The sequence below is a fragment of the Clostridioides sp. ZZV15-6388 genome (assembly GCF_020657755.1).
Lineage (GTDB): Bacteria > Bacillota > Clostridia > Peptostreptococcales > Peptostreptococcaceae > Clostridioides.
This window is the reverse complement of the sequence record NZ_JAGWCU010000025.1, coordinates 1-55,729: the sequence shown is the minus strand read 5'-3', so window position 1 is coordinate 55,729 and position 55,729 is coordinate 1. Positions and strand designations below refer to the sequence as shown.

Annotated in this window: 49 protein-coding genes and 1 other annotated feature; of the genes, 15 read left to right on the top strand and 34 right to left on the bottom strand. The window is 27.2% G+C overall.

Translation table 11 applies throughout. The features are described 5' to 3' along the window. Positions 1-251: 251 nt before the first annotated feature. Positions 252-481 (top strand) — a binding site (T-box leader). A gap of 106 nt (positions 482-587) precedes the next feature. The 3 genes from thrC (at position 588) to KGF48_RS14320 (ending at position 4,157) form a co-directional block, all read left to right on the top strand. Beyond that, the gene (thrC, locus tag KGF48_RS14330; protein WP_227840080.1) at positions 588-2,069 is read left to right on the top strand and encodes a threonine synthase; all 1,482 of its coding nucleotides are present in this window, start codon (positions 588-590) and stop codon (positions 2,067-2,069) included. 9 nt (positions 2,070-2,078) lie between these two features. Further along, positions 2,079-2,972: a homoserine kinase gene (gene thrB / locus KGF48_RS14325; RefSeq protein ID WP_227840081.1), complete on the top strand. Its 894-nt coding sequence runs from the start codon at positions 2,079-2,081 to the stop codon at positions 2,970-2,972. A gap of 126 nt (positions 2,973-3,098) precedes the next feature. Then, the gene (locus KGF48_RS14320) at positions 3,099-4,157 is read left to right on the top strand and encodes a nitronate monooxygenase family protein (RefSeq protein ID WP_304521583.1); all 1,059 of its coding nucleotides are present in this window, start codon (positions 3,099-3,101) and stop codon (positions 4,155-4,157) included. Between the two features lie 306 nt (positions 4,158-4,463). Here the strand turns inward: KGF48_RS14320 and KGF48_RS14315 are convergent, their stop codons facing one another. Next, on the bottom strand, positions 4,464-4,976 hold the full coding sequence (locus KGF48_RS14315) for a flavin reductase family protein (protein ID WP_227829428.1): 513 nt from the start codon (positions 4,974-4,976) through the stop codon (positions 4,464-4,466). A gap of 518 nt (positions 4,977-5,494) precedes the next feature. Here KGF48_RS14315 and KGF48_RS14310 point away from each other — a divergent pair. Further along, positions 5,495-6,430 (top strand): magnesium transporter CorA family protein, encoded by a 936-nt coding sequence (locus KGF48_RS14310; RefSeq protein WP_227434774.1) that lies wholly within the window; start codon positions 5,495-5,497, stop codon positions 6,428-6,430. Between the two features lie 92 nt (positions 6,431-6,522). Here the strand turns inward: KGF48_RS14310 and KGF48_RS14305 are convergent, their stop codons facing one another. Next, positions 6,523-8,394, bottom strand: a complete 1,872-nt coding sequence (locus KGF48_RS14305; protein ID WP_227829429.1) for a tetratricopeptide repeat protein — start codon at positions 8,392-8,394, stop codon at positions 6,523-6,525. A gap of 190 nt (positions 8,395-8,584) precedes the next feature. On the opposite strand from KGF48_RS14305, the gene KGF48_RS14300 reads away from it, so the two are divergent. Beyond that, complete coding sequence (locus KGF48_RS14300; protein ID WP_227840082.1) at positions 8,585-9,511, top strand: AEC family transporter; 927 nt, start codon at positions 8,585-8,587, stop codon at positions 9,509-9,511. A 138-nt stretch (positions 9,512-9,649) separates the two neighbouring features. After that, positions 9,650-9,796 carry a hypothetical protein gene (locus KGF48_RS14295; protein ID WP_227829431.1) on the top strand — a complete coding sequence of 49 codons (147 nt, stop codon included), beginning with the start codon at positions 9,650-9,652 and terminating at the stop codon, positions 9,794-9,796. 115 nt (positions 9,797-9,911) lie between these two features. On the opposite strand, the gene KGF48_RS14290 is transcribed toward KGF48_RS14295, so the two are convergent. Further along, positions 9,912-10,436 (bottom strand): GNAT family N-acetyltransferase, encoded by a 525-nt coding sequence (locus KGF48_RS14290; protein WP_227868172.1) that lies wholly within the window; start codon positions 10,434-10,436, stop codon positions 9,912-9,914. Between the two features lie 49 nt (positions 10,437-10,485). After that, entirely contained in the window at positions 10,486-10,710 is a 225-nt protein-coding gene (locus KGF48_RS14285; RefSeq protein WP_227829433.1) for a hypothetical protein, read from the bottom strand. A gap of 197 nt (positions 10,711-10,907) precedes the next feature. Here KGF48_RS14285 and KGF48_RS14280 point away from each other — a divergent pair, with 197 nt between their 5' ends. Beyond that, positions 10,908-12,032 carry a DUF3810 domain-containing protein gene (locus KGF48_RS14280; protein ID WP_227841324.1) on the top strand — a complete coding sequence of 375 codons (1,125 nt, stop codon included), beginning with the start codon at positions 10,908-10,910 and terminating at the stop codon, positions 12,030-12,032. 394 nt (positions 12,033-12,426) lie between these two features. Here KGF48_RS14280 and KGF48_RS14275 read toward each other — a convergent pair whose 3' ends face one another. From KGF48_RS14275 to KGF48_RS14245, 7 genes are all read right to left on the bottom strand, one after another. Continuing rightward, complete coding sequence (locus tag KGF48_RS14275; protein WP_227841323.1) at positions 12,427-13,251, bottom strand: DUF5780 domain-containing protein; 825 nt, start codon at positions 13,249-13,251, stop codon at positions 12,427-12,429. 345 nt (positions 13,252-13,596) lie between these two features. Beyond that, on the bottom strand, positions 13,597-14,652 hold the full coding sequence (gene ispG / locus KGF48_RS14270) for a flavodoxin-dependent (E)-4-hydroxy-3-methylbut-2-enyl-diphosphate synthase (protein ID WP_227841322.1): 1,056 nt from the start codon (positions 14,650-14,652) through the stop codon (positions 13,597-13,599). Between the two features lie 177 nt (positions 14,653-14,829). Further along, on the bottom strand, positions 14,830-15,834 hold the full coding sequence (rseP, locus tag KGF48_RS14265; RefSeq protein ID WP_227830417.1) for an RIP metalloprotease RseP: 1,005 nt from the start codon (positions 15,832-15,834) through the stop codon (positions 14,830-14,832). A 12-nt stretch (positions 15,835-15,846) separates the two neighbouring features. Then, positions 15,847-17,001, bottom strand: coding sequence for a 1-deoxy-D-xylulose-5-phosphate reductoisomerase (locus KGF48_RS14260; RefSeq protein WP_227841582.1), 1,155 nt, complete (start codon positions 16,999-17,001; stop codon positions 15,847-15,849). Positions 17,002-17,253: 252 nt separating this feature from the next. Beyond that, positions 17,254-17,457: a helix-turn-helix domain-containing protein gene (locus KGF48_RS14255; protein ID WP_227830419.1), complete on the bottom strand. Its 204-nt coding sequence runs from the start codon at positions 17,455-17,457 to the stop codon at positions 17,254-17,256. A 192-nt stretch (positions 17,458-17,649) separates the two neighbouring features. After that, positions 17,650-18,753: a 4Fe-4S dicluster domain-containing protein gene (locus KGF48_RS14250; protein WP_227841581.1), complete on the bottom strand. Its 1,104-nt coding sequence runs from the start codon at positions 18,751-18,753 to the stop codon at positions 17,650-17,652. Between the two features lies 1 nt (position 18,754). Beyond that, on the bottom strand, positions 18,755-19,330 hold the full coding sequence (locus KGF48_RS14245; protein WP_227841580.1) for a TetR/AcrR family transcriptional regulator: 576 nt from the start codon (positions 19,328-19,330) through the stop codon (positions 18,755-18,757). A gap of 354 nt (positions 19,331-19,684) precedes the next feature. Between KGF48_RS14245 and KGF48_RS14240 the strand changes: the two genes are divergently transcribed. Beyond that, positions 19,685-20,074, top strand: a complete 390-nt coding sequence (locus KGF48_RS14240; RefSeq protein WP_227830422.1) for a hypothetical protein — start codon at positions 19,685-19,687, stop codon at positions 20,072-20,074. 710 nt (positions 20,075-20,784) lie between these two features. Here KGF48_RS14240 and KGF48_RS14235 read toward each other — a convergent pair. The 11 genes from KGF48_RS14235 to KGF48_RS14185 form a co-directional block, all read right to left on the bottom strand. Beyond that, positions 20,785-23,820 carry a diguanylate cyclase domain-containing protein gene (locus KGF48_RS14235; RefSeq protein ID WP_227868171.1) on the bottom strand — a complete coding sequence of 1,012 codons (3,036 nt, stop codon included), beginning with the start codon at positions 23,818-23,820 and terminating at the stop codon, positions 20,785-20,787. A 618-nt stretch (positions 23,821-24,438) separates the two neighbouring features. Beyond that, entirely contained in the window at positions 24,439-25,218 is a 780-nt protein-coding gene (locus tag KGF48_RS14230; protein ID WP_227434788.1) for a phosphatidate cytidylyltransferase, read from the bottom strand. A 12-nt stretch (positions 25,219-25,230) separates the two neighbouring features. Further along, positions 25,231-25,965, bottom strand: a complete 735-nt coding sequence (locus KGF48_RS14225) for an isoprenyl transferase (RefSeq protein WP_227434789.1) — start codon at positions 25,963-25,965, stop codon at positions 25,231-25,233. 28 nt (positions 25,966-25,993) lie between these two features. Beyond that, positions 25,994-26,197: a hypothetical protein gene (locus tag KGF48_RS14220; protein ID WP_227829504.1), complete on the bottom strand. Its 204-nt coding sequence runs from the start codon at positions 26,195-26,197 to the stop codon at positions 25,994-25,996. Positions 26,198-26,199: 2 nt separating this feature from the next. Beyond that, on the bottom strand, positions 26,200-26,757 hold the full coding sequence (gene frr, locus KGF48_RS14215; protein ID WP_227829505.1) for a ribosome recycling factor: 558 nt from the start codon (positions 26,755-26,757) through the stop codon (positions 26,200-26,202). 25 nt (positions 26,758-26,782) lie between these two features. Next, positions 26,783-27,487, bottom strand: a complete 705-nt coding sequence (pyrH, locus tag KGF48_RS14210) for a UMP kinase (protein ID WP_227829506.1) — start codon at positions 27,485-27,487, stop codon at positions 26,783-26,785. Between the two features lie 83 nt (positions 27,488-27,570). Continuing rightward, positions 27,571-28,482 (bottom strand): translation elongation factor Ts, encoded by a 912-nt coding sequence (tsf, locus tag KGF48_RS14205; protein ID WP_021384993.1) that lies wholly within the window; start codon positions 28,480-28,482, stop codon positions 27,571-27,573. A gap of 78 nt (positions 28,483-28,560) precedes the next feature. Further along, positions 28,561-29,274, bottom strand: a complete 714-nt coding sequence (gene rpsB / locus KGF48_RS14200; protein WP_003424537.1) for a 30S ribosomal protein S2 — start codon at positions 29,272-29,274, stop codon at positions 28,561-28,563. 206 nt (positions 29,275-29,480) lie between these two features. After that, positions 29,481-30,665, bottom strand: a complete 1,185-nt coding sequence (locus KGF48_RS14195) for a D-alanyl-D-alanine carboxypeptidase family protein (RefSeq protein WP_227868170.1) — start codon at positions 30,663-30,665, stop codon at positions 29,481-29,483. A gap of 103 nt (positions 30,666-30,768) precedes the next feature. After that, positions 30,769-31,827 carry a potassium channel family protein gene (locus KGF48_RS14190; protein ID WP_227840976.1) on the bottom strand — a complete coding sequence of 353 codons (1,059 nt, stop codon included), beginning with the start codon at positions 31,825-31,827 and terminating at the stop codon, positions 30,769-30,771. Between the two features lie 204 nt (positions 31,828-32,031). Further along, positions 32,032-32,679, bottom strand: a complete 648-nt coding sequence (locus KGF48_RS14185; RefSeq protein ID WP_227829508.1) for a helix-turn-helix domain-containing protein — start codon at positions 32,677-32,679, stop codon at positions 32,032-32,034. 183 nt (positions 32,680-32,862) lie between these two features. Here KGF48_RS14185 and ytaF point away from each other — a divergent pair, with 183 nt between their 5' ends. Then, entirely contained in the window at positions 32,863-33,486 is a 624-nt protein-coding gene (ytaF, locus tag KGF48_RS14180) for a sporulation membrane protein YtaF (RefSeq protein ID WP_227840975.1), read from the top strand. Between the two features lie 138 nt (positions 33,487-33,624). On the opposite strand, the gene KGF48_RS14175 is transcribed toward ytaF, so the two are convergent. The 11 genes from KGF48_RS14175 to KGF48_RS14125 form a co-directional block, all read right to left on the bottom strand. After that, positions 33,625-34,203 (bottom strand): response regulator transcription factor, encoded by a 579-nt coding sequence (locus KGF48_RS14175; RefSeq protein WP_304521140.1) that lies wholly within the window; start codon positions 34,201-34,203, stop codon positions 33,625-33,627. Between the two features lie 4 nt (positions 34,204-34,207). Then, complete coding sequence (locus tag KGF48_RS14170) at positions 34,208-35,794, bottom strand: ATP-binding protein (RefSeq protein WP_227868169.1); 1,587 nt, start codon at positions 35,792-35,794, stop codon at positions 34,208-34,210. Positions 35,795-35,906: 112 nt separating this feature from the next. Then, positions 35,907-37,886, bottom strand: coding sequence for an FtsX-like permease family protein (locus KGF48_RS14165; protein ID WP_227868168.1), 1,980 nt, complete (start codon positions 37,884-37,886; stop codon positions 35,907-35,909). Between the two features lie 25 nt (positions 37,887-37,911). Next, positions 37,912-38,661 carry an ABC transporter ATP-binding protein gene (locus KGF48_RS14160; RefSeq protein ID WP_227868167.1) on the bottom strand — a complete coding sequence of 250 codons (750 nt, stop codon included), beginning with the start codon at positions 38,659-38,661 and terminating at the stop codon, positions 37,912-37,914. Between the two features lie 150 nt (positions 38,662-38,811). Next, positions 38,812-40,728, bottom strand: a complete 1,917-nt coding sequence (locus KGF48_RS14155) for an endonuclease MutS2 (RefSeq protein WP_227868166.1) — start codon at positions 40,726-40,728, stop codon at positions 38,812-38,814. A 497-nt stretch (positions 40,729-41,225) separates the two neighbouring features. Continuing rightward, positions 41,226-42,293: an RNA ligase RtcB family protein gene (locus tag KGF48_RS14150; RefSeq protein ID WP_227841209.1), complete on the bottom strand. Its 1,068-nt coding sequence runs from the start codon at positions 42,291-42,293 to the stop codon at positions 41,226-41,228. A 251-nt stretch (positions 42,294-42,544) separates the two neighbouring features. After that, complete coding sequence (locus KGF48_RS14145) at positions 42,545-43,522, bottom strand: protein kinase domain-containing protein (RefSeq protein WP_227868165.1); 978 nt, start codon at positions 43,520-43,522, stop codon at positions 42,545-42,547. Between the two features lie 183 nt (positions 43,523-43,705). Then, complete coding sequence (locus KGF48_RS14140) at positions 43,706-44,965, bottom strand: VanW family protein (protein WP_227841211.1); 1,260 nt, start codon at positions 44,963-44,965, stop codon at positions 43,706-43,708. Positions 44,966-45,216: 251 nt separating this feature from the next. Further along, positions 45,217-45,846: an endonuclease/exonuclease/phosphatase family protein gene (locus KGF48_RS14135; RefSeq protein WP_227868164.1), complete on the bottom strand. Its 630-nt coding sequence runs from the start codon at positions 45,844-45,846 to the stop codon at positions 45,217-45,219. Positions 45,847-46,038: 192 nt separating this feature from the next. Beyond that, entirely contained in the window at positions 46,039-46,200 is a 162-nt protein-coding gene (locus tag KGF48_RS14130) for a hypothetical protein (RefSeq protein WP_227434804.1), read from the bottom strand. A 342-nt stretch (positions 46,201-46,542) separates the two neighbouring features. Then, a complete protein-coding gene (locus tag KGF48_RS14125) occupies positions 46,543-47,703 on the bottom strand; it encodes a DUF819 family protein (RefSeq protein WP_227868163.1) in 1,161 nt (386 codons plus the stop codon). 485 nt (positions 47,704-48,188) lie between these two features. On the opposite strand from KGF48_RS14125, the gene KGF48_RS14120 reads away from it, so the two are divergent. From KGF48_RS14120 to KGF48_RS14095, 6 genes are all read left to right on the top strand, one after another. Then, on the top strand, positions 48,189-49,229 hold the full coding sequence (locus tag KGF48_RS14120) for a M42 family metallopeptidase (RefSeq protein ID WP_227868162.1): 1,041 nt from the start codon (positions 48,189-48,191) through the stop codon (positions 49,227-49,229). 379 nt (positions 49,230-49,608) lie between these two features. Then, on the top strand, positions 49,609-49,860 hold the full coding sequence (locus KGF48_RS14115; protein WP_227434807.1) for a TM1266 family iron-only hydrogenase system putative regulator: 252 nt from the start codon (positions 49,609-49,611) through the stop codon (positions 49,858-49,860). A gap of 14 nt (positions 49,861-49,874) precedes the next feature. Further along, a complete protein-coding gene (hydF, locus tag KGF48_RS14110) occupies positions 49,875-51,083 on the top strand; it encodes a [FeFe] hydrogenase H-cluster maturation GTPase HydF (protein ID WP_227829519.1) in 1,209 nt (402 codons plus the stop codon). Between the two features lie 35 nt (positions 51,084-51,118). Then, entirely contained in the window at positions 51,119-52,204 is a 1,086-nt protein-coding gene (gene hydE, locus KGF48_RS14105) for a [FeFe] hydrogenase H-cluster radical SAM maturase HydE (RefSeq protein WP_227829520.1), read from the top strand. Further along, positions 52,205-53,581, top strand: coding sequence for a [FeFe] hydrogenase H-cluster radical SAM maturase HydG (gene hydG, locus KGF48_RS14100; RefSeq protein ID WP_227840641.1), 1,377 nt, complete (start codon positions 52,205-52,207; stop codon positions 53,579-53,581). It begins immediately after the preceding gene. An 89-nt stretch (positions 53,582-53,670) separates the two neighbouring features. Continuing rightward, a complete protein-coding gene (locus KGF48_RS14095; RefSeq protein ID WP_227840642.1) occupies positions 53,671-54,105 on the top strand; it encodes a hypothetical protein in 435 nt (144 codons plus the stop codon). A gap of 72 nt (positions 54,106-54,177) precedes the next feature. Here the strand turns inward: KGF48_RS14095 and KGF48_RS14090 are convergent, their stop codons facing one another. Continuing rightward, entirely contained in the window at positions 54,178-55,497 is a 1,320-nt protein-coding gene (locus tag KGF48_RS14090; RefSeq protein ID WP_227840643.1) for an aminotransferase class III-fold pyridoxal phosphate-dependent enzyme, read from the bottom strand. Positions 55,498-55,729: the final 232 nt, after the last annotated feature.

The window sequence follows — 55,729 nt, the reverse complement described above, 5'->3', positions numbered from 1 at the left end:
ATAGTGTAGTATGAAATTGTAATATTACAGATATGTAACTCTTATCTTCTAATTAGTTTTTATTAAAATCCCCTTCATTTCTATGAAAATCCAAGTTTTTATAGATTTAAAAAGGTTAAAAAAATATCCCATTAAAAGTCAATTTGATTACAATTTTTTTACATTTTAAAAAATAATTTTTCCAAATTTTTATATTAATACTTGACTTTGTCTGTTTTATATTCTAGAATAATTAATAATATTAAGAATATTGAAAGGCTTTGATTAGGAAGAGTAAATCTGAATCGGTTACCAGAGAAGGAAACTATTAGCTGAAAAGTTTCTTTAACTAGAAAGATTGAAAACTACCTAGGAGCTTCTATCTGAAGTTATCTTATGATTTTAGTAAGAATAGACGTTTTACTACTTACGTTAAAGTATCAAGTGGATTTTTTAAAATCAATTTGGGTGGAACCGCGGGAAACAGATTCTCGTCCCTTTTTTAGGGATGAGGGTCTTTTTTTATTACCTAAATTCAGTTTTTAAAATATTCTGTATCTAGTTTAATTAGCTAATTAAAAATTTAAAATATATGGAGGATTATAGAAATGTATTATTCAAGTACAAGAGGCACCAAAGAAAAAGTAACTGCATCACAAGCAATAATAAAAGGAATTTCAAACGATGGTGGTCTTTATATTCCAAGTGAATTTCCAAATGTAAAAAATGAACTTATAGATTTAGTAAATTTAACTTATTCCCAAATAGCATTTTTTGTACTTAGCAAATTTTTATGCGATTTTACTGAATCTGAGATTAAGGATTGTATAACAAATGCATATGACGAAAAATTTGATTGTACTAGTATAGCTCCATTAAATAAAGTAAATGATGCTTATTTCTTGGAATTATATCATGGTCCAACTTTAGCATTTAAGGATATGGCACTTACTATAATGCCTCATCTTCTTAAAACATCTATTAAAAAAGATAATTTAGAAAAAGATGTTGTAATTCTTACTGCTACATCTGGAGATACAGGAAAAGCAGCACTTGAAGGTTTTAAAGACATAGACAAGATAAAAATAATTGTATTCTTTCCAGAAGATGGTGTAAGTGCAGTGCAAAAACTTCAGATGAAGACTCAAACTGGAAAAAATACATATGTAGTTGGCATAAAAGGAAATTTTGACGATGCACAATCTGGTGTAAAGAGAATTTTCTCTGATAAGGAATTTAATGAAAAACTATTAGATAGTAATTATATCTTATCTTCTGCTAATTCAATTAACATAGGAAGACTTCTTCCTCAAGTTGCATACTATTTTTATTCATATATGAAATTGGTAGATAGTGATGAAATAAAGTTAAATGACAAAATAAATTTTGTAGTCCCAACTGGTAACTTTGGTAATATTTTAGCTGGATATTATGCTAAACAAATGGGGCTTCCAATAAATAAATTGATATGTGCATCAAATGACAACAATGTGCTTTATGATTTCTTTAAAACTGGTATATATGATAAGAATAGAGCATTGAAATTGACTTCTTCACCTTCTATGGATATATTAATTTCAAGTAATTTAGAAAGATTATTATTTGAAATATCAAATAGAAATACTGAAACTGTAAGCAGACTTCTATCTGACCTTAATGACGATGGAGTTTATAAAATAAATGAAGATATGAAAAAGAATCTGACTTCATTCTATGGTGAATATTCTAATGAGGAAGAAGTTAAAAACACGATAAATAATGTCTTTAAGAATTACAATTATTTAATCGATACTCATACTGCTGTTGCATATAATTGTTATGAAAAATACAAAAAAGAAACTTCTGATGACACAAAAACTGTTGTTGTAAGTACTGCAAGCCCATTTAAGTTTTCTGAAGATGTTTTAAAATCTATAGACTCCAATTTTGGAAATCTTGATGATTTCGCCATAATAGATAGATTATCAAGTATTGCTAAGGTAGATATACCAAAACCTATTAGAAATCTTCAAAATGCAGAAATACTACATAAAGATATTTATGAAAAGGATGAATTAAAAATAGCTATAGCAAAATTCTTAAAGGTATAGGTGATTATTATGTTAGAAATTATAGTTCCTGCAACAAGTGCAAATATAGGTCCAGGATTTGATTGTCTTGGAATTGCTTTAAATATATATAATAAATTTTATGTTGAAGAAATTGAAAGCGGTCTTGAAATAGAAGGTTGCGAAGATGCCTACAAAAATGAAAATAATTTGGTTTATACATCTATGAAATACTTCTTTGATAGACTTAAGCCAGCTAAAATACCTGCTGGTATCAAAATAAAAATCCAAAGTGATGTCCCTATATGTAGAGGTCTTGGTAGTAGTGCCTCTTGTATAGTTGCTGGCGTTATAGCTGCAAATGCTCTATCAAATGCTAATTTAGATAAATGCCAGTTGTTAAATATAGCTTCAGAAATAGAGGGACATCCAGATAATGTTGCTCCTGCTATTTTAGGTAATATGGTTGTTTCTGTTACTGATAATGACAATATACACTACGATATTATAGAAATCCCTAATGAACTCAAATTTTGTGCAATGATACCTAATTTCAAACTGTCAACTGAAAAAGCTAGAGGTGTTTTACCAAAAGAAATACCATATTCTGATGGAGTGTTTAATGTTAGTAGAGTCGCTTTACTCGTGTCTGCACTGTTAAACAAAAACTTTGACCTTCTTAAAGTAGCTTGTCAAGATAAATTGCATCAAGATTATAGGGGTACTTTAATTGAAAACTACAGTGATATTGTTAAAAAATCTGAACAATTAAATAGTATTGGCGTATTCTTAAGTGGAGCTGGACCTACTATAATGGCTTTAATAAAAGAAAATGATGATAATTTCGTGCATAATATGAGAGATTATCTATCAAACTTAAACTCTAATTGGGAAATAAAAGAGTTGTGTTGTGATTCTAAAGGAGCAGTTTTAAATATTCTATAATTATTGTCTCACATATAAAATATAACTACTCTTTTATTATAATTTGTAGTATAATAATTAGGACTAGGTAATAATATTAAGTATTATAATCTAGTTCTTTAAACATGTTTACATTGAGGAGGGATTATCATAAAAGAGTTAATAATTGGAGATTTAGTTGCAAAAGTTCCTATAATTCAAGGTGGAATGGGCGTTGGTATATCTAGATCATCACTTGCTGGTGCTGTTGCTAAGCTTGGTGGTGTTGGTGTAGTTTCTGGAGTTCAAATTGGTTATGATGAGGAAGATTTTGAGACTAACACTATAAATGCAAATTTAAGAGCTATAAAAAAACATATTTCCAGAGCAAAAGAAATTTCAAATGGTGGCATTATTGGCATTAATTTCATGGTGGCTATGAAAGAATATGAAACATATGTAAAAGAAGCTGTTAAAGCTGGTGTAGACCTTATAATATCTGGGGCTGGACTTCCTAATAAACTACCATCTTTAGTAAAAGGAAGTAATGTAAAAATAGCACCTATAGTTTCTACTGCAAAAGCTGCTAGTGTAATCTTAAAAATGTGGGATAGAAAAGAGAAAACTACTGCTGACTTAATAGTTGTTGAAGGTCCAAAAGCTGGTGGTCATCTTGGATACTCTAATGAGGAGCTTGATAACATAGATTCTATAGACTATGATAAGGAATTTGTTGAGATATTAAAAGTTGCAAATAATTATGGAGAAAAATTTGGTAAGAACATTCCAGTTGTTGCTGCTGGTGGTATAACTTCTAGTAGTGATGTAAAAAAATATATCGATATGGGAGCAAGTGGTGTACAAGTTGGTACAAGATTTGTTGCTACTTATGAATGTGATGCACATGAAAACTTTAAAATGGCATATATAAATGCTACAGAAGAAGATGTACACATAGTTAAAAGCCCTGTAGGTCTTCCTGGACGTGCTATAAGAAATAAATTTATAGAAGAAGTTAAAACAAATCGTCCAGAGATAAAAAAATGTTACAACTGTTTGATTCCTTGCAATCCAAAAGAAACACCATACTGTATTTCTCAAGCATTAATTAATGCTGTTAAAGGAGATGTGGAAAATTCACTTTTATTCTGTGGAAATAATGCGTATAAAATTGATAAGTTAAGCTCTGTTGAAGATGTTATCAATGAATTAATTTCTGAATTATAATTTGAAAACTTACAAATTAAAATTTTATCAAGCTAAGGATTTTTAAATATGTTACTAATCAATCTATATTAACATATTTATATCCTTAGCTTCTTTATATTCTCATCTTTATTAGATGCTATATAAATATAATTTACACCATTATTAATATTGTATTTAAAAATTTCACTTGCTCTTACTCAATTTATTTTCCATCAACTGTAGAAAATCTCATCTATAAAAACTCAATCACTTACATATCATAATTAAATTTTCTTTGCTTTCTATAATACTAATTACTGATATAATCCTATCATTACATATTATTTAATCTTCTTTTACAAGTACATTTGTTATTTCAGCTACATATAGAGTATGATAATCTTTTTTTGGATACCATCTTCCATCTATCTCTTCATCAATAAAACATTGTGGGTCAATTTTTTGGCAGTGCATTTTTTTACATATAATAGCCAACTTTGCCTCTTTAAAATAAGGTGTATCATTTAAATGTTCTACATTAAATCCTGTTTTAGATATTTTATCCTCTTCTCTACCAGACACTTTACCACAATAAGAAAGTTCTTTACGAAAATCTTCGTCAAAAAAAGTAAGAGAAAATGTATCTGTACTATCTATAAATTCTTTAGTATAACGTTGTGGTCTTATTACTACAAAAGCAACATTTTTCCCCCACATAACTCCAAGTCCACCCCAACTAGCAGTCATTGTATTTACTTTACCTTCTTTTTCAGCTGTTATCAATGTCCAGTCTTTACCTATCAACTTAAATGGATTGCTTTTAATTTCCTCTGACATAATCTCTTTAAATTCACTCATATCTCTAATAACCTCTCATTCTCTTATATTGATAATACTTTTATTTTCATCATAAATTATTACTAGAATTTACTTTGGAAAATAAAGTATCTTTTATTAAAATATATTATAAAGGAGTAAGGATATAGATACCTATTCATTTTCTAATATATTTAATATTTTCACTCAGAATATATATATACTTTATCTAGGCTAAATATGACTATTACGTTTTACATGTAAATTATGTCAAAAATATCATTTAACTAAATCAAAACTTGATTTATATACCTGGAAAAGGTATTATATTAAAGAGTGCTTAAAATACTTCTTTTGTATATAGGCATGTATAAAATAATAAATAAGGAGAGTGATGAGCAATGGATACTAGTCCGTTGCGGAGAGAATTTTTTACAATTTCATCACTTAATAATATCTAAATTTAAAACTAATACGATATTCAGTTATATAAATTAGTTAATTAATAGATACTATTAAATGATGAGATTTATATAAAACTGAATAAAGGATGTGTTGCCATGATAAGATATTACAAAACTATAGATTCAAAATTAGAGAAACTTAGTTTTTTTGAAGATGGCTGTTGGATAAATCTTGTTGAACCTAATCATAGTGAAATCAACGAAATTTCTAATTTATTAAATATAGATGTAGAAAGTATAGAATCTGCACTAGATGAAGAAGAGCGCTCAAGAATAGATGTTGAAGACAATCATACTCTTATACTTATAGATATACCAGTAGACGAAAGTGACTCTAATTCTTCTCATTATACTACAATACCTTTAGGTATTATAATAACTCAAGAAGCTATTATAACAGTTTGTAATGCACAGACTAAGATTTTAAATGACTTTATAGTTGGTCATATTAAAGATTTTTTTACATTTAAAAAAACTCGCTTCTTGCTTCAAATTCTTCACAAAAATGCAGCTTATTACTTGCATTACTTAAGAAAAATAAATAAAATGACAATCATAATAGAGCGAGAAATTTACAAATCTATGAAAAACAAAGAACTAGTACAACTATTGGAATTAGAAAAGTCTTTAGTATACTTCTCTACCTCTTTAAAATCCAATGAGTTAGTCTTAAACAAGATGGTTAGAACTGCTGGTATAAAGAAATATCCAGATGATGAAGACCTCTTAGAAGATGTTATAGTCGAAAATAGACAGGCTCTTGATATGGCTAAAATATATGGAGATATATTGAGTAGAATTATGGATGCTTTCAGTGCAATTATAAGTAATAATCAAAATAATGTTATGCAATTTTTAACAGTAGTTACACTAATTTTCTCAATACCTACAATAATATCAGGATTCTTTGGTATGAATGTTATCAATATGCCATTTTCTGATAATCCAAATGGATTTTGGATAATTATGCTCATCACTTCTATAATATGCATAATAATTACATTTTTTATGTCAAGAAACAAGCTATTATAAAAATTAATAAGAGAAAGCCATTAGAGTTAATTGATTTACATTTACTCCAATGGCTTTTATTTATTTTAAAAACACTCTTTTTATCAGGTTTTTTAATTATCATATTCTTCATCTATACTCATTTCAGTTTCAAGACCTTCTAGCATTGAATCTAAGCTTTCTTTTATGTTCAATATATAAATTGGAACATATTCTTCTTCATCAACTATTTCTTCTTGTAATTTAAATGGTGGAATTAATACTTCATCAAAGTTTATATTTAGTTTAGGGAAATCTTCTATTATTTCTCCACAGTTATCATATTCTTCATCTGCTAGAGAAATATACATATCTAAACTTTTTTTGTAGTAAAGTCCTGCAAGCATATATTCACACTTCTTACTCCCAAATTTAATACCTTCTTTATAATATTTTTCAGCTTCTGCATCATCATTTAATTTTAAATAAATTTGCCCTAAATTATATATTGATTCGACACAACCTTGTGCTCTAGCCTTCTCATACCAGTATTTAGAATTAACATAATCTTTGTAAAACATATCATAAATAAGTCCTACCATGTGTTGAGCATATACATTATTTTCATTAGCAGGTGCGTCAAGCATCATTTTAGATTCTTCTAGTTTTCCTTCTCTAAAATAAATTCTACCTAAATGTATACGTGCATTCATATGATTTTTACTACTTGCCATCTCAAAGTACTTTCTAGCATTTTTAGTATTTCCTAAACTCTCATATATACATCCCAATCTATAGCTAGATTTGGTATCTCCATTTTCAGATGCTTTTTTATACCAACTTATAGCTTCTTCTATGTTATTTAAATCTTCATATATATTCCCTAATTTTATTTGACAAGATACATTATTTGGAATTCTAGAATAATACGAAACTGCTTTTTCTATATCTTGATTTTGATAATATAAGTCTCCAAGATTCTCAAGAGAACTTTTACATCCAACAGCTATAGCATCTTCATAGTACTTTATAGCATTTTCATAATCTTTTTCTTCAAAATATATACCTGCTAAATTGTTTTTAGCTTCTGTTATATCATCTTCTGCTGCCATTTTATAATAAGTCTTTGCTTTTTCTATCTCATTTTCTCTATTATATAAATTTGCAAGTCTATATTTAGAAAGTGTGTGATTTTTTTCTATTGCTTTTTCATAATAATAAATTGCGTCTCCTAATTCTTCTTTTCTATCATATACATATGCAAGTCTATACTCAGATTTTACATCTTCTCTATCTGCACTCTTTTTATAATATCTCTCTGCTTCTTCCAAATTATCATTGATTTCCATAATCATACCTAAGTTAAAACAACCCTTCATATGACCTGACTTATATAATTGCTTATATAGACTTACTGTAGACTTATTGTCCTTCTTCTTTCCATTTAATATTGCTAGATTATATTTCGCATCATCATCTAAAAGTACAGAACCTTTTTTATAATATTCATATGCCTCATCATCTTTTTCTAAAAATGTATACAATACTCCTAGATTAAAACAAGCTTTCCCGAGATTATTATCTGCTGCTTCTTTTAACCACTTTTCGCATCTTATAAAATCTTTCATTTTAAAATGGCATACACCTAAATTATTTTGTGCTTGTAAGTATCCTATAGTAGCTATTTTCTCATACCAGTATATAGCATACTCATATCCATCTAATCTATAATACATATTGCCTAAATCAAATGCAGCATCTTCACTTCCATTCTTATATGCCATTGAATACCATTTTTCTGCTTCTTTAAATTGCTTTTTATTTTCATATATATTTCCCAAAGTATATTGAGATTTTACATAATTATCTAATGCTGCACTTTTATATAATTCTATTGCACTTTCTGTCTTTCCCATCTTTTCAAAAAGAGCTCCCTTAGTATGTATAACTTTTGGGTCACTAGATATATTTTTTATTTTTCTTATAGAAAATTTTGTGTTTTTCATTATTCGCTACCTACCCATTTTATAAAATATATTCTCTCAAACATTATTATACATTATAAACCATAATTAATGCTATAATATTGAATTTTTACCTTTTGTCACTATATTGTAATATTGAATTTTAAATTTTATAATCATTAGATTTTATTATTGAGTTGGTATATAATGTATATATAGGGGGGGACATTTTATGAATTTCAGCAATATTTTTATTCAAGTTGCAGTTTTATTTATAATTATTTTAGTAGGATATTTTGTCAGAAAATTCAACTTATTAGATGAACACTGTACATCTAAACTTTCAAATTTGACAATGACTATTTTTTTACCATCTATGATAATTAGTTCTATGCAGATTAACTTTGATAATAAAATGATACAAAAAATACTACTATTATTATTTATATCTTTAGTTATGTATATAGTTTCTATTATAATTGCTTTTTTGTTAAAATACATTTTAAAATGTGAAGATGCAAAAGACCTGGGGATATATCAGTATATAGTCGTTTTTTCAAATGTAGCTTTCATGGGTTATCCTGTAATTGAAGCAGTTCTAGGCCATGAGGCTATATTCTACACTGCTATTTTTAATCTACCATTTAACTTGTTTTCTTTTACTTTGGGAATTTACTTATTATCTAAAGGGAGCACCACTAAAGGATTTTCAATGAAATCACTTATAAGCCCTGCTACAATAGCAGTAGTTATTGGTTTATTTTTATTTATAACAGGACTTAGATTACCTCAGTTTATAAATGATCCACTTAAGATGTTAGGAAACATGACTACACCAATATCGATGATTATTATTGGTAGTTTGCTTGCTAATTCTTCAGCAATAGATTGTTTTGTAAATAAAAGATTATATCTAGTTACTATTGTAAGATTATTAGTACTTCCTGTGATTATATACTTTATTCTAAAAGGGTGGGTTAATGATAAAATGATTTTAGCTATACCAGTAGTAATTTCTTCTATGCCTGCTGCTGCAAATACTGCTATATTTGCCAATCAATATGACTCTAATGTAACATTAGCCTCACAATGTGTATTTTTTACGACATTATTTTCAATTATATCAATACCTTTTATAAGTATTTTTTTACTATCTTGATTTATTCTTTTATGTATTATATAATAATAGATTCAATAAATTACAAATACAAACAATTTATTATAGTATATTGATGGAATTTTTTCCTAGATATTTGTCAATAATATCTATATGTATGATAGAATAGGAGGCTTAAATATGGATATAGATTTAATCTTTAAAGTAGTATTTGCTATAGTTGCTATAGGCGTTTCTGTAAAAATTATAAAAACCGTTGCTAGTCTAGCTTTTAAGGTAGCTTTGATATTGCTAATAATTCTATTTGTATATAGAATGTTTTTATAAATTTTCGATAATAACGTTTTTAAAATATAATAGAGAAGTAATATTAAATTATCTTTAATGAAAATTCTTTATTAATAGATAATCTACTACACTTCTCTATTTTTATTGGAATGAGTTAAATTAAATCTTTATTATATCTTCCCATCATATAAACATCTTCAAATTTTCCATCTCTAATTACAGCATATTTTTTAGTTCCTTCTATTTCAAATCCCAGTTTTTTGTATAAATTTAGCCCCTTTTCATTGTCTACAATTACCTCTAATCCTATTCTCATCAACTTAATCCAATTGTCTGCTATGTCTAAAAGTTGTTCCATAAGCTTTTGACCTACTCCCATACCATGATACTTTTCATCAACAGTTATTCCTAGTTCTGCACTATGTCTTAATCTTGGAGATGGATTCACATGTAAACCAGCAAAACCGATTACATTTTTTTCTCCATCATTATCAATTTCAGCCACAAGCATATAATCATTTTCACCTAGAGAATCTAGCATAGCTATAGTTTTATCCAGTCTATCACTCATTAATGCTAGTGTATTTCTCATAACATTATATGCTCTTCTCATTTCATTAATCGATTGTGCATCTTCCCTTCTTACTGGTCTTATTATTATATCTAATGCTTTACTCATACTGGATTCCCCCTTATATCCCTCATTTTAAATTAATACTTTATAATTTTTATTTTATACTGCTTAAATCTATGTATGCTTCTATCTGAGGTATATATATCATATTATCTTTTATATGTGTACTTCCAAACTCTTTTAGTTCAGTGCCTTCTTTATCTTTAGTTATTTTGTATTTAATTGATTCTTCTCCTTCGTTTACTTCAGCATGAAAAAACATCCCTTCATATTGTTTAAATCTAAAATTAAAATTATCTTTAGTAAGCTTTATTATCATAATATTTTTTACTCCTTATACAATTAATATTTTTAATTATTATTAGTTATACATAAATTGTTTATTCATATGAATATATTATAACTTATCATTTATTTAGTATAAAGCCATAAATATAAATAACTATACCTATGTTACAATCTAACTTTAATTGATATATAATATATTTATATAAATTAAAGTCTGTGAGGTGAAATATGAGTAAAAAAGTAAAATATTTTTCTTTAATCCTTTTTCCGATTGCTTTATTTTTAAATTTCATAGCAAGTAAAATTCCAAATATTGTTGAAAAATATTACTCTCAAGCCATAGATAAAAAAATTGTACAACTATTAAGTAAAGTTTCAGGAATATTTCCATTTTCTATCTACGAAATTACAATGTACATAATAGTTATATCTATTTTTTTATTTTTATGTTCTATCGTATTTACAATTTTCAAGAAGAATAGAAATTTAAAGACATTTTTAAAGAATTCTATTTTAAACATATTATCTATTTTATCAATAGTTTATTTTCTTTTCGTAGTACTTTGGGGTATAAACTACAATAGAGTTCCACTTGAGAGCACCCTTATCAACCAATATAATTTAAAAAACAACAATTCTGCCCAATCAAAGCAACATAGTACTAAAGAACTTTCTGAGTTATATAAATTTTTAGTAACTAAAGCAAATGAAACTAGAAAACTTACACTACAAGATAAAAATGGAGTTGTAAGGTCTAATACAGATTATAAAGGTGTCATAAATAGAGCTCAATTAGGATATGATAAAATTTCAGATATTTTACCTAGTGTTAGTGGTAGTTACTCTAAGCCAAAATATGTTATTTCATCACATCTTATGTGCTATACAGGAATAACTGGTATATATTTTCCATTTACAGGTGAGGCAAATGTTAATATTGCAATCCCTGACTTATATATTCCTTGTACAGTTGGTCATGAAATGGCACATCAGAGAGGATTTGCTAGTGAAGATGAAGCTAACTTTATAGGTTATCTTGCTTCCATAAAACACCCTGATATTGATTTTAATTATTCTGGCTATGTTTTGGCCTTAAATTATACAGCTTCTGCTTTAAGTAAAGTTGATTATAATGCTTATGTTGATATTTCTGCTGGCATTTCAGAGCTGGTTCGAAGGGATTTAAAAAATGAGAGTGAATTTTGGCAAAGATATGAAGGTAAAATTAATAAAATTTCCAATGGATTTAATAATTCTTATTTAAAAGCTAATGGTATCTCTGAAGGAACTCAAAGTTATGGCAAAATGGTTGATTTATTGCTAACTTATTATGAATTATATCCATATAATTAAAGGTACTCATAAAGAATACTAAAATTAATAAAACATTGTTATTTATTATCTAATTTTCTATTATTTAATAGTTTATTTTTTTATAAATTCATTATAAAAAAATAAACTATTCTTAAGTATTTACTATATGTATACTTATAATACAAGGAAAATTTATAGTATATATTCTTAAGTATATTCTAAATTAAGTATCATTCATTATCTTTTTATCTAAAAAAAAGCATATACCAAAGTCTGATATATACCTATAATCTTATGTATATCTGTCTATAATATTTATTTTCACAATTAAAATACCTCTGTAAAAATATCTATTTACATTATAAAAATAAGTATTTAACTTTCTTAGAACCAACTAAGTGTATACCTAAATTTATCTTATTAGTTTTAAATATTACTTATAGTAATTTTCTAATACACTAGTAGAAACTGATTTTCCTTGAAAATATTTCGTCCAACTCTCATATTCTAAATTTTTCCATACACTGCCATCACTAAATGTTACTTGTTTTACACATGATATGATATACTTTGCATCATGCTTTCCAGTTGATTGGTTCCATTTATCAAATAATAGATTTTCATTATTTTGTGTCTTATTTGGAGCTATTGCATTTTGCTTTGCATATTCTTTCTCCATTTGCTGCCACTCTTTCAACCATTTTTCTACCCATGCTTTACCTTGTTGCTTTTCAAACATACTTATTATATCCTTTGGTGGTGATTGTTGTATTCTTCTATAAGTATGTGCATATGCTTTCTTAGATACAGGAGATATTCCTGCCACAATACCATAATCTACACCATCTGTACTAAATCCAACACTTCCTACCTCTCCATTTGTCGCAACATTTTGAGCATCCCAGTATAGTTCAAGTGATTTTCCGTTTTTATCATATGCAAGACACACAATTTCATAATCCATGATTGCCTTTTTACTGTTGTTCTTAAAACTTATAACATTGCTAGGCCAATGATATGGACTATCATCAAATTGTATTTTGCTATTGTTTATGGCTAGTGGAAGATTTTTGTTATTGGCAATACCTTTGCTGTTTGAAGTGTCTAAAACTTTTTGTGTTGTAGTATTTTTTGCGTTTGCTAAGTATACACTTGCTTTGTCTGAATTGGTTGTATTAAGAGAAAAGGCTGTTGTCGTGCCAGTAACCAATAAAGCAATAACCAAAATGGGCAAGCTAGATATTTTTTTATATCCCATAGTTTTTTCTCCTTTCTTAGATTAATTTTTACTAAAACATTTTATAAAATGCGTTAATATCTATGTTAACAGAATACATCAATAGCTTTAGTAACTAAGTACTACCATAAATAGTAATCATATTATAATACTACTGTTGTAATTTTCATTTTACTAAACACAATTTTATTATAATATATATAAAATAGATTTTTGTACTCACTTATATGATTGAATTAGAATATAGATTTCTTATATTGCTTCAAATTTATTTAATTAAAAATAGCTAGATAATTAAATACCATGAATAAACTTTATTCCAAAAGTATTTGAATATCTAGCTATTTTATATCTATTGATTGTATACTATAACTTATCAATTTCCTTCAGCAACTCATCAACCAATTTGTCACCATTAATCATTCTTACAATTTCGCCTTTTTTAAATAAAAGACCTTCACCCTTACCACCAGCAATACCTATATCAGCTTCTCTAGCCTCACCAGGTCCGTTTACAGCACAACCCATAATTGCAACAGTAATATCTTTTTCCATACTACCAATCTTATCTTCAACTTCATTTACAACACTAATTAAATCTATATTACATCTACCACATGTAGGACATGATATAACTTTAATCTTATCATTTAAAAGACCCAAACTTCTTAAAATCTGTTTACCAACAACAACCTCTTCAACAGGGTCACCTGTCAAAGATATTCTGACAGTATCTCCAATTCCTTTAAGAAGAAGTGCTCCCACACCTATAGAAGACTTTATTGTTCCCTTATGAATACTTCCAGATTCAGTAATTCCAACATGAAGAGGGTAATCAACTTTCTTTGATATTAATTCATATGCATCAACAGTTTTATAAATATCAGATGATTTTAGAGAAATAACTATATTATAAAAACCTAAATCTTCAAGAATCTTAATATGCCCCATTGCACTTTCAACTAATGCTTCAGCAGTTGCAGAGCCATATTTTTTTAAAATTTCTTTTTCTAGAGAGCCCCCATTAACTCCAATTCTAATTTTTAAATTTTTTTCCTTGCATTTCTCAACAACCATTCTAACTCTTTCTATGTTCCCGATATTACCAGGATTTATTCTAACACCATCTACACCTTGTTCTATAGCTTCAAGTGCTAATTTATAATCAAAATGTATATCAGCAATAACAGGTATATTTACACTAGATTTTATCTTTCTTATATTTTTAGCTGCTTCCATATCAGGAACAGCAACTCTAACTATATCACAACCAGCTTCTTCTAATCTTTTTATTTGAGCTATTGTAGCCTCTGCATCTCTTGTATCAGTGTTTGTCATAGATTGTATGCTTATAGGATTTTCTCCTCCTATTTTTACACTCCCAACGCTAACTTCTCTTGTCTTTCTTCTCTCGTAACTCATATTTCACCTCTATATATTATTTTATATTAAAATCATTCAATATCTTAAAAAATACTACAAACTACATATATATTATAAATTAAAAAGCTATATAGTTAAACAGCTAAGAATAAATTTAATCTTTTAAAACTAATCTATTCTCACTTAAAACTACATAGCCTTTTTTAAACTTTATAATTATTGAAATAACCTTAATATATCTTTATATGTTATAAAAAGCATAAATAACATTAAGGCGCCAAATCCAACTACATTTATCATACCTTCTTTATTTGGGTCAAGTTTTTTACCACCTCTAACAGCTTCTAATAATAACATAAGTATTCTCCAACCATCAAGAGCTGGTATTGGTAGTAAGTTTACTATACCTAAATTTAAACTTATTACAGCTGCCAAATATACTACATTTATAATACCTGTTTGAGCTGCGTCTGATACCATACCAATAACGCCTACTGGTCCTGCAACAGCATTACCAATTCCTCCTGGTACACGTCCTGTAACCATTTGACCTAAGAATGTTAACATCTGTTTTGTCATATCCACAGTAGTTTTACATGCATTCACTATTGAGCCAAAGAAATCTTTTTCTCTTTGTGGCTGAATTCCTATTTCATACTTTCCATTGTTATCCTTAGGAGTTACATTTACAACTTTATCGCTTCCATCCCTAGTTATACTAAGCTTCAATTCTCCACCAGAAGAAGTATTTATCATATTTGCAACTTCATCCCAAGTCTTAACAGAATTACCATTTATTTTATTTATCTTATCTCCTTCTTGAAGTCCTACTGTTTGTGCAGGAGTATTGGGCATTATTTTCCCAAGTGTAGTAGTTGGAGAACCTATATACAAAAACACTGGTACTAAAAGTACTGCTGCCAATATTATATTAAATATTGGTCCTGCTACAATAGTACTAAATCTTTGTAATATAGATTTATTTCCAAAAGAATTTGGACTTATTTGTTCTTCGTCTTCACCCTCCATACTTACATATCCACCAATTGGAAGAGCTCTTATGGAATACTCTGTATCTTTTTTTACACTATATATCTTAGGTCCCATACCTATAGAAAACTCATTTACCTTAATCCCACTTCTTTTTGCAAATATAAAATGTCCTAATTCATGTATTAATACAATTATACTAAATAGTATTAATGCAGCTATTATAGTCATAAATTCACCTTCCTATTTTTTTATCAGATTTTCAACATAAGCTCTACTCCATCTATCTGTTTCCAAAATTTGTTCTAACGTTGGTTTGCTTATGCTTTTATGAACCTCTAAAGTTTTCTCTATGTAATATGGTATGTCATAGAAACCAATTTTATCCTCTAAAAATTCACTTACCAAAACTTCATTTGCGGAATTTAAAACAGAAGAATAAGTTCCACCCATCTTTAGACATTCATAAGCTAATTTTAAACATGGAAAAGTCTCTAAGTCTGGTTCTTCAAAGGTTAAAGTACTAAATTTTGAAAAATTCATTCTTTCAAAATTACTTTCCATTCTATCTGGATATGTAAGAGCATATTGTATAGGCAACCTCATATCTGGACATCCTAATTGTGCAATTATAGAACTATCTGTATACTGTACCATTGAGTGAATTATACTTTGCGGATGAACCACTACATCTATATTTTCTTGTTTTACTCCAAATAGCCATCTAGCTTCTATTACTTCTAGTCCTTTATTCATAAGCGTTGAAGAATCAATGCTTATTTTTCTACCCATACTCCAGTTTGGATGCTTTAAAGCTTCATTTTTAGTTATATTTAAAAGTTCTTCTTTTTTCTTTCCTCTGAACGGTCCACCAGAAGCTGTAAGTATTATTTTTTCTATATTTTTATTATTCTCTCCATTTAAACACTGAAATATAGCACTATGTTCACTATCAACAGGAAGAATATTTACATTATATTTTTTTGCCTCTGCCATTACAAGCTCACCAGCAGTTACTAATGTCTCTTTATTCGCTAATGCTATGTCAATTCCCTTTTTTATAGCGCAAAGTGTTGGAACTAATCCTATCATTCCCACAACAGCAGTTAAAAGTACATCAATTTCATCTAATGATGATATTATTTTTAATCCTTCCATCCCTGTTAAAACTTCTACCTCTATATTTTGTGGCAATATTTCCTTTAATTTTAATGCTTTACTTTCCTCAAAAACTGTTACATATTTAGGTCTAAATTCTACAATTTGTTCAAGTAGTAATTCAATACTACTATTAGCTGATATTGCAACTACTTCAAACTTGTCTCTATTTTCTCTAACTACATCTAAAGTTTGCTTACCTATAGAGCCTGTAGAACCTAAAATTGATATTTTTTTCATATGATAATCCTTTCTAATAATAAATATACCCTACCAAAACATTATAACACTACTAAAACAATTATTTTTACTATTCACAAAAACTTCATATAATTACTGGAAAAATATATTTAGTTTACATTATAGCATTACTCTTTAATTTATTCACATATAGTTACTTTTATTTTTAATCCAGTAAAGCTCTATCTATTAAATTAAACCTTAGCTATTCTTTATGTGTTTTTACAATATTATTAAAATATTTTAGCATCATTAAACATCCTTTTTTATTTCTACAACATCTTCTATTTTACAGTCTAGTGCTAAACATATCTTTTCCATTGTATCCATAGAAACAGACTTATCATTTCCTAATCTACCTAAAACAGAAATACTTATACCTGATATATTTACAAATTCCATCTTTTTTATTTTTCTATCAATTAGCAATTTCCACAATGGAGTGTATGAAATCATTTTATCACCTCTTCTAAAATCTATTTTATCATATTTTATCTATTTTGAAAAATTTTCATCTTTTTCGATAAATAATCCCTTATTCAAAATCAGCTAAGACCATGCTCTCTCAATATTGATAAATAAATTCATTTTCATATAACAATAAATAGCACCTATCAAAAATCAGGTGCTATTTAATATTTAAATTTATTAATCAATTTGATAATCTTCCATAACATATTCAGAGACATTCTTTGATGCTTTACAATAGTATGTACAGCTTCCACAATGTATACATCTTTCAGGATGATACGAAGATAATAAAACATCATAATTATTATCTATCATTTGTACAATTTTTGATATATTGACTTTTGCAGGACATTTTCTTGTACACACACCACATTTTTTACATTTATTTTTGTTGCTTATGTTTGATGGTTTAGAATATGCAGCAAAATTTCCAAAATACGAAAAATCATCTTTTTCTGTTGCTTCAAAACAGGACATTACTCCATTACCTTTATATAATAATTTATCTTCATTTTCTTTAAATGTACTTTTTAAAATATTTGAGATATTATCTGTTGGATATACGTATGCTACTCTAGCACTTCCATTGGATAAGTCAGCTATAGTAATAAAACGTCCTGTATCATAACATTTATTTATAATTTTACATATTTGATATACACTTTGAAGATTTAATACTAAAATACCATTATTTACTGGAAATTCATTTTTCTCTAAACTTATACCAAGTACCTGTTTTATAAGGAAATGCTCTTCTCCCATAGGATATCGTGATGAAACTATTTTAAGAGAAAAACTACCATCCGTTTCTAATCTTTTATTTTTAGATACCATAATTACATCTTGCAAACCAAGTGCTTCTTTTAAATAATAAATAGAATGAACTATCTCTGAATATCTATTTTCCAATATCCATTCATCATGGACAAGCCCAGGGTCACATTCAACAGCATTAATCAATAATATCTTCTTGTCTAATTCTAATGAACAAAACTTTTTGATTTTTTCTGATATAAAAAAACTATTTCCACTCATACCAGTAATCTTTACTTTCTCAAGTTCTCCAATCAATTCATCTCTTGTAATATTTGTTGTAAAATCTGACATTCTTAATTCTTTTCCAATTAACTCAGGTGAAGATAGAGCAACAACCTTACCTAGATAATTTTTTACGATTTTCCTATTACCCTTTCCATATTTTTGTTTTTCTTTCTTTTGAGTTGTCTTTAATTTATAATTATTTTTAACTATTTTCTTATTTATAAGAGATTGACTGTGCATACTATTCTTCCTCCTTAAAATTTTCTAAGTAAAAATATTCAACATGCATCCTAAATAATTCCATTAATTTTTCTACATCATACTTTGCTGTGTGGTATAGAAAAAATGGAGCATATAATTCCATTGCAAGTACTTCTGGATTTTTTGAAATCATTATCCCATCTTCTATTAATTTTTCAAAAGTTAGTTTCTGAGAAGTTATTGGAAATTCAATAAAAAAATCATTAAAAATTTGAGCCATTTTCTCGTTTTTGAATTGCTCAATAAGAAGAACTCTACGAAACATCACAATCCAATCATCGTTAATTTGAAAATCAAACATTGAAAGACACATTTGAACAAAGCTTTCCATGTTAACACACATAGAATTTTGTGCATAGTCACACTGTTTTAAAAAATGTGCCTTAGATTTTTCTACAATAGCATCAAATATAGCTTGCTTACTTGGGTAATGTTTATACAAGGCACTATTACTTACACCAACAGCATCCGCTATACTTCTTATAGACACTGCATCAAAACCCTTTACTGAAAATAATTTCATAGATTCATTTAATATTTTTTCCTTTGTATTCATAATTTAACTCCTCTTCGCAAAATAAGGTGAGCAATTGCTCACTTTTATTATAGTAACCAATCGCTCACCTTGTCAATAGTTTTTTACTTTATACTGTTTTAAGTTTTCAAAAATATGTCTTAAAATAATCTGTATCTACTTAAAAAACTTTACATAAAATTATATTTATTATTTATTAGCTTTAAGTAATGATAAAAGTAATTTCTTCTGATTATAAATTTGCATAATCATTAGCCCAAGTTAATATAACATTCCAAAAAATAAAAAACATCAATGTTACTATTTTATATAAATATGCTAAAATAAAACGAAGTAATGGATTAAAAAACTATACTATTAATAGAGGGTAATTAAATGAAGCAGAGTGAAAAAAGAGAAAATGAATTTATAAAAAATAGATGGACTTTAGCTGTCATAGAAAAAGAAAAAAAGGTTACTCGTATCATTCGTTACTTACTAACAACACTTGCTATCATTGCTCTATTTACTCCTGTAAAAATCAAATTTTCCATCTATATATTTATATTATTGTTCAATTGGATGATGTATTTATGGCTATATCCTAAAATGCTAATAGAAATGCCTAAAACAAAAGAACTCAGAAAGTATCATATACCATTTCCTCTAACTACATGTATATTATCTATGTTAGTTCTACTTTTATCAACAAACACCTTAAATACACCAAATAATGAAAGATTTAGTTTTGCTGGAATTTACATGATAGTATTGATAAAGAAATAAATCCTTCTCGCTCTGGGAACGATTACTATCTTAAAATAAATGTAAAGAATAAAATAAAAAAAATGAAAGTTTCTAATAATATGTATGATTCGACAAATAAAAACAACTCAATTCAACTTTGTAAAAGAAAAAGTATCTTTGGTTATGAATACTGGACATTGTACAAATAACATAATTACATTATTAATAAAATCAAATTGAAATCAACTTAGTTATTATATAAACATTTTATTCTTACAATTATTAATATAAATAAAACCACTAAGAAAAAGCATTAGCTCCCTTACTAATGCTTTTATCTATTGCTAATTTTGATTACAAATTTTTTAATTCTTCTAGCATGCTATGTACTTATTATACTTTTACAATATTTATATTATTTTTCAGTCACATATTTATTAAAAAATTCTTTTTCTTCTATACGATGTGACATTTCAATAATGCACTTAATAATACTGTAGACTTTTTCACGATTAAAGGTTTCTTTAAGTAAGCTTTTATTAATGCTTTAACCTTTTCTAAAATTGAATTAACTGGTTCTGATATTTCATTAAAAGCATTTTCAGTTACCTCAATTATAATGTATCTATAATAACTAATCACTTATTAAAGGTGATTAGAATACTTTGTAGTTATATGTGTTTGTCTTAAATAGTTCCATCATTTGTATACTAAAATAAACCCAATTCTTGATAATATTGATTTTATTTTTAGATAGAAAACATACAATATGTATTTTTACCTTCTTCTTTTGCTCTATACAAAGCACCATCTGCACGATGATATAACTCATAAAACTGTTTACCATCTTCTGGATATATAGAAATACCTATACTTACACTTATTTCAAAACTTAACTCATCATATGTAAACGTAGTATCTAATCTTTTTAATATATCATGACCTTTTTTTTGTAGGCTTTCTTTTTCTCCATTATACTCCATAAATGCTATAAATTCATCACCTCCAACACGGCCAACAATATCTGTTGTCCTAAAGTTACTTTTCAAACATTTCGCTAACTCAATTAAAATTTTATCTCCAAATACATGCCCCATAGTATCATTAACATCCTTAAAATTATCTACATCAATCATAAATAAAGCATAGTTCTTATTTTCATCACATGATAGCAACATGTGTCTTATCTTTTCCTCAGTAGTACTTTTATTTAGTAACCCTGTCATTAAATCATTTTGAGATTGTTCAATTAACTTATTGTACTCTCTCTTTTCTTCATCAATATTTCTTATTTTCCCTAGTATTGATATAGTAGTATCCCCAATCTTATCAGGTTCATTGAACACTATAGAACACCATAGATGTATATCACCTTTAGAACGTATACGTATCTCTATTTCTTCTGGTTTGTTACCAACATGTGCTTCTTCTAAAGCATCAAGTAAAATCTTATGATCTTCTTCATAAATATTTGATAACTGTTCATCAATTGTTCCTCTTGGTTCTATCCCAAATATACTATAATAATTATCAGAAAATGTTATTGTATCATACTTAAAACTATATTCAAATAAAACATCACCCCACTGTTTTAAAGCCCTCTGATAACGATTGACCAGTCTATTAGATTTTTTATCACTTTTTTCACAAGTTGCATCTGTTACATCTACAATACTTGAATAAAAGTACTTCTTTCCATCTTTATCACTTTTACATAACCTAGAAATTGTTTCTAAATAAATTAAACGATTATCTTTACATCTAATACGATAGTGAAGTGTAACTATATCTTCAGAATTAACTTGACTTATCATATCGCCAAGTACAATTTTTCTATCTTCTTCAATAATTAAATTGATATACTTTCCATCAAACTTACTTTTAATTTCTTTTTCTGTATAACCTATCAATGATACAAAGCTAGGAGAAATATAATCTAAAGTAAAATTTTCATCAAAACGAATACATTTTACACAAGCAGGAATATTATCCAAAACTCTTCTGTATTTCCAATATGATTCTTCCATCTCTAAAGACCTTTTCTTAAGCCTATCATTTTCTATTATGACTACAATTAAACTTTTAGAACCCTGCTTACCTTTTACTACATTGCCTGTTCCAAGTATCCATATAGGAGTTCCATCAGATTTTACTACCCTAAATTCAATTGTGACTATATCACTAATTCCAAGTTGCCTTCTAATTTCATAATTCACATATTCTATATCCTCTGGGTGGACAAATCCTAATGCTTGATTTTTAAATTTTTCTTCCATCTCTTTGACAGTATAACCTAACATCCTTCTATAGCCTTCATTACATGTAAGAAAAGTAAATTCAGGGTCCATTCCTACTTGAAATATGCCTGCATAGGCATTATCAACCAATTCCTTTATATTCATTGGATGTGTTGGAGTAAATACAGAATATACCATACTTTTTTCTTTTTCTATAGAGATGTCTTTTGATATAATATCTTCTTGATAATTAAGAAACTCAAAATTTTTTTTAAAGTAATACTCATAAAATTCACTTGCATTTATAGGCTCATTATAATAAAATCCCTGCAATATTTCTGGTTTCATCTGTTCAATTATTTTTAAAGTTTCTTTATTTTCAATTCCTTCAACATAAACTGACATATTCATACTATGACATAAATTAATAATTTGAGATACAATTTTTTGGTCTATTACATCATATGTAATACGATTTAAAAGAGTATGATTAATTTTCAAAGAATCAGCACTTAACTCACGAAAAATTTCTAAAGATGAATGTTTTGCTCCAAAACTGTCAAATGTAATCCTAATACCTTGACTGCGAAGAAAGTCAAAAGAATTCCTTATTTCTTCTATTTTTTTTATGTTATCATTTTCTGTTAATTCCAATGTAATTAGAGATGGAGATATACCCTCTTCCTTTATAGTATCTAAAATAAAAAACTTGAAGCTAGGTTCTTCAAGCTGCTGATATGACACATTTATATTCATCTTGAAATTTGGCATATACTTTATCCATATTTTTAATTGTTTTAAAGCTGTTTTAATCACCCATTGGCTAACTTTATCCATAAGACCAGAAGACTCTAAAAAAGGTATAAATTCAGTTGGTCCAAGTTTCATTTCAAAATTAGTATTTTTCCAGCGAAGTAATACTTCGCATCCATACAGTTTCTTGCTATTAGTAAAAATAAGTGGTTGATAATTTAAATAAAATCCTTTAAAATTATTTAAGACACTTTCTCTTAGATACTCTATCAACTGTATAGAATACTGCGAAAAAGTTAGCTCATCTTTTGAATAGACAATTAGTGTTTTTTTGCCTTGCTTTTTTGCTCTTTCAAATGTAACACGTGCATTTTGATACAATGTATCACAATCTATACCATCTTTTGGATAAAAGCAAATACTTCCTGATATCGTGAATGAAATAGCATGTCCATTAATCTGTTTTATACATTGTGCTATATCTTGAAATCTATTAAAGAGTTTTGTTAATTCATAACAATCTCCATTTGGATACAAAATTCCAAAACCATTTCCATCTAATCTATATAAACTTATGTTTTCAGGTAAAAAAGGTAAAATAGATTTAGAAAATTTTTTCAAAACCCTATCTCCAAATGAATAAGAATATAAGTTATTAATCTGTTCGAAATCATCAATTCCAATAAACATAATACCATATGGCTTTTTCTGAGTTTCTAAACTTGAAAGCATCATTCTAAAATTGTAATTTCCCTTTAAATTTGTTAATTTGTCTATAATATTATTAGTTAACATGTCTATTAATCCATCCTCCTTAAATTACTTTAACTTTTTGAAATAAACATTTCTCTATTATTTTTTTAATTCCAATCATATTTTCTAGTTCTGAAAATTTTTATATGTATAATAAATTCTTACCTAATTCAAAAGTTATTTTTATACTGGTATACTTTAAATTACATCATCAACTTGATGATATTGAAGATGGAGTACCTAATATATTTCAATAAACAATTAAAATATATTATTTATTGAGAATTTAACTATTTGAATCTATTTTATCATATTTTGGAAATATTTTCCTTTATTTTGAGATATCACTTAAATTATACCCCTACTTATCAAATAAAATCAATAATATACTTATTACTGATTAATTATATATAAAAATAAAATTTATAAATTGAGAATAAATCAGTTATATTTAGATATATAGCTTATAAAAAGATAATATATTTAAAAATGTCGAAATTATTAAATAAAAAAAGATTTTTTACAATATTTTCTAAATTATAAAAAAAATGAAAATAGCCATGTAACTAAATACTCACAGAATTCTTCTGCTTTTTAAAAGTTACATAGCTATTTTCATTACTAGCAATTATAGACTGCCTTTTTAAAACCAACCAATCTTTATCTAATAAAAAATTTAATAGTATTATATACAAAGGGCGCTACTAATATAACACTATCGAATCTATCTAATATACCCCCATGACCAGGTATTATCTTTCCATAATCCTTTATCCCTACATATCTCTTTATTGAAGATGCAAATAAATCTCCCAATTGAGCTATTATACTTCCTATGCTTCCTATTATAGCCAATTGAAGCAAATCAATACCAAATAAATACCCAAATAAAATACAACAAAGTGTACTTCCTATTATTCCTCCAATAGCTCCTTCTACAGTCTTTTTAGGACTCACTTTAGGAATTAACTTATGTTTGCCAAGTAAATAGCCACTAAAATATGCAAATATATCTGTCATAAAAGATATTACAAATATAAGCCATACATAGATATTTCCTCTTTCAAAGCTATTTATAGTTATAACTATAAAATCTAAAAATACTCCTATATAAAAAACTCCTAAAAATGTAATCGAAACATCTATAACATTGCTTTTGCCCATCAACATATAAATTATACTTGCTAAAAATAAAATGAAAAGCACTGCATAAGTATATTCCAATGGTAAGTTAAAAATATTTTTTACAGCTAAATAAATAGAAAATATATACCCTATAATAAATATTGGATGTATATCTTTTATTTTAAATGCTTTATAAAATTCATGTAATGCAATATAAACTATTGCCATCTCAGCTATATAAAGAGGTATCCCTCCATATACAACAAATAGAAATAATGGAACCAGAGCTAGTGAAGCAATAATTCTTGTAAGCATAAAATAATCTCCTTACTTAAGTCCTCCAAATCTTCTATCTCTTTTTTGATATAAATATATAGCCTTTTGTAATTCTTCTTTATTGAAATCAGGCCAATGTATATCAGTAAAGTAAAACTCAGAATAAGCAACTTCCCAAAGTAAAAAGTTACTCAATCTTTGTTCTCCACTTGTTCTTATGACCAAGTCTGGATCTGGTATAGACTTTGTGCTTAAATAGTTTTTTATAATATCTTCATCAATATTGTTTATATCTATTTTACCACTTTCACAATTTTTTACTATATCTATAAGAGCATTTTTTATATCTGCCCTACTTCCATAGTTCAATGCTAAATTTAAGTTAACTCCTGTATTGTCTTTTGTCATTTCCTTAGCTGAATTTAATTCTCTTATACAAGTTTTTGGTAAAGCACTTATCTCTCCTATAGCTGTTACTTTTACATTGTTTTGATGCAGTTCAGCTATTTCATTTCTTAAGTATGTAGATAATAAGTTCATAAGTGTATCAACTTCAAGTTTTGGTCTTTTCCAATTTTCTGTTGAAAATGCATATAGTGTCAAGTGCTTAACACCTAAATTTGAACATTCTTTAACTATATCTCTTATAGTTTCTACTCCAGCCTTATGTCCTGCAGTTCTTGGAAGAAATCTGGATTTTGCCCATCTTCCATTCCCATCCATTATAATAGCAATATGAGTAGGTATGTTATTTAAGTCTATGTCATACATGATGTTGTTATTCATATTTTGCCTCCAATATTGTTCTGACTCCTTAAATTAAGGAGTCAGAAAAGTATGTGATTATTAGTTCTACACTATCACCTATCTCAGATATTTTTATAACTCTAGGAACTACAAGTTTATCTTTATCCTTTTTACCTTCAATAGATTTTATGGTATAAGCTACATTTCGTTCATCAAAATATTGTTTTACCTCATCTATATGAAGACCTAAAAGGTTATAATATTTTTTCAATATTATACCTCCATTATATCCTTTTCTTTTTTAGCTAATAATGCATCTATTTCTTTTATAAATTTATCAGTCATTTTTTGAACTTCATCTTGTGCTTTCTTTAATTCATCTTCTGTTATTTCTCCGCCTTTTTCCATTTTCTTAATTTTTTCATTGGCGTCTCTTCTTTCATTTCTTATTCTAACTTTAAATTCTTCTGAAGCTTTACTAGCTTTTTTAGCTAATTCTTTTCTTCTTTCTTCTGTTAAAGCAGGTACAGAAAGTCTTATAACTTCACCATCATTTGATGGATTTAATCCTAAATCTGAGTTAGCTATAGCTTTTTCTATTTCGTGCATAGCAGATTTGTCCCAAGGAGATATCATTAATATTCTTGGCTCGGGTACAGATATAGCACCAATTTGATTTATTGGAGTTGGAGTTCCATAATAATCAACTCTTATTTTGTCTAACATTTGTGCATTAGCTCTTCCTGCTCTTATAGTTCCAAATTCGAACTTTAAAGCATCAATTGTCCCATTCATTTTCTCTTCTAATTGCTTATGTATTTCTAGTTTCATAATTTTACTCCTCCTTCATTCTTCATTATTTTACAGTAGTTCCTATATTTTCACCTTTTACTGCTCTTATTATATTCTCTGTTGTAAGCTCAAATACCTTTATTGGAATCTTATTATCCATACATAAAGATGTAGCTGTAGAATCCATAACTTTTAACTCTTTTTGTATAACTTCCATATGACTTAACTCTGTAAATTTCTTAGCATCTGCATGTACTTTTGGATCCTTGTCATATACTGCATCAACATTTTTAGCTAACAAGATAACTTCTGCTTCCATTTCAGCAGCACGTAAAGCAGCAGTTGTATCTGTTGTAAAGTAAGGGTTTCCAGTTCCTGCACCAAATATAACAACTCTTTCCTTTTCTAAATGTCTAACTGCTCTTCTTCTTATATATGGTTCTGCAATTTGTCTCATGTCTATAGCAGTTTGAACTCTTGTAGCAACGTCTATATTTTCTAGTGCATCTTGTAATGCCATTGCATTCATAACTGTAGCTAACATACCTATATAGTCAGCAGTAGTTCTATCCATTCCTTCGCTAGTTCTACCTCTCCAGAAGTTTCCGCCACCTACAACTACAGCCACTTCAACACCTATTTCTTGTATTTTTTTAATAGCAATAGCAATATCATTAACTACATCATTATTTATACCAAAACCTCTTGCTCCCGCTAATGCTTCTCCACTTAATTTTAACAATACCCTTTTGTACATTGGTTTATCCATCAGAAACCTCCTATTTCAATCCTTCATATCCATTTTTTCTATTTTTTAAAAAAGAGAACACCTGCGTGTTCTCTCTTTGGTTATTATTTAAGTTGCTTAGCAACTTCTTCTGCAAAGTTTTCTTCTCTCTTTTGTATACCTTCACCAACTTCGAATCTCACAACTTTAACAACTTTTATATCAGAACCTACTGCTTTAGCAACATCAGCTACTAATTGTTTAACAGTTATATCTGGATTTTTAACGAAAGTTTGCTCTAATAAACAAACCTCTTTTAATTCTTTTTCTAATCTTCCTTTAACCATTTTTTCAACTATATTAGCTGGCTTTCCTTCATTTAATGCTTGTTGAGTTAATACTTCTGTTTCATGTGCTATGTATTCAGCATCTACTTCATCTCTTGAAACGTATTTAGGATTCATAGCAGCAACTTGCATAGCTACATCTTTACCTAATTCTAAAACTTTAGCATCTCTAGCTTCTGTTTCCATTTCAACAAGAACACCTATTTTTCCACCACCGTGGATATATCCAGCAACTTGTCCATTAGTTACAACTTTAGCAAATCTTCTAAAGTCTAATTTTTCACCTATTTTTGCAACTCTATTATTTAAAACTTCTTGTAAAGTTATTCCTTCTCTATGAGTTTCACCTAATAAAGAAGCGATATCTTCTTTATCAGTAGCTAATGCCATACAAGCAGCATCTTTAACGAACACTTTGAAGTCTTCATTTTTAGCAACGAAATCTGTTTCTGAGTTAACTTCTACCATAGAAGCAACTGTGTTATCATCGTTCATTTCTATTGCAACTAGACCTTCAGCAGCAACTCTACCAGCTTTTTTAGCAGCTTTTGATAATCCTTTTTCTCTTAATAAATCTACTGCTTTTTCCATATTTCCTTCAGCTTCTTGTAAAGCTTTCTTGCAGTCCATCATTCCTGCGCCTGTACTTTCTCTTAACTCTTTTACCATTTGAGCAGTTATATTAGCCATTTTTTAAGTTTCCTCCTACTTATTCTATTCCATATTATAAATGGTAAGGGCAACCCTTACCATTTAATTGTCAAATTATTATTCTTGGTCTTCAGCTACTTCTTCTTCAGCACCTTGTCTACCTTCAATTACAGCTGTTGCCATAGCACCAGTTATTAATTTTACGGCTCTTATTGCATCATCATTTCCTGGTATAGCAAAGTCTAATTGTTCTGGATCACAGTTTGTATCAACTATACCAACTACTGGTATACCTAATCTGTGAGCTTCTTGAATAGCTATGTTTTCTTTTCTTGGGTCAACTACGAACATTGCACCTGGTAATTCAGGCATGTCTTTTATTCCACCTAAGTACTTTTCTAGTTTTTCTTTTTCAGCTCTTAATTTTATAACTTCTTTTTTAGGAAGAACGTTAAATACGCCTTCTTCTTCCATTTTTTCTAATTCTCTTAATTTATTTATTCTAGTTTTTATAGTTTTGTGGTTTGTTAACATTCCACCTAACCATCTTTCATTAACAAAGTACATTCCGCATCTTTCAGCTTCATCTTTTATCGCATCTTGAGCTTGTTTCTTAGTTCCTACGAATAAGATTGGCTTTCCTGTTTCAGCTACTTCTTTAGTGAACTTGTAAGCTTCTTCAACTTTTTTAACTGTTTTTTGTAAGTCGATTATATATATTCCATTTCTTTCTGTGAATATATACTTAGCCATTTTAGGGTTCCATCTTCTTGTTTGGTGACCGAAGTGAACACCTGCTTCTAATAATTGTTTCATTGATATTACTGACATATTTACCTCCTGGTTTTATACCTCCAGCTTGATCTTCTCCCTAAAAAACCATGTAATAGGCACCTTTTAAGGATCCCAATGCTGTGTGTGATTTATTTTATTTTTTCACCTCTAGTAGTATATCATAGAGGTGAAAAAATAACAATATTTTTTCCATATTTTCTATTTTTATATTTTTTTGTATATTTTATACCATTTTTTTGAATTTAATTTGCAAATTTCATTTTTAATTTTGTTTTTAATGGTATATTATCAACACTATTATCACTGACTATATCTACACTTCCAAGTAAATCACCTGAGCTAGTGTAATATTTTATAGTACCCATAGTATCACCTTTTTTAACAGGATATTCCATATTTTTAATCTTTACTTCGGATTTTATATTTTCATCATTTTTTAATATTGTATAAAGTTCATTTTTGGCTTTTAAAGCAACCTCTAATTCTTTCATTCCTTTTATATATCTCTTACCAATAAAGCTATCTTTATCAATTACTTTTTTCATATTAAAATTCTCTTTTCCATATTTTAACATGGCCAAAGAAGAAGATATTCTTTTATCTTTATGATTAGCACCTAATACAACGCCTATTACTCTACGTTTTTTCTCATTTTTATCATTCTTATTAACAATCATAGAAAATGATAAACAATAACCAGCATTCCCAGTGTACCCTGTTTTTATACCATCAACTTCAGGTATAATTCTCAATAGTGCATTTGTATTGCTTTTTTCAAAGCTTCTATCTGAGTTTGTATAGGTTTCCATATCAGTTATAGCTGTTACTTGCTTTTCATAATGGTCAAACATGTATTTTCCAAGAATAGATATATCTCTTGCAGTAGATATATTTTCTTTTGCTGGTTTTTTTGGATTACTTAAATCATATATTGGAAGACCATTTGGATTTAAAAAATGGGTATTAGTCATTCCTATTTCTTTTGCTTTTTTGTTCATCCTATCTACAAATGCTTCTTTAGATTTGCAAATATGTTTTGCTATAGCAATTGCGGCATCATTTCCTGATACAATCATAAGACCTCTCATAAGTTCTATAAGTGGCACTTCTTCACCAACTTTTAGTTTATAGCTTGAACCTTTCACTGAAGCAATGGACTTGTCTATCTTTATTATGTCAGTTTCTTTTACTTCTTTATTTTCAATAGCCTCTATTGCAAGCAAAAAAGTCATCATCTTACTTAAGCTTGCTAAAGGTACCTTCATATCAGGTTCTTTACCATACAAGACTCTACCTGTTTCTTGGTCTATAAGTATAGATGTTTTTGAGTATTTGTCTACGGATTTTTCATCAGCATATGAATAATTTGGTATTATAAATGCTAGAATCAGAGTTAATGTTAAAATTTTTTTTATTCCGTTTTTCAATTTTTTCACCTTCTTGGATTATTAAGTATATTTATATTTAAATTTTCCCTCTTTAGTCCAATTTATATCTAGTAATTAATACCTATCCATATTTACACAGATATTATCTTATCATTCTCTTAATAATCACAGATGCCCAAATTGCTCCTATTGTAACTCCTAAAAATACTTCTATACCTGCTAAAGCTTTACCAATCAAACTTGTAGCAACCATATCTCCGTATCCTACTGTACTAAATGTAGCCATACTAAAATACCACAAATCTATATACGTTTTAAAAATTTCACTTGCTGAATAATTACCTAAGTTATTTATATTTAGAGTTATAATTGTACTGTTTGAACTTTCTATACCTACAAATAGATATAATAGGGCAAAACTACTTATTATAGCTATAATCACAAATAATATATTCCACGGTTTTTCTCCATAACCTGTAGTATAGTGCGCTATTTGGTCAAAAAACTTTTCAACTAAATAACTGCTGAGAGTTGGATAATCAGAGCGTTTTATCATTTTACTACTATAAATTCTTTCCTTATAATAATAAGGTCCTATCATCTCATAATCTCCAATTTTTGTAGCTTGATTTCTAGCTATTCTATAATTTATTTTTCCATGCTTGCATTCACTTTTTCCATACTCCACATTTTTAAGTATAAATTTTGTACACATACTAAAAATTATTCCATCCATTCTTGGAAAATTTTCTACCTTATTAACTACTAAATCAGGCCCTTTAAATTTTACTTTTTCAAATATCTTATCATTTATATATACCTTATTAAACTTTGTTTTATTAAAATCACAATTTTCTAAAAATACACAAGCATTAAAAAATACCTGACCCCTAAAATCTGTATAATTAAAAATAACATTTTTTTTAAAAAGATATTTTCTAAAATTTGCTTCTTGTTTAAATATTGTTTCAGAAAAATTTAATAATTTATAGTCATAAGTTAATATTTCTTCTGCATTAAATTTATTTTCAAATATAAAGCCATTAAATTCATTTATTTCTTCCTTATATATATTGTCCATCATTAGTTTTATATCTTCACTAGATTTATTTTCTTTATGAAAAATACAATATCCAGAAGAATCTGCTTCTCTATGACATTTTTTTCTTTCATCTATTTTAGATATCCATTTGCAATTCATAAATATCCTCCAGTACAAAAAAATTATCACTATTTTGTATTAGTTTGGATATTATTTTATTTTATATACTTAAATACATACAAAATATATATTAAATTGTTTATTTTAAAATTTTCAAGTTATTTCTCATTAGATGAACAGTAAAATTTATCTATACTCAACACCTTTGCTTGTCATCTTCATTAAAGTAGTATAATTACAAAACTACTTATCTTTTCTAAGTAGTTTTGTAACCATATTTAATGCTACTAAGTCATCCATAAATCCTATTGGGAATACAAAGTCTGGAATAACATCTGTTGATATAACAAAGTAAAGCAACATACTTCCAATTAATAAATATTTCTTTATTCCTAATTTTCCTGTACAAAATTCAGCATACATATCTCTCAGCCTATCTGTAAATTGACCTTGTTTTTCTATGGAATCTATTTTTTTACTAAAATTATCAAAAAGTAATTTTTTCCCTTCATCTGTTTGAACATATAACTTACATTTACTTAACTCTTTCTCAATATTTCCGTTGAAATTTTTATCATTAATTAAATTTGCAAATCCTAGTACATCATCAAAGTTACTAAAATCGCTATCTATATTAAAAATTTGTTTATTATTACTGTTTTTAAATTCATATCCTGATGCTTTTAATAGCTCTTCTAAGTTTACATTTAAGTGTATTGCAATCTTTTCTAGGTGATTTATATTTGGTTTTTGTTTATTATTTGCTATTCGAGATATAGTAGATTTATCAATTCCGCTTTTTTTGCTCAATTCTCCCATTGATGTTGACTTTTCTTTTAATAACGTCTTCAATAGATTACCAAAATTCTCAACCTCACTATGTTGCTCCATTATTTTCACCTGCTTTATTATGTTTGGTTTTATATTATATAATATGAGTTTTTTGTTTTTTAGGTGTTGCAAAATGTTGAAATTTTATCAACACTCTATTGGTTTATCTGTAACAATTTATCTCTTTTTACAATACTATAAATATATAAGTACAAAATTTAAGAGAAAGGATGTTAATCTACTGTGATTGAATCAATTTTATTAGTGACTTCTCTTTGTATAGATGCCTTCGTAACAAGTTTTGGATATGGCGTAAATAAAGTTAAAGTTCCTTTATATTCGAATATAATTATTAGTGTGGTTTGTTCAGCAATTTTGGCAATTTCACTTTTTGCAGGTACAATAGCCAGAGACTTCTTACCTCAAAATATAACAATGTTAATATGTTTTTTAATTTTATTTTTATTAGGAAGTGCTCGATTAGTTGAGAGTTTCTTTAAATCTTATTTTAAGAAAAAATCCATACATTCAAAAGATTACAAATTTAATATGCTAGACCTTAAATTAAATTTTAATGTCAGTGTTGAACCTGATACTTTAGATACAAATAAATCTAAAAGTCTTAAATCTGCTGAAGCATTTACACTTGCACTTGCTTTAAGCTTAGATGGATTAGCTATTGGATTTGGGAGTGGTCTTGTAGGTGTAAATTATATACAAGTTATCTTGTTTTCTCTAATTTCAAATGTAATAGCAGTATCATTTGGTTGTTTACTAGGAAATGTATTTGTTAAAAATATAAATCTAAATTTATCTTGGTTAAGTGGTTTGATTTTACTAATTATTGGATTTATGAAAATATGTTAACAAAAAGGCTATCTTAAAATTTTATTTTAGATAGCCTTTTTATATATATTTTAAAAGATAAAAACTTCTATTTAAATTTAATTATTATATTAGATAAAAATTGACAATCAAATACCTTTACTAAATTACAAACTTTTCTTATTGCATATTGAGTTTAATATATCCAAGCTGAACTCCCTTTGTGACAGCTTCTAATGAAGAAGATACATTTAGTTTATCAAAAATATTTTGGATATGATTAGACACTGTTCGCTCACTTAAATATAATTGACTTGCTATATCTTTTCTCTTAACTCCATTATATAGAAATTGCAATATTAATTTTTCTCTATCCGTTAGCTCTTCAATATATTTTATTTCATCTGGAAAATAATTATATCCATTTTGAATCTGATTTAATATTTCAATAAATTTATCTGGCTCGATATTTTTATTTATAAAGCCTTTAGTACCCATTTTTTGAGCTTCATACTTATATACAGGTAAATCATAACCCGTTAACATGACTATATTTACTTTAGGTATCATTCTTATAATGTCTTTTGCTAGAGACAACCCATCATTATCAATCTTTCCTAAATTAATATCAATAAGAATTATATCGGGTTTTTCATTTTTAATTATTGAAATTACCTGGGAAATATCTTTAATATAAATAAATTTTTCTATTTCAGTATAATCTTCCAATGCAATTTCTAAGCTTTTTGCAAATAACACATGGTCATCTATTAATAAAATATTTATAATAGTTCTCTCCTTCCATAGGAATTTTTACACTAATATTCAATCCAGAAGCTGTCTTATCAATATTAAGAACGCCATTTAACCTATGTAATTGTTCTTGAATAGATGATAGCCCATTATTTTGATGTCTTATTAAATCATATTCACTTTCCACTCCTACTCCATTATCTAATACCGAAAGAATTATATCTTTATTTTTTTGAATTAGTGAAATTTCGATTTTAGAACAATTTGAATGTTTAAAAGCATTTGTTACTAACTCTTTTAATATACGGTATATAATAAAATTATATGGCTCAGCCAAAAATATATTATCTTCACATGTAAAACAAATTTCTATATTTTTAGATAAATAATTACCTCTAATCATAACAAACATATTTTCTATATTTTCTTTTAATGTAAGTGTTTTTAATAATATTGGATGATAATTTTGCATTTGGTCACGAATAGATAAATTTAATTTTTCTAATGTACTTACGATTATATATTTGACATCTGGCTTTTCAGATTTTTTCATCATATTTTTAATTGACAGTAAATCTTGTAATATTTCGTCATGTAAATAATTGGAAAAATCCTTTTTAAGTTCTTCCTCATTATATATCTGCATTAGATTATTTATTAAATTACTTTCTTGTACATTAAATTTTTCTACTGAATTTTTATTGCAGATGATATCATCAATATTTGTGCAAATTAAAATAAAATAAAGTAAAGTAAACCAAAATATACAATGTATTATTATAAAACATGTAATTATATTAAGGTCTAATAGTTTTCCAATTCCAACAAAAAATACACTTATTAGAGAAATAAAAATCAATCTTTTTTTACCATTTAGCATAGTAGTTTGTTTTATATCACTCTTATCCTTTATAGCAATATTATGGATACTAAATATGGCTAATGATACAATTAAATACATTCCTAGATTCTCAACATATTCCTGTTTTTTAGCAAAAACTATAGCATATACAAGAAATATAAATAATAAAATAGCTGAATATATAAAATTTCTTTTCTCACACTTTAAAACAAGTATCACAGTCTTTTTATATAAGATGATTAAGAATATAAAGCTTATAAAACTTATAATTATTTGTAATAAATAAAGTAGTGCAAACAGATGATTATCAATAAATTTTGAAACGACTGTCAAAACACACATAAGTTTCAATATAAATTCTAAGCTTTTCTGGTAGTTGTATTTGTAATCTTGAAAGAAAAATACAAATAAGAATCTTACACTTTCAAAAACAATAATGGGACTTAGAAAAAAAATTAATTCAGAAGATATTTTATTGTTATCAAGTAAAAATAAAAAGTACCAAGAAATCAAAACAAGCAAGTTTGTAAATTGTACAAGCACTCTATTTTGTTTCAAATTAATTAATTCAATGTACATTATATCAACAACTATAATAGATACAAGTAAAAGAGTGAAAATGGAAATACTTTTAATATTTTTATCATTAAAAAATTCATAAATTAGAAATAATACTATCAATAATTGATTTATTAATATAAAAATCTTTCTTTTATTATAATTGCCTTTGAACATATTAACTCCTTTCTGATAATTAATTATATGATAACATTACATAACTTGTAAATTAATTTATACATACGATGCTTATCTTCTATCTTCCAAATATTTTATAAAATTTTTAATACTATTTTTTAAGTACTATTTTATAACAAGAATACTTGGTCAAGACATAATATCCTACATATACGAGTGTAAATATTACAATTGCAAATACTATTGGAATTATTACAGGTGTATTACTTCCTAATATATTATCTATTAAAGCAGACTTGTAAGCAATTAATCCAAAGATACTATGTAACATCCCTAATATATATGGTATAGAAAAAAACACTAAAATCTGATTCTTAATTATTTTCTTTATATTTTTTTGACTATATCCTATTTTACTCAATATATTAAAACTGTTTCTATCATAAATGGCATTAGAAATACTGTGAAAATACAACATACTTCCTGTAGCAATAAAAAATATAACAGAAAGAAAGCTAATCAATAAAAAAGTCGAACTACTCTCATGCACAATTTCAAATTTTCTTTGGTAAGCACTTATAAAATATGGATTATCCTTTAATAAATTTTTAAGTTTTTCATAAATTTCTTTATTATCTCTCATACCTTTTCCATCAATACTTATGATAGAATTTCTTGATAGATTATTATATCTAGATATTCCATTGTATAATTTATCTGACACTATTAATGTCCCAATACTATTAGAGAAACTAATTGGATTATTCAATGTAGTATCTTTTATAACTACATCTACTTTTTTATCTGAATATAAATCTAAATTAAGGATTTTCCCTTTGTCCACATTTTTTTTACTTGGTCTATATTTTACTAATATACTTTCATTATAATCTAGAGGTTTAAAATCAAGTTTTTTCCCTTGTTGTTTAATTAATTCTATATAATCAGACTCTGATATACAATCAAATCCAGAGATTCTTCCTTTATCTTTGCCAATAGAATACTCAATCGGTAAATTCTTTGATGAAGAATTTACCTTTATAATATTTGTTTCATTGTATTTAAAATTTTCTACTAGTTCATAATCTCTTACAGCATTAATAATTTTATCAACATTAATTTTTTCTTCTACCTTAAATTCGATAGCAGAAGGTACTATACGAGAAACTGCTACTACAGGATAATAAATTGATAAAACAGTAGACGCAAATATACATAATGTTCCTGCTGACAGTAAAGTTAATAAAATTAATGTTTTTGCATTAGAACGTATGGAGTAAATAAACTTAGGAATTGTAATAATCTGTATTTCTCTATAAAAATGATTTTTTTTAGTCTTTAATATTCTAATAATATAAGGTAAAAATGAATTTATAAAAAAAATAGTTCCAACAACTACGCAAAGTAAGGTCAATATAGCAATTGGAGAAAATCCAATACTATACCAAACAGAATCCTTTCCTCTAGTCATATCAAAAGCTAGTACATATCCTAATACAAGCATAAAAATACCTATAAAAGCTATCAAAGGTCTTATTCTAATCTGTTTTTCTTCATTTTGCTCTATTTTTACTAAATTAAGAAGAGAATTTCTTCGAATCAATTTCCAATTTGAAAAATATAGTACAAGTAATATAACAATTAAAAATAATAGACTAGAAATAATAGCATTTTTATTAAAAAAGGGTATCTTTGAACTATCTATATTTAAATTTAATGAATACACTATTATATATATAATAAACTTATGTAATAATGAGCCAGTTAAAATACCTATAATAAAAGCAATTATACAAATAAATACATTTTCTATCATAACTAATTTTAATATATTTGATTTTCTATATCCCATCAAGGTGTATATGCCAAGCTCTCTCATTCTACGTCTTATAAAAAATCTATTTGAGTAAAGCATATAGAACAATACAAATGAAATTATAAAAATTGAAATAGTTTTTGTCATAGTTTCGACTCTTCCATCAGATGAAATTTTATTCATTATAATATCATTCATAGAAAAAGATACAAAACTAAAAAATATCATGAGTATAAAAGCTACAGAAAACAAATACAATGAATAAAACGAAAAGTTTTTCTTAAGATTCTTTTTAGCAATGTTATATATATTCATTTTTATTACCTCCTTTTAATGTATATTAATATATTTCTTCTAGTTTGGTGGTCTTACTAACTATAGCTTCAAAGAAATCTTTATGATTTTTTTCATTTTTTTGAAGTTCATCTATAATTTTACCATCTCTAAAAATCAAAATTCTATTACAAAAACTAGCTACATAAGCATCATGCGTTACCATCAATATAGTAGTTTTTAATTCTCGATTTACATCACTTAGTGTTTTTAGTAACTCATTTGCTGATACTGAGTCAAGTGCTCCAGTTGGTTCATCTGCAAGTATTATAGATGTTTTTTTTATAATCGCTCTTGCTGCAGCAACCCTTTGACATTGACCACCAGATAACTCATTTGGATACTTATACAAAATTGAATCTATTCCAAATCGTTTTGTCAATAACTTGATAGAATCTTCAATTTCACTTGGTTGCATATGTTTTAAAGTAAGTGGTACAGCTATATTTTCAAAAACATTCAAACTGTCAATCAAAAAGTATTCTTGAAATATAAATCCAATATTATCCTTTATAAAATCCGCAGTAGAGTTATTATTTAATTCTTTTAAATTTACACCATTAATTACTATCTCACCACTACTTACACTATCTATTGTAGATAATACGTTTAGTAAAGTTGTTTTTCCAGAACCTGACGCCCCCATAATTCCAACAAATTCACCACAATTCACCTCAAATGAAACATGATTCAAACTTGGCTTTTTATTTTTACTATAAGTCTTTGTTACATCTTTTACTGATAATAGAACATCCATATTTATACCTCCTTTAATATTATTTCATCTATGTTTAAAGTATAAATTTTTACACACAAAAAAACATGAGTAAAATACGCAAAAATAATCGCATTTATTACTCATGTTTTGTAAAATAATTATTTACATTTTAAATAGTCATTTGTGTTTTTATATTTGTTTTCTATTTTCTCTAATTTCTTTTTGAATCTGTTTAAAAGCTTTTTTTGAACCTCTCTGAATGTCTTTTTCCAATTTTCTATCTTTAAAACTAGTAAACAATGAATTTAAATCATATCCTTCAGGATATAACTCTTCTGCTTTTATACTAAGTTCTAATCTTTTTACATTTACTAATACAAAATTGTCTTTAAATAATACTTCTACATTATTAAACTTATCTCTAGGTTTATACACAACTCCAAAGTCATTTTCATCCAATAATTTTACTTTATCACCTGTATCATACTCTGTATAATGGGAAATAAATTCAATATTATCTTTATTTTCAGTATTGGATTGTAATTTACTTCTCTTAACTAAATCTAAATTGTAGTTTCTATCAGTTATATATTCTTTAGCTCTACTTAATACCTTATTTTTTATTCCCATTTTTTTAGAAATAAAAAGAGCATTACTATCCTCAGATTTTCCTATTGTTAACTTATATAATGGTTCTAAAGTTTCTTTATCAAACATCATACCTGCATTTTCAAATTCTGGATGCAAGTTAGCAAACTTTTTTATCTCGCCATAATGAGTTGATGCTATTGTTATACATCCCATACTATAAAACTCTTCTAGCAATGATATCGCTAGTCCTGCTCCTTCATTAGGTTCAGTTCCACTACCTATCTCATCAAATAAAACAAGTGTAGAATTATTTGATGAGTTCATAATTTCTGCAATATTTTTTATGTGTGATGAAAAAGTACTTAGAGCATTTTCAATACTTTGATTATCTCCTATATCTACAAATACTTTTTCAAATACACTTAGTTCACTGTCTTCTTTAGCAGAAATATCAAGTCCACATTGAACCATCAAAGTTAATAGACCAACAGTCTTAAGAGTTACAGTTTTTCCACCTGCATTAGGTCCTGTTATTACAAGACTTCTATAATTTTTACCTATTTCAAAATCTAAAGGTACTACATCTCCTGTTAAAAGTGGGTGCTTACCTTTGATTATTTTTATATATCCATTGTTGTTTATTTTTGGAGTAATACCATTTATTTTTTGGCTATATTTAGCTTTTGCAAATACCATATCATATTCAGAAAGTATTTCTATATTTAACTTTATCTGAATTATTTTATCAAATATAAGCTCTGTTAAATAAGATAATATCTTGTATTCTTCAATAGTCTCATCGGCTTTTAACATAGTCAATTCTGTACTTAAATTTGACACACTTATTGGTTCAACGAATACAGTATTTCCTTTTGATGAAGTATCTAATATAGTACCATCAACTTCATTTTTATAAGAAGATTTAATCGGTATTACATATCTATCATTTCTTTTACTTATTATAAACTCTTGTATATACTTTTTGTTTATACTTGATGTTATAAACTTATTTAATCTATCTTTTATTTTTCCTTCTGTAATTTCTATATTTCTTCTTACTTTTTTTAATTCTTTACTTGCATTAGAATCAACTTTATTTGATTTTATGCAGTAGTTTATCTCTTCCTCTATGTTTTTACATTCTGTTATATTTAAAGCATAAGAACTTAATGTAGGCGAATAAAATTCTTTGTCTAACATAAAAGCTTTCATCTTCCTACAACCTCTTAAAAAATCCTCTATATTTACAAGTTCAATAGGTTCTATTATCATTCCTTTTTCAATTTTATCTATTGTAGAACCTGCATTAAACAATCCTTCAAGTGGTATATGATTACTGTTTTCAATTATTTTTCTAGCTTCTTTATTTTCTTTTAATTTTCTTCTTACTACTTCAATATTTCCACTAGGAGTTAATTTGTCTATTAGATTTCTTCCAAGTGAACTTACACAATGTATTTTTATTAATTCTTTAACTTCATTTAATTGTAGTCTTTCAATTGTATTACTATTCATTATTTTACTTTCTCCTTTATTTATAAGTCATGAATTTTAAATAACTATCTCACTTACTTTTATAATAATTATTTGTAATCGACTTAATAAATAAGGAATTATTATGCATTAAACTCCTTATTTATTAAGAAGTCTAACCCCGGACTCACTAATGTTAGTATTTTTTTTCATAAAACACTGCTCCTTTTCTATTTTCAATTAACTATTTTAGTCACTTTAACATTATTTCATAAATTATATCCTAGTGTCAATATAAATAAATTTATTTATCTTTTAACATAATAAAAAACCCTATAATGCTCACTATTAAAACAAAAATAATGCTTATTCTTTCATTTATATCCATAATTTCTTATAGAGTCTAATTTTATAAAGATTACACATCATAGAGTTCATCTCTTTAAATTATCATACCTAAAAAAATATAAAAAAACAGCTGATAGTATCAAAACATTCTTATATGCTTTAACAAAATCAGCTATTTTTAATTTTTAAAATTACCCTTTATAAGTAATTAGTGGTTTCATAGTTGCCACTACTTGAATAAGTTTATATTCTATCAAACTTTCAATAATTTGTTCTATATTTTTATATGCTTCTGGAGCTTCTTGAAATAATAAATTTATATCATTACATAGAATATAGCTTTTAAATTTAGTTTGTTTTATAGTGTCTTTATTATACTTGTTTTTAAGACGAGATTTACAAATTGAACGAGACCATTTTCTACCAGCTCCATGTGATAGAGAATATAAAGACTGTTCTGTATTTTCAGTAGGCATAACTATATATGATAGACTTCCTCTTGAACCAGGTATAATTACAGCTCCTCTTTCACTTGAAATAGCACCTTTTCTATGTATGAATTTATCTTCCCTTTTTTCTATAAAATTATGATTTATAGATAATATTTTTTCAATATTTCCAGATATACCTATTGATTGCATAATTTTTTTGCTAACAATTTCACGATTGCGCTCTGACCAGATTAAAGCTTTATCATGATTTATCATATAATCTCTTTCTTTTTCACTTCCAACTTCAATACCATTTTTATTGTAGAATTTTTTAAGTATAGTTTCTCCATAATTTCTTGACCCACAATGAACTAACATCATTATGTCATCAGATGAAAATCTTAATTGCTCAAATTTTTCTTTATTGTGAATTTCATTTACACATTGAAATTCTATAAAATGATTTCCACTTCCAATAGTTCCCAAATTTGATATTGGACATTCCTCTTCATGTGGATTCATTATTTTTATATCAGATAAATCTTTAATTTCAGAAAGACGTTTAATCCATCTATTTTTTTTAAATTTCTTTTTGGAGATTCCAGTTTTAAATAAAGTCATTCCACAACCTATATCATTTCCAATTATATGTGGATAGATAATACCTTCAGTTTCAACTGCTAGACCCACAGGTATTTTACCTGCATGTAAATCAGGCAATCCTACTATTCTTAAAATTCCATTTAATTTTGAAATATCTTCAAGTTGTCTCTTTGCTATATCTTCAATCCAACACTTGTTATTTGCTATTACTTTTATTTCACTCATACTTTGCTCCTTTTTAATATACTCCTGCCTTTAAAAAGTAGCAAAAAGCTGTGACTTTTAGCCACAGCTTTTTTATTTTTAAACTACAAAAGCAGGTGGCTATTTGTTAAAATACTCTTAAATGTTTAATACCTCATCATTTTTTGCTAACATAATAACCACTTCCTCTCATAATTAAAACAATACTAAAATTTTAATCTATATGTATATTATTTATAGACATTTATTTTAAAATGTACAATATATAATTTTTATATTATAGAACCTATAATAATCATTGAAATCATAACTATTGCTAAACCAGCAACAACAATTTTTTTATGTAATTTTCTTCTCACTTTACTTTTATCTTCTTTTTTGACCTGAACAATTTTTTTTGGTTCTTCTTCTACTTTATCTTCAACCTCTATATATGCTTTTTCATACATTACCTTGCTAAGGTCAACAATAATATCATTAGCTCTAGTATACTTATTATTTCTACTAAGCAGCCTTTTTATAACATTTATAAGTTCTATATTTCCATTAATTGCTCTTATACTATTCCAGTCTAGTCCTTTATCAATCAATTGTAACATCTTTTCTTCTGAATTTGCTTCTCCAAAAGGTAATTTCTTAAATATAGACTCAAACAAAATAAGACCTGTTGCGAAAAAATCACTCTCTCTATCAGTATAGTTTATACATAGTTGATGTGGACACAAATACTTTCTATTTCCATAGCTTCTTGTATTAACCCCATTATTTGCTCTTGTAATTCCAAAATCACAAATTTTAATATTATATTCTGTATTCACTATTATACTACTTGATTTTAAACTGCCATGATATGAATAATTTCTATGTATCATTTCTAAAGCCTTTAAAACTTGTATCATTATATTTATAATTGCTTCTAGATGAAGATAATTCCCTAGAATTAATTCATCTAGGCCAATACCATCAAAGTCTTCGCTTACAATATAATACAATGTTGTTTCTTCTGTACAATGAATCCCAACATCAATTATTTTTAGTATATAAGGAGAGTTTATTTCATCTAAAGCAGTACTTTCATCAATTAAATTTGATACAAAATCTTCACAAATATAGTTATTGTGTTTTATAACTTTTATCAACACATTTTTTCTGTAAAAAACATCCCTAGCCTTATAGATTTTGTTAATTTCTAAAACGTCATCAGAATTTACTACCTCATACCTATTGCCTATAAAATTCAACCCTGTCACCTCCTCATACATTTTATATAACTAAATCTATTTATAATTATACCAATATATAGGAATATTTTCTATATATTAATGATTCTAATATCAAAACGACAATTAATAAGTCTACTCTGATACAAAAAACAAGAGAGTTCTCAACTCTCTTGTTTTTTGTATCAATTCAATAGTAATCTAAAAAATAATCTATTTTTTCAATTCTTTATAAGAACTATTTGATATATGTTCTCTTTTTATGACTTTCCCACTTAAGTCTTTATACACTCTATATGTAGAATATTTATCTTTTCCAGTGTTTTTTACTTCTATAGATATATTTGGTTTGTCACCAGAATTGCCATATACTATAGATGATACACTTCCTCCACCTGCATAATTTTTAATATATACGGGATGGTTATATGGATTTTTAAATTTTAAATTTAATCCTCCATCACTTACTGTAGCATCTCTACCTCTTGGCACATAAGTAGATGCAGATGAGTGATTTGTAACTTGTGTTATTTCCATACCTGAAAGGAGAGCTGCATTATAAACTGTTGAAGATGTTTGGCAAACTCCTCCACCTGCTGATTGCTCTAATTTCCCATAAACTATAACTGGTGCATCTTTATAACCATTAGCTTTATTGCTAGGCCCTGTAAGCTTATTATATGAAAATTCTTCACCTGGCATTAGTAAAACATCACTAGTTTTTCTTGCTGACAATGCCACATTATATGCTCTACCTGATACAGATTGAGAATATGTTGTTGAATATTGACCTATAACAGAATTCACAGATTTTACTTGTTCTGTCGTTATATCTGGTTTTTGAAGATTTACTTTTAGTTCTAAAGACTTGTGCTCTTTATTTTTTATCATGTTGTATATAGATTCTTTATTTGATGCCAAGTCAAATTCTCTACCTATAACAGACTCTGTGTAATTTAATCCACCACTTCCAACACTAACTGAAGCATTTTTCATTTTAACATTGATACTATCAGCTACTGAAGATACTTGAGCACTAAGTTTTGCCTCATCATATCCAGATTCTATTTTTAGGGCTAGCTTATTTATTCTTATATCGATATATTTCTTTAAGTTTTGAAAGTAAGAACCTTTTTTTGTACTCTCATAAGCATTTTTTACAACTTCTTCTGTGTTATATTTTAAATCAATATCATTTGGAGATATTTTATAATCTTTTCCATCATAAGTAAGATTCAGGTCTTCTGGAGTATACTTATCTGTTATAGCTTTTAATGCTTCTTCTTTGGTCATATCAGATACATTTATATCTTCTATATATACATTTTTAGCTATTTTCCCATTATATAGAAATTTGTTGTTAAAAAAATAAGTAGACACACCTATTGCTACAGCTAAAACTGCTAATACTATTATGAAAGTTCGTTTTTTTTCTTTTCCTAGTTTTGAAACCCTTGTTGTACTTCTGCTCATAAATTCACCTCATTTTAACACTAACTTAATTTATCTTAATTTTGCTTATTAAAGTTTCCCTTTCAAAACTACTTTAGATTATATTTGAATAGCTTTTTTTAAACAAGGCATTTAAGCAAATGTAACTTTATTGTAAATTTATGTCTTATAATTAGATTTCTTTTTGACACTTTTTAATTATATTTTTTTAATTATACCTTAATAAAAAATTTACCCCTTATTTACGAATATTGATTAATCTACATTAAAAATTAAATATATCCTATTACTGGATAATGGTCTGATAAATAAATATTTTCTACTATATATCCTTTTAGTTCAGTTTTTCTATCAGCAAAAATATAATCTATCCTAGAATTTGACTTTTCAAAGGTTGCTAAGTGAGATTTATTTAGACAAACAGCCATATCATTAAACATATCTAAAGAGATATTTTTTTCATTGAAATCACCACATAAAACAACAGCTCCTACTAATCTATTTCTATAGTCTATTATTTCATCTAGTTGCTTTGTCCTCTCTTCTCTATCTAAACCTAAGTGTGTGTTTATAATATTTATAATTCTTCCATAATCATCTATGGTTATACAAAGCGCTCCTCGCTGTTCTTTTTTACTAGTTAAAAAAAAATGATTATTGTTTAATATTTTTAATTTTGTAAATGTACAAATTCCATATATCATATTTACCTTTTTTACATTTGTGGCAAATACACCATCCATATTTAAAACAGCCTTTAAAGCTAAAAATTGAGGGTATAGTACTTCCTGCAAACAAATCACATCACAATTTAATTGTTTTAAATACATTCCCATTTTAGATAATGTCAATTTATTATTTGAATCCATACCTTTATGAATATTGTAGGTTACTATTTTCATTAATATCACCTCTTATGCAGTATTATGCCCTTGAGATTTAAACTCATTTATTTTTTAGTCTATAAAACACTGTACTGCTTTCTAAAAGTCAAGTAATCACAGATTTTATCACAAAAAACCTAACTTAAGTATTTATATTCTACATAAGTTAGGTTTTACAAAATTTTATAGTATTTATAATTTTATGCATTTTTAATGATGATTCTCCTTTTTTATTTTTTTCAATTTGCCTTCACTTACAACAAATAAAAATCCCATCTTTTTATATATTTCATCTAATTCAATTAAAGTCACTTCACCATTTTTTAAATTTGTTAATGTTATATCTTGTATTTTTCTTGATGGAATTATCATAAGTTATCAACACTCCTTTAAATTCTTTTTATCTTTATATTTAAATATATTTATGCATTGTGATATATATTCATAAATTATTAAAATAATTTCAAAAAACATCCGTTCTGCAAACATTCGTTCTATATATTTATTATACATCATACAAACGTTCGATTCAATATAAAAATTAAATATATATCACTATTGGTAAATTTTACAATATTATTCACTAAATATGTCAAAATAGCCTTTTGAAATAACTTATTTTGTCAAATAAAAAAAGTTATTTCTATAAAAGCGTACACTTAAATTGAAATAACTTTTCTGATATGAATTATTTAGCTTTATACTATAGTTTCATTAAGCTAACATATGTAATATTTGAGTCACTATAAGAGCACAATAAGTTCCTATAACATTTCCTAAAAGCCCCATAAGTACACCTACTGGAATTAATACTGGATTATGAACCCCAGCAATCATTGGTGCTGTAGTTACACCACCTATATTAGCTATACTTCCTACCTCACAAGTAAATAAGTCTAATTTAAATAGTTTTGCAAGTCCTATAAATGAAATGGCATGTACAAGAACTACTACTAATCCAAACATTATGTAAACAGGAGCCTCTGATAGTCCAAAGAAATTTGCTTTACTTCCTGTTGCTGCAAGAAGCAAGTACATAAATACATTTCCCACTAATGTACTTCCTTTAAGTTTTGATATCTTAGTCATACCTAACAGTATTGATACTGTAGATGCAACAAGCACTACCCACATAGTCTCATTAAGTATACCTGAAGTTGGAAGTATCTTAGATACAATCTGTGCAAATGCTGCAACTCCAAATCCAACAGACAATAAAGTCATAAGTTCCACAAATGTAGGTGCTGTATTATCTTTATTTTCTTTCTCAAGCTTTGCTGTAACCTCATCTATAAAACTTGTATCACATTTTGTCCATTTGTTGAATTTAGGGCCAAATTTTACAGACATTAGACAAACAGACATCCATACTGTATATCCTATAGAACCCATAAGTATTGCATAACTAAGCCCTTCTTCTGCAACACCTAGAGCATTAGCTGCTGCAATCATATTTGATGAACCACCTATCCATGACCCAGATGCTGCACCAAGAACTTTCCACGAATCTGCACCCATTGAACCTTTAAAAATTATAAAAGCTATGACAAATCCAAGCATAAATGTCAATGTAGCGCAGAAAAATGATAATAACATTTTAGGTCCCATTTTTAATATTTTTCTTAAATCACATTGAATTAATAAGAATACTAACATTAATGGTAGAAAATTTACTGTTATTATATTCTGATATATACCAACTTCTTCATTTTGTGCAAATAAACCAAATGATGCAAGTATAGCAGACCCTAAATAAATTAAAAGCATTGGATTAATAACATCAAATATCTTCCATTTTAATTTATCAACCATGTAAAAAATGCCACCTACAAATACAACTAAAAAACTACAAAATACGAATCCGTTTTCAATCACATTTTACACATCCTCTCTTTTCCTAAGTGATTCAGATTTTTTATAATTCCTAATAAAAATTTTTCTCAGAATAATCCAAATAATTAAAATAAACTTTTTTATATGTATTTAGCTAATTAAATACATATATAACCAACTATTTACATATATTAATAAAGGTTTAAAGATTAATTACTTTAAAAACGAATAATCTGAATTTAAATTTTTTTTCAACAATTATTTTATTACTAAAATCTTTATTTGTAAAGAGAATTAAACTAAATATCTCATTTATTTGTTTTTATTTGTTTATTTGTTTTTTATTTTTTTTTATTATTTATACAATAAAACTATTTTTAACTTAAACCTATATAATATAAATTAATTTTACCTTATATATTATTTTTTTTAATAGATTTAGAATTTTTTCTTTTAAATACAGTTTTCAGAACATTCGTATTTATGTTATAATTTGTATGAATATATATTTTTTAGGAGGAAATAATATGAACTTAAATTTAACTAATACTATAAATTTAATGAAGAAGTATCTTGATATACCAAGTCCAGCTGGATATACTGAAAATGCAGTTTTAGAAAGCAAAAAGGATTTTGAAACTTTAGGTCTTAATACTACTCTTACAAAAAAAGGTGCACTTATAGCTACTCTTCCTGGTGAAGATGATTCAAATCAAATAACAATATCTGCACATATGGATACACTTGGTGCTATGGTAAAAGAAATATCACCAGATGGTACTCTTAAATACCATAAAGTTGGTGGTGGTTGTTGGGCCGCTATAGAGGGTGAAAATTGTACTGTTATAACTAGAAAAGGTAAAAAAATCAGAGGAAGTGTTGTATTTAAATACGCTTCTACTCATATATATGGACAGACAAAAGCTGCATCTGAAAGAAATGAAGAAACAATGATTATTAGACTTGATGAAAAAGTATTTAATAAACAGGATGTTTTGGATTTAGGAATAAGTGTTGGCGATTTTGTATGTCTAGACCATCGTTTTGAAGCTACAGAATCTGGTTTTATAAAATCTAGATATATAGATAACAAATCAGCTGTAGCAATGGTTCTTGAAATAGCTAGATACTTTAAGGAAAACAACTTAACACCTAAACATACCACTAACTTCTATATAAGTAATTATGAGGAAATTGGACATGGCGTCTCTAAAGCTTTACCTGAAAAAACTAGAGAATTTGTAGCAATAGACATAGCACCTACTGGACCAAGTCAAACATCTAGTGAACATGGTGTGACTATAGTTGCAAAAGATAACTTATCTCTATATGATTTTAATTTAAGAAATAAACTTGTAGATGTTGCAGAAGATAATAATTTAGATTATGCTGTCGATGTATTTACTTTTTATGGTTCAGATGCTTCAGAGGCTATTCGTTGGGGAGAAGATGTTCAAATAGCTTGTGTTGGTCCTGGAACAAATAATAGCCACCACTACGAAAGAACTCATATAGAAGCAATTGAAAATACTCTAAAACTTCTTATAAATTATATGCTAAAAAAATAATTAACTATATATTTTATTAAAGTCATTTCTTTGTAAATAACCAATTTTTATTTTTATTTTTATACAAAAATTGGTTTTTCTATAGACTTAATTTCGATTTACTACTATTATATAAGTAACTTCAATTTTCTTTAGTTAATTTTTATATGATTCACACAAATTGTATAAAAATTTTCTTTAGTTAATTGTTGTTAAAATAAATTTTACAAGCTAACCCTACCAGAAAAGAGTTATCTAATCTGTAAGGAAATAGTTTAATATAGCACATTATAATTGTGTAATTAATAACTTTTCTTTTGTAGAAACTTTTCTTTAAAAAGAAAAGTTTTTTGATTTTGGATTTGTTTAAGAACATATTTTCTGAGTTAGGAGGATATTTATGAAAAAGGTTGCGGTTATAAGTGCTATTTTGGAAGAACCAAAAGAATGTCAGCTTAAATTTAATGAAGTTGTATCAACTTTTAAAGGCATTATTAAAGGTAGAATGGGAATTCCTTGTGAAGAAGAGGGTGTCTCAATTGTATGTATAGCAGTTGTTGGCGAAATGGATATTATCAATAGTTTGACTGGTAAATTGGGAAATATACCTCATGTATCTGTAAAAACTAGTATATCAAAAAAAGAAATTTAAGGTGGTGAGTACAAATGAGTCTAAATTCTACTCCACAATCAATAAGAGTACATATAGGTCTCTTTGGCAAAAGAAATGCAGGTAAATCTAGCGTAATAAACGCTATAACAAATCAAAGCGCTGCAATAGTATCAGATATTGCTGGAACTACTACAGACCCAGTATTTAGACCAATGGAAATCCTTCCTATAGGACCTTGTGTTCTTATAGATACTGCTGGTCTTGACGATGTTGGTGAGCTTGGTGAGCTTAGAATAAGCAAATCATTAGATATTTTAGAAAAGACAGACATAGCTTTACTAGTAGTGGATTGCCAAATTGGTGTGTCAAAAGAAGATTTATCACTAATTGAAAAGTTTAATGATAAAAATATACCTCATATTTTAGTACTTAACAAGATTGATACAATTAAAAATCAATCTGAAATTTTAAGCTTAACTAAAAATAAAGTTAAATGTCCAGTTGTTTCTGTCTCATCAACAGATAAAATTGGAATTGAAGATTTAAAAAATGAAATAATAAAGGTTTTGCCTAAAGATAGCAATGAGTTTAAATTGGTATCAGATTTAATTGAGCCAAATGATTTAGTTGTCTTAGTCGTTCCAATAGATAAGGCAGCTCCAAAAGGTAGGCTTATACTTCCTCAACAGCAAGTTATAAGAGATATTTTGGATACTGGAGCAATTTCTATAGTTACAAAAGAAGATAACTTAAAAGAAACTCTATCTAATTTAAGTAAAAAACCTAAGCTTGTTATTACTGACTCTCAAGTATTTCCACAAGTGGATAAAGATACTCCAAAAGATATTCCTCTTACATCTTTTTCTATATTGTTCGCTAGACAAAAAGGAGACCTTAAAGAATTAATTGATGGTGCCTATGCTTTAGAAAATTTAAAAGATGGTGACAAGGTCTTGATGGCTGAAGGTTGTACTCATCATAGACAAACTGATGATATTGGAACAGTTAAAATCCCTAATATGATTAGAAAGAAAACTGGTAAAAATATTACTTTTGAATTTAGTTCTGGAGTATCCTTCACTGAAGATATAACTAAATATGCACTTGTAGTTCATTGTGGAGCTTGTATGATGAATAGAGCTGGAATGTTATCTAGAATAGAAAAGGCAAAATCTTTCAATGTACCTATCGTAAACTATGGTATTTTAATAGCATATACAAAAGGTATTTTGGAAAGATCACTTGAACTTTTCAATTACTAAAAATTTAACTATATTTAATAAATACATATTTAGATATGACTAAAAATAAGATTAAATACTTTATAGATAAACTTTACAGCATTAATTCACTAAGCTTTGATGAACTACTATACTTAATAGAGAATATCGACAATGAAGAATATAACTTTGAACAAAATTTGAGAAACTATCTTTACAAGCAAGCTAGCGATATGAGAAATAAATACTATGGAAATAGAGTCTACTTAAGAGGGCTTATAGAACTTACAAACTACTGCAAAAACAATTGTTACTACTGTGGTATACAATCTTCTAACAAAAATATTACAAGATATCGACTTTCAACGGATGAAATACTTGAATGTTGTGATATAGGTTATAAGATAGGATACAGAACTTTTGTTTTACAAGGTGGTGAAGACACATATTTTACTGATGACAAGATATGTGAGATTGTTTCAAGTATAAAAAATAAATATGAGGATTGCGCTATAACATTATCATTAGGAGAAAAAAGCTATGACTCCTATAAAAAATACTTTTTAAGTGGTGCAGACAGATATCTTTTAAGACATGAAACTGCTACAGACAGCCATTACAAAAAATTACATCCGCCAAACATTGAACTTAGAACTAGAAAAGAATGCCTTAAAAACCTCAAGGAAATTGGTTATCAAGTAGGTGCTGGATTTATGGTTGAGTCACCATTCCAAAGCAATGAGGACCTTGTTCGTGACTTATTATACCTAAAAGAGTTAAATCCTCATATGGTTGGTATAGGACCTTTTATCCCACATCATGATACAATCTTTAAAGATTATAAACATGGTGATTTAGAAAAGACATTACTTATGCTTTCAATTACAAGACTTCTACTTCCAAAAGTCTTATTACCTGCTACAACAGCTCTTGCATCTATAAACCCTAGTGGTAGAAATGCAGGTCTTTTAGCTGGTTGTAATGTAATTATGCCAAACCTTTCTCCTCAAGAATTTAGAAAACAATATTCTCTTTATGATAACAAAGCATTTACTGGTCAAGAAGCTTGTGAATATCACCAGAGTTTAGAGGAAAATATCAAGTCACTAGGACTTAAAGTTGACTACTCTCGTGGTGATAATATTGAATGGAGGCGTTTGTAAATGTTCATAAAACATGAACTTATTAATTCTTTATTAGAGGATGCAAAAAATTCAACTTCTGATGATATTGAGAAAGTGCTTGATAAGGCTGATAGAAGAGAAAAACTTAGCTATAAAGATATAGCTACACTTCTTGAAGTAGAAGATAAAAAACAACTTGATAGATTGTTTAGTATAGCTGGGCAAATAAAAAATGAAATATATGGTAATAGAGTGGTTTTATTTGCCCCTCTCTATGTATCAAACTACTGTGTAAATGAATGTGTTTACTGTGGTTTCAATACATGTAATAAATTTAAAAGAAAAAAACTTACTATGGACGAAGTAAGAGAAGAAGTTAAAATACTGGAAAAAATGGGGCATAAAAGACTTGCTTTAGAAGCTGGTGAAGACCCTAAAAATTGTGATATAAACTATATATTAGACTGCTTAGATGCAATTTATTCAACATATAATGAAAATGGAAATATAAGAAGGGTAAACGTTAACATAGCAGCTACTAGTGTAGATGAATATAAACTATTAAAAGAAAAAGGAATAGGAACTTATATACTATTCCAAGAAACATACCATAAACCAACATTTATAAAGATGCATGGTCAATCTATAAAAAATGACTACTACTACCATTTAACAGCTTTTGATAGAGCTATGGAAGCTGGAGTTGATGATGTTGGTGCTGGAGTTTTATTTGGTTTAGCTGATCCTAAATTTGAAGTTTTGGGCCTTATGATGCATAATGAACATCTGGAAGAAAAATTTGGTGTAGGATTCCATACTATATCTTTTCCTAGATTAAAAAAAGCTGAAGGTATGAACTTAGAAAACTTCCCTCATTTAGTTTCTGATGATATGTTTAAAAAAATTGTAGCTATAACTAGATTAGCAGTTCCTTTTACTGGAATTATAATGTCTACTAGAGAAACTGCCGAAATGAGAAATGAATTACTAAAATATGGTGTATCGCAAGTTAGTGCAGGTTCTCTAACAGGTGTTGGTGGATATAAAGCATATGAGGATGGTGACAATACAGATCAATTCGAGGTTGGAGACCACAGAAGTCCTGTAGAAGTACTTAAGGAACTAATTACTGATGGATATATACCTAGTTACTGTACAGCCTGTTATCGAAAAGGTAGAACTGGGGATAGATTTATGAGTTTAGCTAAGAGTCGTCAAATTCACAACGTCTGCACACCAAATGCACTTACTACATTAAATGAATTTTTAATTGATTATGGTGATGAAGAACTTAAAGTTATGGGTAAAAAACTTATTACTGAAGAAATAGCTAAGATAGAAAGAGAAGACATAAGAAACATTGTATCTAACAATATGACTGCCTTAGAACATGGGGAAAGAGATTTATACTTATAAAATTTTATTCATTGTATATTATTATTGTATATTCTATAGGTTAGTAGTAATATTATCTAAAGGGAAAGTTTAAGGGAGGGAGATTAACATTGAAAGATAACAACAATACCAATAAAACTATTCAATTTGGAGAAAAAAAAGCTAGCCTAGAAAACAATATTCAAAAAAATAAAAATGTCAAACTTGATGATACACACAAAGTCATTCCTTACCCTAAAAATAGAAAAAAGGATGATAAAAAGAAAAATAACAAAAAAAAGAATACAAATATAAACAAACATAAGGTCAATAGAGATAATTATGGGCATTCTTTTTTTAATAACAAATACAAATATAAAAGAAAACCATATGTTATTGCTTTATACACAGTAATTTTTATTCTTTTAGCAATTTTGATTATAACAAAATTGACAGATAGTTCGAGTAAGGGTAACTACTCTCGTAATACTGTTTCTGATACTCACAAAAGTAATACCCAAAACATAACCTTTAATGAATCGACTAATCTTCTTACTTGTGGGTAACTTAAAAGAGTTATCTCATTTCAGAAATTACTTTCTAAAATTGAGATAACTCTTTTTTATTTAATATCTATTTTACCAACCTTGAGTTACTTCATAAACTTCGTCACCAATTCTACCATTTAAATAATCATCTATTGCAGAATCTATAATACTCATTGCTTTATCTACTTGCTCCTTAGTTATTACTAGAGGTGGTTGTACTCTTAAAGTAGATTGTCCTAAGAATATCATTATCAATCCAGTTTGTATACATCTATAGCATATCTTAGCTGTAGCATCTGGATGTTTTTCAGTAGAACCTTTTCCTTTAACTATATCAACTCCTATAGATAAACCTAAGCCTCTTATTTCTCCAATTATATCGTATTTTTCTTTTAGTTTTTCAAATCCTGCTTTAATATAATCTCCCATTTCTATACTCTTTTGAAGTAAGTTTTCTCTTTCAATTATTTCTATAGATTTTAAAGCAGCTACACATACTGTTGTATTTCCAGCTAAAGTAAATAGATGTGCTGGTGCATCAAGACTTTGCATTATTTCTGTTCTTCCAACAACTGCTCCTAGAGGTAATCCTCCACCAACAGATTTTCCAAGAACTATAAGGTCTGCTTCAATACCAAAATTTTCTATACCAAACCATTTACCTGTTCTTCCCATACCTTGTTGTATTTCATCACTTATAAGTAGTATTCCATTTTCTTTACATATTTTACTTAATCCTTGAATCCATTCTACTGGAGGCACTATTATCCCTGCATCTCCTGCAATTGGTTCTATAAATATTGCAGCTACTTCTTCTACTGGTAAGTAGTGTGCAAAAGCATATTCCATTTCATCTAAACATTCTTTAGCAGTTCTATTTTTATCTGGATAATGGAAGTGATAAACTTCTGGTAATAATGGACCCATTTTTCTTCTCATATTTGTACTTAATGCAGATATAGATATAGCTCCATAAGTACTTCCATGATATGACTCACACATAGATATTATTTTTGTTCTTCCAGTATATCCTCTTGCTAATTTTATAGCAGCATCTATGCAAGCAGAGCCTGTTGCGCTGTATAATACTTTCTTATCATTATCTCCAGGGGCTATTTCCACAAGCTTTTCAGCTAATTTTACAGGAGGATCACTATGGAAATATGCAAGTGTATATTGTGTGATATCATCCATTTGTTCTTTAACTGCTTGTGAGATTTCCTTATTTCCATGACCTACATTTGCAGAGCCTGCACTTGCTAAAAAGTCTACATACTCATTACCTTCATAATCATATAACATCGCACCTTCACCTGATTTAAATGCTACTGGATAATAAGGTATTTTTTGAGTTTTAGCAACATATTTTTTTTCTTCTGTACTTATCATTTGACTAGTTATCTCGCTCATTGGCAAATCATTCCCCTCTTTAAGTAAATTTATATTTTTAGAATTATTGCAATTTGTAAAGATATTTTTATATAAAATTCTTTATATACTAATGTTAGTATTTTTGACACAAATTGTCAATATATGTTTTTATAATTTTCAAAATATTTGTTATTCAGAGATAATATATTTTGTTTTCAGCAAATCAACTCTATTTCTCCAAAAAATAAAGAACTCTATTCTATTATAATAG

Bases quoted from the DNA above. Each gene is read 5' to 3' on its own strand.
- KGF48_RS14245 (WP_227841580.1), bottom strand. From the start codon at position 19,330: ATGAATACAAAGGAAAAAATATTAAATGAATCTATGAAATTATTTTCA.
- KGF48_RS14260 (WP_227841582.1), bottom strand. From the start codon at position 17,001: ATGAAAAAAATATCAATTTTAGGTTCTACAGGCTCTATAGGTAAGCAA.
- KGF48_RS14305 (WP_227829429.1), bottom strand. From the start codon at position 8,394: ATGAAAAACACAAAATTTTCTATAAGAAAAATAAAAAATATATCTAGT.
- thrC (WP_227840080.1), top strand. From the start codon at position 588: ATGTATTATTCAAGTACAAGAGGCACCAAAGAAAAAGTAACTGCATCA.
- KGF48_RS14310 (WP_227434774.1), top strand. From the start codon at position 5,495: ATGATAAGATATTACAAAACTATAGATTCAAAATTAGAGAAACTTAGT.
- KGF48_RS14170 (WP_227868169.1), bottom strand. From the start codon at position 35,794: ATGTTCAAAGGCAATTATAATAAAAGAAAGATTTTTATATTAATAAAT.
- hydF (WP_227829519.1), top strand. From the start codon at position 49,875: ATGAGTCTAAATTCTACTCCACAATCAATAAGAGTACATATAGGTCTC.
- tsf (WP_021384993.1), bottom strand. From the start codon at position 28,482: ATGGCTAATATAACTGCTCAAATGGTAAAAGAGTTAAGAGAAAGTACA.
- KGF48_RS14290 (WP_227868172.1), bottom strand. From the start codon at position 10,436: ATGAGTAAAGCATTAGATATAATAATAAGACCAGTAAGAAGGGAAGAT.
- KGF48_RS14190 (WP_227840976.1), bottom strand. From the start codon at position 31,827: ATGAATTGCAAATGGATATCTAAAATAGATGAAAGAAAAAAATGTCAT.
- rseP (WP_227830417.1), bottom strand. From the start codon at position 15,834: ATGACTATAATAGCTGCATTAATACTATTTAGTATAATTGTATTAATA.
- KGF48_RS14230 (WP_227434788.1), bottom strand. From the start codon at position 25,218: ATGCTTACAAGAATTATTGCTTCACTAGCTCTGGTTCCATTATTTCTA.
- hydG (WP_227840641.1), top strand. From the start codon at position 52,205: ATGTTCATAAAACATGAACTTATTAATTCTTTATTAGAGGATGCAAAA.
- KGF48_RS14255 (WP_227830419.1), bottom strand. From the start codon at position 17,457: ATGATTTCATACACTCCATTGTGGAAATTGCTAATTGATAGAAAAATA.
- thrB (WP_227840081.1), top strand. From the start codon at position 2,079: ATGTTAGAAATTATAGTTCCTGCAACAAGTGCAAATATAGGTCCAGGA.
- KGF48_RS14235 (WP_227868171.1), bottom strand. From the start codon at position 23,820: ATGTTAACTAATAATATTATAGACAAATTAACAAATTTAAAGGGAAAT.
- KGF48_RS14150 (WP_227841209.1), bottom strand. From the start codon at position 42,293: ATGAGTGAAATAAAAGTAATAGCAAATAACAAGTGTTGGATTGAAGAT.
- KGF48_RS14165 (WP_227868168.1), bottom strand. From the start codon at position 37,886: ATGAATATATATAACATTGCTAAAAAGAATCTTAAGAAAAACTTTTCG.
- KGF48_RS14120 (WP_227868162.1), top strand. From the start codon at position 48,189: ATGAACTTAAATTTAACTAATACTATAAATTTAATGAAGAAGTATCTT.
- hydE (WP_227829520.1), top strand. From the start codon at position 51,119: ATGACTAAAAATAAGATTAAATACTTTATAGATAAACTTTACAGCATT.
- KGF48_RS14240 (WP_227830422.1), top strand. From the start codon at position 19,685: ATGAAGCAGAGTGAAAAAAGAGAAAATGAATTTATAAAAAATAGATGG.
- KGF48_RS14315 (WP_227829428.1), bottom strand. From the start codon at position 4,976: ATGAGTGAATTTAAAGAGATTATGTCAGAGGAAATTAAAAGCAATCCA.
- KGF48_RS14185 (WP_227829508.1), bottom strand. From the start codon at position 32,679: ATGGAGCAACATAGTGAGGTTGAGAATTTTGGTAATCTATTGAAGACG.
- KGF48_RS14155 (WP_227868166.1), bottom strand. From the start codon at position 40,728: ATGAATAGTAATACAATTGAAAGACTACAATTAAATGAAGTTAAAGAA.
- KGF48_RS14295 (WP_227829431.1), top strand. From the start codon at position 9,650: ATGGATATAGATTTAATCTTTAAAGTAGTATTTGCTATAGTTGCTATA.
- KGF48_RS14140 (WP_227841211.1), bottom strand. From the start codon at position 44,965: ATGAGCAGAAGTACAACAAGGGTTTCAAAACTAGGAAAAGAAAAAAAA.
- pyrH (WP_227829506.1), bottom strand. From the start codon at position 27,487: ATGGATAAACCAATGTACAAAAGGGTATTGTTAAAATTAAGTGGAGAA.
- KGF48_RS14130 (WP_227434804.1), bottom strand. From the start codon at position 46,200: ATGATAATTCCATCAAGAAAAATACAAGATATAACATTAACAAATTTA.
- ispG (WP_227841322.1), bottom strand. From the start codon at position 14,652: ATGAGTTACGAGAGAAGAAAGACAAGAGAAGTTAGCGTTGGGAGTGTA.
- rpsB (WP_003424537.1), bottom strand. From the start codon at position 29,274: ATGTCAGTAATATCAATGAAACAATTATTAGAAGCAGGTGTTCACTTC.
- KGF48_RS14090 (WP_227840643.1), bottom strand. From the start codon at position 55,497: ATGAGCGAGATAACTAGTCAAATGATAAGTACAGAAGAAAAAAAATAT.
- KGF48_RS14300 (WP_227840082.1), top strand. From the start codon at position 8,585: ATGAATTTCAGCAATATTTTTATTCAAGTTGCAGTTTTATTTATAATT.
- KGF48_RS14275 (WP_227841323.1), bottom strand. From the start codon at position 13,251: ATGGGATATAAAAAAATATCTAGCTTGCCCATTTTGGTTATTGCTTTA.
- frr (WP_227829505.1), bottom strand. From the start codon at position 26,757: ATGAAACTAGAAATACATAAGCAATTAGAAGAGAAAATGAATGGGACA.
- KGF48_RS14285 (WP_227829433.1), bottom strand. From the start codon at position 10,710: ATGATAATAAAGCTTACTAAAGATAATTTTAATTTTAGATTTAAACAA.
- KGF48_RS14115 (WP_227434807.1), top strand. From the start codon at position 49,609: ATGAAAAAGGTTGCGGTTATAAGTGCTATTTTGGAAGAACCAAAAGAA.
- KGF48_RS14160 (WP_227868167.1), bottom strand. From the start codon at position 38,661: ATGGATGTTCTATTATCAGTAAAAGATGTAACAAAGACTTATAGTAAA.
- KGF48_RS14225 (WP_227434789.1), bottom strand. From the start codon at position 25,965: ATGAATAACAACATCATGTATGACATAGACTTAAATAACATACCTACT.
- KGF48_RS14280 (WP_227841324.1), top strand. From the start codon at position 10,908: ATGAGTAAAAAAGTAAAATATTTTTCTTTAATCCTTTTTCCGATTGCT.
- KGF48_RS14135 (WP_227868164.1), bottom strand. From the start codon at position 45,846: ATGAAAATAGTAACCTACAATATTCATAAAGGTATGGATTCAAATAAT.
- KGF48_RS14250 (WP_227841581.1), bottom strand. From the start codon at position 18,753: ATGCACAGTCAATCTCTTATAAATAAGAAAATAGTTAAAAATAATTAT.